Source organism: Streptomyces sp. NPDC085866 (assembly GCF_044541035.1).
In the GTDB taxonomy this organism is placed as follows: Bacteria; Actinomycetota; Actinomycetes; order Streptomycetales; family Streptomycetaceae; genus Streptomyces.
In genome coordinates this window covers 1-54,859 of the sequence record NZ_JBITSQ010000029.1, presented here as the reverse complement: position 1 = coordinate 54,859, position 54,859 = coordinate 1, and the positions used below count along the sequence as shown (strand labels likewise).

Below are 54,859 nucleotides of genomic sequence, written 5' to 3'. Positions count from 1 at the left end.
ACGACTGCGAACTCGCCAAGTACGTCAAGGACGTTCCCGGCAACGTCTCCGACAACATGCTCGCCGCCTACAACGCGGGTGCCTACCGGGTCATCAAGGCGCGCGGCGTCCCGGCCATCAGCGAGACCCAGAACTACGTCCAGCGGATCCGCAGCCTGGAGAAGAGCTTCGCCGCGCCGGTCCGGCGGATCGACCCCACCCGGCAGGCCGCGGGAGCCATCGCCTTCGCCCAGAGCAAGCTCGGCACGCCCTACCTGTGGGGCGGCGACGGCACCGCCGACCAGGGGGGACGCTTCGACTGCTCGGGTCTGACCAAGGCCGCGTACGAGAAGGTCGGCATCACCCTGCCCCGGGTCGCCAACGACCAGTACAACGCGGGCCCGCACCCCTCGCGCGACCAGCTGCTCCCCGGTGACCTCGTCTTCTTCTCCGACAATCTCACCGACTCGCGGGCCATCCGGCACGTGGGGATCTATGTGGGCGGCGGGTACATGATCGACGCGCCGCGGTCGGGCGCCGTGATCCGGTTCGATCCGGTCGACACCCCCGACTACTTCGGTGCCACGCGGGTCACCGAAGATGGCGCAAAAGCGCTCCCGACCGCGGTGTGAACCGAGCGTGAACCAACCCCCTGAGCTGCGGTGATGAGTCTCTCTTCGATAACGTCTGAGTGATCATTCGGTGGAGAGTGGAACGTATCAATGGGGGCTGTGCGTTCCTGTTGACGTAGCCGAGCGGACGTCAGCGGCAGTGCAGCGGAAGCGGATCTACGAACCACGGGGGGCTGGAGCGACGCACACGAGGTGCGTCCGGGAAAACGACGAAGGGGCCGCAGCACGATGGCTGTACTCGCCGAATCCGGATCGAACCCCGACGTCGACCTGCTCTACGACATCAATGGCCTGGCCAAGGACGCGCCGCACTGGTTCGACCGGGTCATGGAGTTCGTGGGTGAGTACGGACTGCTTCTGGCCATGGTGCTGCTCGTGCTGTGGTGCTGGTGGTCGGTGCGCCGCCGGGCCGAGGAGGACGCCGCGTCCTCCGTCGCCGCGCTGGTGTGGGCGCCGCTCGCGGCCGGTATCGCGGTGCTGGTGAACGTACCGATCCGCGGCTTCGTCGAACGCCCCCGCCCCTTCGTCGATCACCAGGGCCTGGACGTCCTCGTCTCCGGCAAGACCGACTTCTCCTTCGTCAGCGACCACGCGACGATCACCATGGCCCTCGGCGTCGGCCTCTTCGTCGCCAACCGCCGCTTCGGCCTCGCGGGCATCGGCCTGGCCCTGCTGGAGGGGTTCTGCCGGGTGTACATGGGCGTGCACTACCCGACCGACGTGGTCGGCGGCTTCGCCCTGGGCACGGCGGTCGTGCTGCTCCTCTCCCCGCTGGCCACGGCCCTGCTGACCCCGCTGATGAAGGCGGTCGAGCGGTCGCCGCGGGCGGGGTGGATCGTCAGGAGCCGGTCGGCGAGCGGGGCTCGGGGAGAAGCGCTGGTGCCCGGCGCGCGCAGGCCGGTGGAATCCGAGGAGAAGGACCTGGCCGCGTAGCCCGGTACGACTGCCGCGGCTACGTGGGTGCACTGTGCGGGTGCGGCGACCGCAAACCGCAGGGGCGCGGGGCTGTATCGATATGCGGCTCCGCCGCGCGTGCGCGACCAGCCCCCCGGCCCGCAGGTCCCCGCTATCCCTGACAACCCCTGTTACAACCCCTGCGCGTAGGAGAAGAACCTCTCCGGGTCGTACTGCTTCTTCACCTTGCCGAGGCGGGTCGCCGCGTCGCCGTAGTACGCCTTGCGCCAGTTCGTCAGCGTCGGGTCGGTGTAGTTCTGGTACGCCGCGCCGGAGGCGTACGGCTTCATCGCGTCGTGGGCCGAGGTGAGCCACGCCTGGGCCGAGCTGCCGGAGGCACCCGCGCCCCAGGAGGCTATGTACTGGGCCAGCATGCGGGAGCGGCGGTGGACGAAGGCCGTCGCCGTGGGGCTGACCCGGTTGACCGCGCCGCCGAGGGCCGTGAAGGCGATGCTGCCCCCGCCGCCCCGGACGGAACCGATCTGCCTGAGCAGGGTCTGGATGCCCGCCGAGGACAGCGAGCGGTCGAAGAAGTCGGAGCGGGCCGCGTAGGTCTCCCGGCCCAGGCGGCCCTGGGGCGAGCGGCCGGGGGTGGAGCCCGGGAGGTGGCACTGGGCGTCCGTGGAGAAGGAGGAGCAGCCGGCGTAGATCTCCATCGCCTCCTCGTAGCCGCGGCGGCGCAGGGAGACGCTCCGGGCGTTCGCCCCCGCCTGGTGCGCGAGGCGGTCCACCGCGTTCTGGAGTTCGCCATAGGTGCCGAGGGAGAAGCAGGCCACGGAGATCGTCGGCGTGCCGCCCGGGGTGTTCGACAGGTGGAGGGAGGACCAGATCTCGTCCGGCTGGCTCGGCCCCCACTCCTGCCAGGCCTTGATCACCGCGGCCGCCTTGGACCACGACCACGTCATGTACGCGGTCACCGCCTGCGGTGCCGCGTGGGTCTTGAACTGCAGCTCGGTGACGACACCGAAATTGCCGTTGCCCGCGCCGCGCAGCGCCCAGAAGAGGTCGGAGTGGGAGGTGGCGTTCGCGGTGACCTGGGTGCCGTCCGCCGTGATCACCGTCGCCTGGGTGAGGCTGTCGCAGGTCAGGCCGTAGGCGCGGGAGGCGACGCCGTGGCCGCCGCCGAGGACCAGGCCGGAGACGCCGACCGTGGGGCAGGAGCCCGCGGGTATGGTCACGCCCTTCGCGCCCAGCGCGCGGTAGACGTCGATCAGCTTGGAGCCGGCGCCGACCACCGCAGTGCCGCCGCTCACCCGGATGCGGTTCAGCTTGGACACGTCGAGGATCAGCCGGCTGTCGCCCGAGGAGTAGCCGGCGTAGGAGTGGCCGCCGTTGCGTATCGAGACGCGTATCCCGTGGGACTGGGCGTACGACAGGGTCGTACGGATGTCGTCGGCGTGGGCGACATAGGCGACCGCGGCCGGCTTCAGGCCGTCGAAGCGGGTGTTGTACAGCTGGTGGGCCGTCTTCCAGGTCGCGTCCCCGGGGCGCATCAGAGGTCCGTCCAGGTCGCGGGCGAGGGCCGCCCAGTTCGCTGCGGCCGCCTGGCTGGTGGTCTTCAGCGCCGTGCCCGAAGATGACTGTGTGTGCGCCGAGGATTCGGCGGAGGTGCCCGAGCCAGTACTGCACCCGGCCAGCGCGGTCGCCGCCAGGGCGGCTGCGCCGCCCGAGATGAACGTACGCCGTTCCATGTGTTCGTCGCCTTTCCTCGGCTCTCCTGGAACGAGACGACGCCATGCGCACAGGGGTTCCAGCCGACAGCGGAACGAGTCTCGAATACCCGTCCGGTCAACCCCGCTGTCGGAACCTACGCGTGCCCTCCCCGTAAGCATTCCGTGACCTCACCGCACCGACGGCAGGGGTTCACCCGCCGTTCACTTCCGGCCATCGGCGGCTTCATCTCATCTGCCTAATTTCGGCCCTACCCGGTGCGAGGGCGGTTCAGGAATGCGCTCGCGCACGTAGTACTTCGCACGCCGCCGACTGCCTGCGGCGGCTCCTGGAAGGAACTCCCGAAAGTGATGCTTCAGCGCAAGAACCGGCTGCGCGCCCTGTCTCTCGGTGCTCTCGCCGTCTCCGGCGCCCTGGCCCTGACGGCGTGCGGCTCCGACGACAACGGCAACAACACGGGCTCGGGCAAGCCGGCCTCCTCGGCCAGCGCGGGCTCCATCAAGTGCGACAACGCCAAGGGCCAGCTGCTCGCCGACGGCTCCTCCGCGCAGAAGAACGCGATCGACGCCTGGGTCAAGAACTTCTCGCAGGCCTGTGGCGTGCAGATCAACTACAAGGGTGGCGGCTCCGGTGCCGGTGTCACCGCGTTCACCCAGGGCCAGGTGGCCTTCGCCGGTTCCGACTCGGCGCTGAAGCCCGAAGAGGTCACCGCTTCCAAGAAGATCTGCTCCGGCGGCCAGGGCATCGACCTGCCGATGGTCGGCGGCCCGATCGCCCTCGGCTACAACGTCCCGGGTGTCGACAACCTGGTCCTGGACGCCCCGACGCTCGCCAAGATCTTCGACAGCAAGATCACGAACTGGAACGACAAGGCGATCGCCAAGCTCAACCCGGGCGTCAAGCTGCCCAACCTCAAGATCCAGGCGTTCCACCGCTCGGACGAGTCCGGCACCACGGACAACTTCACCAAGTACCTGATCGCCACCACCCCGGACAACTGGAAGTACTCCGGCGGCAAGGCCTGGCAGGCGAAGGGCGGCCAGTCCGCTCCGCAGTCCGCGGGTGTGGCCCAGCAGGTCAAGCAGACCTCCGGCGCCATCGGCTACTTCGAGCTGTCCTACGTCAAGGACGGCATCAAGGCCGTCTCCATCAACACCGGTGCCAGCAAGCCGGTCGCCCCCAGCACCGAGAGCGCCACCGCCGACATCGCCGCCGCGAAGGTCGTCGGCACCGGCAAGGACCTCACGCTCCAGCTGGACTACAAGACCAAGGCCGAGGGCGCCTACCCGATCACCCTGGTCACCTACGAGATCGTCTGTGACAAGGGCAACAAGGCGGACACCCTGCCCGCCACCAAGGCGTTCCTGCGCTACATCGCCAGCGAGGACGGCCAGAAGATCCTCTCCACGATCGACTACGCCCCCGTCCCCGACGAGATCATCGCCAAGGTCCGCACCACCATCGAGGGCCTGAGCTGACCTGATCCGAGAGTGTGGCCCGGTTCTCACCGATCCGGGCCACACCGTCCGGTGCACCGCCGCCCGGAGCCGCACCCCCGTAACGTTGGGGGAGCGGGTCCATGGAGCCGCCCACCGCGTGGCTCCGCAGACCGGAGAACCCGATGGACATATCGACGCAGACAACAGACGCATCTCCCCCCGCCCCCCAGCCGAAAGCGGCCCAGCACAAGAGTGAGTCCCGCTCCGCGACCCGCGCCGGTGACCGCATCTTCCTCGGCCTGTCGCGCGGCTCGGGCATCCTGCTGCTGGCGATCATGGCCGCGATCGCGGTCTTCCTCGCCTACCGTGCCTCCCTCGCGATCAGCAAGGACCACGGCAACTTCCTGACCACCTTCGAGTGGAACACCAGCCTCATCCCGCCGTCCTTCGGCATCGCGGTGCTGGCCTTCGGCACGATCGTCTCCTCGGTCATCGCCATGGCCCTCGCGGTCCCGGTCGCGGTTTCCATCGCGCTGTTCATCACGCACTACGCGCCGCGCCGGATGGCCGGCCCCGTCGCGTACGTGATCGACCTGCTCGCCGCCGTGCCCTCCATCGTGTACGGCCTGTGGGGCGCGCTGATCCTCGTACCGCACATGAACGGCCTCTACGGCTGGCTCAACGACTTCTTCGGCTGGACCGGACTCTTCTCCTGGGACCAGGGCGCCCCGCGCTCGATGCTCACGGTCGGCATCCTGCTCGCGATCATGATCCTGCCGATCATCACCAACGTGAGCCGTGAGGTCTTCCGCCAGGTCCCGAGGATGCACGAGGAGGCGGCCCTGGCCCTCGGCGCCACGCGCTGGGAGGTCATCCGCATGGCCGTGCTGCCCTTCGGCCGCTCCGGCGTGATCTCCGCGTCCATGCTCGGCCTCGGCCGCGCGCTCGGCGAGACGATGGCCGTGGCCACCGTGCTCTCCCCGTCCTTCGACATCCAGGCCAGCCTGCTCAACCCGGGCGGCGGCACCTTCGCCCAGAACATCGCCAGCAAGTTCAGCGAGGCGAACGAGTTCGGCCGGGACGCGCTCATCGCGTCCGGTCTCGTCCTGTTCGTCATCACCCTGCTGGTCAACGGCGCGGCCCGGCTGATCATCGCCCGTCGCGCGGAGTACTCGGGGGCCAACGCATGAGCACCGCAGCCGTCACCGACAAGCGCCCCAGCACCCTGCGCGCCGCCAACCTGCCCAAGTGGTCCCCGTGGGCGATCGCCGCGGGCTCCGTCGCCCTGGGCATCGGCATCTCGCTGGCCGCCGGTCTCGACAGCAAGATCCAGTGGGGTCTGATCGCCGCGGTCCTGTTCGTCCTCGGCACGTACGTGATCGCCGCGAGCGTCGAGGGCCGCCGACAGGCCAAGGACCGCATCGCGACCAGCCTGGTCTGGGTCGCCTTCGTGGTCGCCGTGGTGCCGCTGGTCTCCCTGATCTGGGTGACCGTCGCGCGCGGTGTGAAGGTCCTGAACGTCTACTTCCTGACCCACTCGATGGGCGTCGTCGCCGACACCGAGCCCGGCGGCGGCATCTACCACGCCATCATCGGCAGCCTGGAGCAGGTCGGCCTCGCCACCCTGATCGGCGCCCCGATCGGCGTGATGACCGCGATCTACCTCGTGGAGTACGGGCGAGGCAGGCTCGCCAAGGCGGTCACCTTCTTCGTCGACGTCATGACGGGTATCCCGTCGATCGTCGCGGGTCTGTTCATCCTCAGCCTGATGCTCATCTTCAAGATGCAGCCGTTCGGCTTCGCCGGTTCGCTGGCCCTGGCCATCCTGATGATGCCGGTCGTCGTCCGGTCCACCGAGGAGATGCTCAAGCTCGTTCCGAACGAGCTGCGCGAGGCGTCCCTGGCGCTCGGCGTGCCGAAGTGGCGCACCATCCTGAAGGTGGTCCTGCCGACCTCCATCGGCGGCATCACCACCGGCATCATGCTGGCGGTCGCCCGTATCGCCGGTGAGACCGCGCCGGTGCTGCTGCTGGTGTTCGGCAACCCGTTCATCAACAACAACCCCTTCGAGGGTGCGCAGGCTTCGCTGCCGCTGTACATCTACCAGCAGTTCGCGAACAGCGCGGGTTCCGGAGCGGCGTACGACAGGGCCTGGGCGGCATCGCTCACGCTGATCGCCTTCGTGATGATCCTCAACCTGGTGGCCCGGGCGATCGCCCGCTGGAAGGCCCCGAAGACCGGTCGCTGACTGCGGCCATACAGCGACCGAGCTTGAATTTTCTGGAAGTGAAGTAGACATGGCCAAGCGAATCGACGTAAGCGGACTCACCGCCTACTACGGCTCCCACAAGGCGATCGAAGACATCTCGATGACCGTCGAGCCCCGCTCGGTGACGGCGTTCATCGGCCCCTCCGGCTGTGGCAAGTCGACGTTCCTGCGCACGCTGAACCGTATGCACGAGGTCACGCCCGGTGGCCGCGTCGAGGGCAAGGTGCTGCTCGACGACGAGGACCTGTACGGCGCCGGCGTCGACCCGGTGTCGGTGCGCCGCGAGGTCGGCATGGTCTTCCAGCGTCCGAACCCGTTCCCGACGATGTCGATCTTCGAGAACGTGGCGGCGGGGCTGCGGCTGAACGGCAGCTACAAGAAGTCCGAGCTGAACGAGATCGTCGAGAAGTCCCTCAAGGGTGCGAACCTCTGGAACGAGGTGAAGGACCGCCTGAGCAAGCCGGGCTCCGGTCTGTCCGGCGGTCAGCAGCAGCGGCTCTGCATCGCCCGTGCGATCGCGGTCGAGCCGAAGGTGCTGCTCATGGACGAGCCGTGCTCGGCGCTGGACCCGATCTCGACGCTCGCGATCGAGGACCTGATCGGTGAGCTGAAGGAACGGTTCACGATCGTCATCGTGACGCACAACATGCAGCAGGCTGCGCGTGTGTCCGACCGTACGGCGTTCTTCAACCTCGCCGCCGTCGGTCAGCCGGGCCGGCTGATCGAGATCGACGACACCGAGCGGATCTTCTCGAACCCCTCGGTCCAGGCCACGGAGGACTACATCTCGGGCCGCTTCGGCTGAGCCTCCCCAGACCCTCGCGGTGCTGCATGGCGGTGCCACCGCGAGGATGCAAGAGGGCCCGCCCCCGGCTCCCGGGGGCGGGCCCACTGCGTTCGGCTTCGGCCGCCTGGTCGGGGGCTCCGCCCCCAACCCCGCCGGGGCTTCGCCCCTGGCCCCCGGTTTCCCACCCACCCACCCGTCTCGGTCGGCTGACAGGCCAGGAGAGGGGGGGTGGGTGTTTCGGTTGGCTGTGGGGCTGGGCGAGGGGGGTGTCTCGGGTGGTTGTGGGCTGGGCGAGGCGGGGTGTCCCGGGTGGTGGTGGGGCTGGGCCGGCCCTGGCGGGGCGAGGGGGGGTCTCGGTCGGCTGACAGGCCGGGAGAGGGGGGGTGGGTGTCTCGGGTGGTTGTGCGGCTGGGTGAGGGGGAGTGGCGTGTGGGGGGGGCCGGGAAAGCGGACACCCACCCCCTCTGTCCGGCTTTTCAGCGGACCGAGACGGGTGGGTGTGGTGGGCGGGTCCGTCGGTTACAGGATCGTCAGGTTCAGGAGGCCGAAGGACAGGGCCGCCACCAGGGCCGCTGCCGGCATCGTGATGAACCAGCCCATGACGATGTTCTTGGCCACGCCCCAGCGGACGGCGTTCACCCGCTTTGTCGCGCCGACGCCCATGATCGCGGACGTGATCACGTGGGTGGTCGAGATCGGCGCCTTGAAGAGGAACGCGGTGGTGAACATGATCGACGCGCCGGTGGTCTCCGCCGCGAAGCCCTGCGGCGGGTCGAGCTCGATGATCTTGCGGCCCAGCGTGCGCATGATCCGCCAGCCGCCCGCGTAGGTACCGAGGGACAGCATGACGGCGCAGACGATCTTCACCCAGACCGGGATCGGGTCGCCGTACGTCTCGTGGCCGGAAATCACCAGTGCCATCACCACGACACCCATCGTCTTCTGGGCGTCCTGGAGACCGTGACCGAGGGCCATGCCGGCCGCCGAGACGGTCTGGGCTATACGGAAGCCCCGCTTGGCCTTGTGCGGGTTGGACCTGCGGAACAGCCACAGGATCGCCGTCATGACCAGGTAGCCGACGAGCAGACCGACGATCGGCGACAGGAACATCGGGATGACGACCTTGTCCAGGACGCCGTTCCAGAGCACCTCCGTGCCGCCCGCCAGCGCCGCCCCCACCAGACCGCCGAAGAGGGCGTGGGAGGACGAGGAGGGCAGGCCGAAGTACCAGGTGACGAGGTTCCAGACGATCGCGCCGAGCAGGGCCGCGAAGAGGATTCCCATCCCGCGCGAGCCCTGGGGCGTCTCGATCAGGCCCTCGCTGACGGTCTTGGCGACCCCGGAGCCCAGGAAGGCACCCGCGAGGTTCATCACCGCAGCCATGGCGAGAGCCGCCCGCGGGGTCAGCGCCCGCGTCGACACCGACGTCGCGATCGCGTTCGCGGAGTCGTGGAAACCGTTCGTGTACGTGAAGAAGAGCGCGACCGCGATGGTCACGATCAGAGCGAGGGTGTCCATCGACGCCTCAGGACTCCTTGACGGCGATGGTCTCCACCGTGTTCGCCACGTGCTCGAACGCGTCCGCGGCCTCTTCCAGGACGTCCACGATCTGCTTGAGCTTGAGCACCTCGATCGCGTCGTACTTGCCGTTGAAGAGGTGGGCCAGCAGCTTGCGGTGGATCTGGTCCGCCTGGTTCTCCAGACGGTTCACCTCGATCCAGTACTCGGTGAGGTTGTCCATCGTGCGCAGGTTGGGCATCGCTTCGGCCGTCAGTTCGGCAGCGCGCGCCAGCACCTCGATCTGCTGCTCGACGCCCTTCGGCAGCTCTTCGACGTTGTAGAGGACGACCAGGTCGACGGCCTCCTCCATGAAGTCCATGATGTCGTCCAGGGACCCGGCGAGGGAGTAGATGTCCTCGCGGTCGAACGGCGTGATGAACGAGGAGTTCAGCTGGTGGAAGATCGCGTGCGTGGCGTCGTCACCTGCGTGTTCCGCGGCCCGCATACGCTCTGCGATCTCGGCCCGGGCAGACGCGTCCGCCCCGAGCAGTTCCATCAGGAGTTTCGAGCCGGTGACGATGTTGTCCGCGGATGCGGCGAACATGTCGTAGAAGCTCGTCTCCCTGGGGGTCAGACGAAAGCGCACGTGTGGTCCTCGGGGTGCTTCGGTTTCGGTCAGGCTGATGCTAGGCGCAACATCCGGCCACGGCTATCGGGTCGTCCCCCAGTGTCGCCCATCGGGCAAGGTGATCAGCACGGGGGCGTACCAAGGGCCCTTTACCCAGCAAAATTCGTTACCATATACCCACCAGGGGTATATTTCCTCAGTTCGTCCCGAGACGGAGGCCCGCGATGACGACGACCGAGGCCGGCGCCACGCACGGTTACCACAAGCAGAAGGACGAGCACCTCAAGCGGCTGCGCCGGATCGAGGGGCAGATCCGCGGTCTGCAGCGCATGGTCGACGAGGACACCTACTGCATCGACATACTCACCCAGGTCTCCGCCTCCACCAAGGCCCTGCAGTCCTTCGCCCTGCAGCTGCTGGAGGAACACCTGCGGCACTGTGTCGCGGACGCGGCCCTCAAGGGCGGCGACGAGATCGAGGCGAAGGTGGACGAGGCCACGAAGGCGATCGGCCGACTCCTGCGCACCTGATCCGAGCCGGCAGGGCGCGATCAGAGCCCGCAGGGCCCGATCAGATCTCGGCGGACTCCCGTTCCTCGGCCACCCGCAGCACCTCGTCGATGCTCTCCAGGCTCAGCCGGTCCTCGGCGGCCGAGGCGGCGATGATCAGTTCTCCGCACAGCTCGATCTCGGCGAGGGCCACGTAGTCCTGAACTGCCGTACCGCCGACCGGAGCCACGTGCATCACCTCTTCTCAACCGTCACCGACTTCCTAGAGTAGGGAGCGGTCTACACACCGCGCATGGCACGGACGGGCTAGTCCGAGGGTGGCGGCCCGGACTAGTGCGCCGACCGGTTTCCGGCCGCGCTGTCGGCGATGCGGCCCGCGTAGATGTCCTTCGGGCTGGGCAGGCGCACGTCCACGGGGGCGCCGAAGTCGTACAGCAGGGTCGTCGAGGCGACCGCCACGGCGGTCTTCTCGCGGCCGTTGACGAAGCTGAAGTGCTGACGCAGCTTGCGGATGCGGCCCTCGTCGTCCAGGTAGGCGTCGAACGGAACCTCGGCCGTGGCGAACCCTTTTGCGGCCGCTGCCAGGGACGCCCGGTCGTCGGCCGAGGCGCGCCTCGACGCGTGGGACAGATCGGCCGTCCCGCGGTAGTGCCGCACCTGTGTGCCGCCGACCTCCGTGCGCCCCACGTACGTCGCCGTACGCGTCCCGCGCAGCACCTCCGCGGCGGCGTACGGGTCCGTCGCGCCGCCCGTGACGAGGTTGCCGTCGGACAGGCTCGCGGTCTCCACCCGTACCCACTTGTCGGCGGGCACCCCCGCACCCCGGTTCTTCATGAACAGGGCTCCGGGGGCGAGGAGTTCGGTGATGGGCCGGTGCTCGGAGGTGCCCGTGGGGTCCTCGGGCAGGATCACGGTCAGCTGTCCGAGCCGGCGCCGGTAGTCGTAGACGCCCTTGCCGCGGATGGTGACCCGGGTGCCGCCGGTCGCCATCTCCATGGACGTGGTGGCCTTGGAGCTGCCCGCGCCGCGCAGGGTGTCGGCCGCGTGCTGCAGGGTGGTCACGGGGTCGCCGCCCGCGCCGTTCACGCCCTCGGCCGCGGCCCCGCTGCTGGAACACCCCGTGGCACCCATGCCGAGCCCGACCATGATCCCCGCCGCGACGACCGTCCTGCCCGCGCGCCTCTGCTGCCGCCGATCCATCGCCTGCCTACCCCCAGCCGGTACGTCCGTCACGGGCCCCCTGTCGTTCCGGTTAACGACGAGTAGGGAGTGCCGTCACGCACTGCCTAAGGCTGGGAAAGGGCATACAAACGCTTTAACTGCAGTGTCGGTAACGTTGTCGGCGTGGCGCAGCAGGACGGCCCGGAGCGACTCCGGCAGGGGCAGGATCACCTCACGACGACGACCGAGCAGGGGCGCTTCTGTGTCGCCCGCTGCACCTGCGGCTGGCGCGGCCCGGCCCGCCGGGCGCGCAGCCAGGCCAGAACGGACGCGGAGGGCCACTCGGCGACCCTGTGAGGGCCCCCGGCCGCTACCTGTGCTCGAACTCCCGCACGAGGGTGTCCACGAGGTCGCGGTCGCGGGGCTGGGTCAGCCGGCCCCGGGCCGCGGCGGGGGAGAGCCACAGGATGCGGTCCACCTCGTTGTTCGGGGTGAACCGGCCGGAGACCGCCTCGGCCGCCCAGTAACGCACCTGCTTGGGGCGGCCGTTGGCCAGGTAGTGCAGGGCCGGCAGCTCGTTGCCGGGTTCGGCGGTGTAGCCCGTCTCCTCGGCGACCTCGCGCAGAGCACCCGCGAGCGGGTCCTCACCCCGCTTGAGCTTGCCCTTCGGGTGGGACCAGTCGTCGTACTTCGGCCGGTGGACCAGGCAGACCTCCAGCTCGCCGTCCACCGGCGAGCGGCGCCACAGCACGCAGCCCGCCGCCAGGACCAAGGTGTCGTTCACACCGCCTCCTCGGGAGGGGTCAGGGTGCGTTGACCGTCTGCTTCTGCCACGCCTGCTGAAAGGCGAACCGGGCCGCCTCCACCTCGTGCCGCTGGTCGGCGTGGAGCACGCCGAGCGCGTACGCCGTCGCCGGTGCGATGCGGGGCGTACGGGCCGCCTGCGCGGCCGCGGCCGCCGCCTCCGAGGCGTCCCGGTGCCGGTTCAGGGCCTGGCCCGCGGCCGGCAGGCGTACGTCCACCGGGGTGCTGCCTCCGCACAGCACCTCCAGGGCGTAGCGGTGCAGACGCAGCAGCAGGCGGACCTGGTGCCAGGGGCCGTCCTGGGGGTGCGGGGACGGGTCCGGGGACAGGCCGTGGACCAGGGCCTCCGCGTTGTAGGGGTGGCCGGCGGTGAGCAGGGGGAGGGCGGCGACGGCGTCCGTGAGGCGTTCCTCGGCGGCGCCCGCGAGGGGGCGCAGGTCGGTGGTGGGGGCAGCGGGGGTGAGGGGCACCTCGCTGGCGAGTACGGCGACCTTGTCGGCGACGGCGTGGAAGCGGCTCGACCCCAGGGCCTGGAGGGCCGTGGAGTGGGCGCGGGTCCGGGCCAGGGTCAGCTGGCGTTCCAGCAGGGCGCCTGCTTTGGCCGCGCCCACGGTGAGGTTGCCGCGCTCCGGGACGGCCGCAGGGCGGGCAGGGCCACCGGAGCCGGCAGGCACCCGTGCCGCCCCGGCGGCACGACTGCCCGCAGCCACGTCGACGGCGGCCACCGTCGGCACCGCCTGCGCGGGCAGCGCCGTGGAGCCCGACAACCGGTGCAGCGCCTGCAACAGCCGCTCCAGGCGGGACTCGTACGCGTGTTCAAGGCCCAACGTGCCGGAGAGCCAGGCCAGTTCCGGGCGCATCTCCTCCGACCAGCCCGTGTCGAGGAGGGGACGGAACGTGTGCAGGCTGCCGCTGATGCGGCGGGCCGAGCGGCGCAGCGCCCGGGCCGCGTCGACGGACTCCTCCGCGCCGTTCTCCGCCACGCCCGCATACGCTCGCGCGGGGGCACCCCCACCACCACCGCCGTTCTCCCGGTGCAGGCGCAGCGCGCGGAGGAACTCCGTGGCCTGGGCGCGCAGGTAGCCCGCCAGGGCGTCCCCCGTCACCTCCGTGGCCGTGGGGTCCGTGGGGTCAAGGTGTTGCTGTGCCACGCCGGCGCCTCCGGGCGTCTATGAGCATCTCCTGAACGTTGCGCAGGGGCTGTCCGTCCGCGTCGGTCGCGTGCCGGGTCCACTCGCCGTCGGGGCCGAGGTGCCAGGAGGCGGTGGTGTCGGACATGCCGGTGTCGAGCAGCCGGTTCAGGGCTGCCCGGTGGCCGGGGTCGGTGACCCGGACCAGGGCCTCTATCCGGCGGTCGAGGTTGCGGTGCATCATGTCGGCGCTGCCGATCCACACCTCGGGCTCGCCGCCGTTGCCGAAGGCGAACACCCGGGAGTGTTCGAGGAACCGGCCGAGGATCGAGCGGACCCGGACGTTCTCCGACAGGCCCGCGACGCCCGGGCGGACGGCACAGATGCCCCGCACCCAGATGTCGACCGGCACGCCCGCCTGGGACGCCCGGTAGCAGGCGTCGATGAGCGCCTCGTCGACTATCGAGTTGACCTTGATGCGGACGAAGGCCGGACGGCCCGCCCGGTGGTGCTGGATCTCCTTGTTGATCCGCGAGATCAGGCCGTCCCGCAGGGACTTGGGGGCGACCAGGAGACGGCGGTAGGTCTCGCGGCGGGAGTAGCCGGAGAGCCGGTTGAAGAGGTCGGACAGGTCGGCGCCGACCTGCGGGTCGGCGGTGAGCAGGCCGAGGTCCTCGTACAGGCGAGCCGTCTTCGGGTGGTAGTTGCCCGTGCCGACATGGCTGTAGCGCCGCAGCGTCTCGCCCTCCTGGCGGACCACCAGGGACAGCTTGCAGTGGGTCTTCAGGCCGACCAGGCCGTACACGACGTGGCAGCCGGCCTCCTCCAGCCGCTTCGCCCACTTGATGTTGGCGTGCTCGTCGAAACGGGCCTTGATCTCGACCAGGACCAGGACCTGCTTGCCGGCCTCGGCGGCGTCGATGAGCGCGTTGACTATGGGGGAGTCGCCGGAGGTCCGGTACAGGGTCTGCTTGATCGCGAGGACGTCCGGGTCCTCGGCCGCCTGCTCGACGAAGGCCTGCACGGACGTCGAGAAGGAGTCGTACGGGTGGTGCAGCAGGACGTCCCGGCTGCGCAGCGCCGCGAAGATGTCGGGCGCGGACGCCGACTCGACCTCGGCGAGGTCGCGGTGGGTGCCCGCGATGAACTTCGGGTACTTCAGCTCGGGACGGTCGATGCCGGCGATGCGGAAGAGACCGGTGAGGTCCAGGGGACCCGGCAGCGGGTACACCTCGGCCTCGCTGATCTTCAGCTCGCGCACCAGCAGGTCGAGCACCTCGCGGTCGATGGACTCCTCGACCTCCAGGCGCACCGGCGGCCCGAAGCGGCGCCGCATGAGCTCCTTCTCCAGGGCCTGGAGCAGGTTCTCGGCGTCGTCCTCCTCGACCTCCAGGTCCTCGTTCCTGGTCAGCCGGAAGGCGTGGTGCTCCACCACCTCCATGCCCGGGAACAGCTCCTCGAGGTGCGCGGCGATGACGTCCTCCAGCGGGACGTACCGGCCGGGCGCGGCCTCCAGGAAGCGGGACAGCAGCGGCGGCACCTTCACCCGGGCGAAGTGCTTGTGGCCGCTGACCGGGTTGCGTACGACGACGGCCAGGTTCAGGGAGAGGCCGGAGATGTACGGGAACGGGTGCGCGGGGTCCACGGCCAGCGGGGTGAGGACCGGGAAGATCTGGTGCCGGAAGAGCGTGAAGAGGCGCGCCTGCTCCTTCTCGGTCAGCTCGTTCCAGCGGACCAGGTGGATGCCCTCCTCCGCGAGCGCGGGGGCGACGTCCTCGTGGTAGCAGGCGGCGTGCCGGGCCATCAGTTCGCGGGAGCGGGCCCAGATCATCTCCAGGACCTCGCGCGGCTGCAGGCCGGAGGCCGAACGGGTCGCGACGCCCGTCGCGATCCGGCGCTTCAGACCGGCCACCCGGACCATGAAGAACTCGTCCAGGTTGCTGGCGAAGATCGCCAGGAAGTTGGCGCGCTCCAGCAGGGGCGTGTTCGGGTCCTCGGCCAGTTCCAGGACGCGCTCGTTGAACGCGAGCCAGCTGCGCTCCCGGTCGAGGAAACGCCCCTGCGGCAGCGGTGCCCCCTCACCCGGTGCCTCCTCGTACGCGTCGAGGTCCGCATCGATGTCGGGCTCGAGGTCGGATACGTTCGCCGCCACGGTGTGGGGCCGGTGCGCGGCGATGGAGCCCACGGAGGGCTGGACGTGCTGGACCTCTGCCTGGGTGTCTTGCTGACTCATGAACCCATTCTTCCGCGCCAAGGGCGAGACAGGCGCGTCGGAACGTGCGGGAGGGAGCTTCACGGTCCCGTTTCCCGCGAGCCCCTCGGGGGGCGGCGAAGGCTCTGGCACGGCGGGGTTCATTGGCTGAGCGTCGCAAGACCGTCTGAATCGATGGTTACGGAGACATGACGTGCGGGATATCGGGGGGCGGCCCGAAGGGGTTCGCGGTGCGCGCGTGACGATCCCGTGCGCCCGAAAGTGACGTTCCCGTACCCGCGAAGACGACGGTCCCGTACGTCACTCCCCCCGTGGAAGGGACGTACGGGACCGAAGGGGCGTACGGAGCCTCGGCTCGTCTCGGTGTCAGGCCGCCCGGCGGCGCAGTACCGCGTACGCGGCGACGGTGGTCAGCGCCGCCGCGGTCAGGACGATGCCGGTCTCCACCCACTGGAGTGCCCAGAAGTGGGACGCGGGGTGGTAGACGGCGAAATAGCCGTCGGCGTTCCGTCCCCAGTGCACGCGCCAGACGTCGTAGGCCAGGTCCGGCTCGCTGGGCGAGGTGCGGGTGACCGTCGGCCACAGGTCGGCGCGGTAGCGGGTGAGCAGGAAGTTGAGCAGCCACATCGCGGCGAAGGCGGCGCCGAGTGCGGCCAGGGTGCGGCGCAGCAGCAGCGCGGCGAGCGCGCCGACGGCGAGGGCGCACAGGCCGTACGCCACCGTGAGCGGCCCGCGGGCCACGATGATGTCGCTCTGGTACCACTGGGTGACGGGGATCAGGTCCTCGTTGGCCGACCAGCCCCAGCGGAACGCGAGGACCAGGGCCAGTCCCCCGGCGGCGACGGCCACGGCGGACAGGGCCAGCTTGGCGGTCAGCCAGCGCACCGGGGTGACGCCCTGCGTCCAGGCCAGCCGCGCGGTGCCGGACTCCAGTTCGCGGCCGACGAGCGCGCCGCCCGCGAAGGCGGCGACGGCGAGGAAGGTGTAGCAGATGAGGGTGCCGACCCAGCCGACCGTGTTGCCGTAGTCGAAGCTGTCGAAGGCGCCGATGCACACGTCCGCGTGGGCGCAGGCCCGTTGGGCCCTGCGGGTGGCGGGCGCGGTGAACTCGTTCAGGTACACCAGCCAGCCGATCAGGCCGGCGACGACGGCGGCCCAGACCAGCAGGGCGGTGCGGTGCAGCCGCAGCACGGTGCGGGGCAGGCCCTGGACGACGGCGCTCATGCGGTGGCTCCCGCGGTGAGCCGGAGCGTGCCGGTGAGGCGCCTGAGCACGAGGAACGCGGCCACCGTGAACAGTCCGGCCAGGGCCAGGACCAGGGCGCTGGTGGCCAGCTGGAGCGGCCAGTAGTGCGCGCTGGGGTGGTAGGTGTAGTAGAAGCCGACGCCACCCCGCTTCTCGAAGAGCCTCTGGCAGCCCTCCCACGTGTCCGCGTAGCAGCGGGGCTCGGGGATGTGGCCGCCGGTGCGCGTGACCAGGCCCTGGTCGACGCCCAGGCCGGCGGAGGAATCGCCGGAGGTGTGCCCGAAGCTCGTCACGTGGGTGGCAGTCGGCCACAGGTGCGGCATGAGCCACTGGGCGAGGCCCCACAGGCCCGCGGTGGCGACGGCGGCGGTGGCCAGCGCGGGCAGGGCGCGGCGCAGGGCCAGGCCCGCCAGGGCGCCCGCGGCCAGGGCGGCCAGGGCGAGGGCGACGGTGGTGGGGCCGTTGGTCTGGAAGGTCCACACGTCCCACTGGCTCTTGACGGTGTCGACGCGGCCGCGGGCGGCCACCCACGCCCGGTGGTGCAGGAACGCCAGCAGGCTCGTCCCCGCGGTGACCGCGGCGGCCGGCAGGGCCAGCCTGGTCGCCAGCCAGCGGGCCGGGGTGACGCCCTGTGCCCAGGCCAGCCGCGCGGTGCCGGACTCCAGCTCGCGGCCGATGAGGGCGGCGCCCGCCCAGGCGCCGACCAGGAGCGGCAGCGCGGCGAGGGGGAGCGTGAGGTAGTTGTACGCGTCCTTGTAGCGCAGGATCGCGTCCTGGTCGTAGGCGCACTTCTCGGACCAGTGGCAGGCCTTGTACTGCCGCCAGCCGTGTGCCGCCGTGTCGGTGAGCGGTCCCCCGAGCCACAGCAGCAGGGCGGCGCCGAGGACGACCAGGCCCGCCCAGACGAGCAGCTCCGGCCGGTGCAGGCGCAGGACCCAGCGGGTGAGGTGCGGGCGGCGGACGGCCGCCGGTGTCGTCACGGCGGTCACGCGGCACTCTCCTGGGTGACGGCCGGTGCGGCGCCGAGCGCGGGCGCCTCGGGGTTGCGCAGGTGGGCGAGGACGAGTTCCTCCAGCGAGGGCGCCGAGGCGCGCAGGTCATCGGGGAGCGGTCCGGCCGGGCGGACCAGCGCGGTCAGCTGGCGGCCGGTGACCCGGGACTCGACCACGGTGTGTGCGCTCAGGTCGGTGGACTCGGCTGCCCCGCTGACCCTCAGGTGGGCGGCGAGCAGGTCGTCGATCTCGCCGGCGAGACGGATCCGGCCGCCGCCGGCCAGCAGCAGGTGGTCGCAGGAGTCCTCCAGCTCGGCCACCACGTGCGAGGACATGACAATGGTGGTGCCGTACTGCGCGGCCTCGGCCATCAGGGTGCCCATCAGCTCGTGCCGGGCCAGCGGGTCGAGGTCGGCCATCGGCTCGTCCAGCAGCAGCAGTTCGGGCCGCTTGCCGAGCGCGAGGGCGAGGGCGACGCGGGTGCGCTGTCCCCCGGACAGGGACCGTATGCGGGACCTCGGGTCCAGGTCGCCGCCGGCCACGACCTGCTCTGCGGTGGCCGCGTCCCAGCGCTCGGGGTTGAGGTCGGCGCCCATCCGCAGCGTCTCGGCGACGGTCAGCTGCGGGTACAGCGGCTTGTCCTGGGCGACGAAGCCGACCCGGGCGCGGGCCTCGGCGGGTGTGCTGCCGAGCACGGTCAGTCGGCCCTCGGTGGGCGGGAGCAGCCCGGCGGCGAGCGCGAGCAGCGTCGACTTGCCGGCGCCGTTGGGCCCGACGAGGGCGCACACCCGCCCGGCGGGCAGCCGGAAGCCGAAGTCGCGCAGCGCCCAGCCTCCCCTGCGCCCGAAGCGCTTGCCGAGGCCGGTGGCCTCCAGAGCCGTGTCGCTCATGAACGTTCTCCCTGGAAGTGCTTGTCGAGTACGGCGGTGAAGAGGGCCGCCACGTCGTCCCGGTCCAGCCCCGCCGCCACGGCCCGCGCCGCCCACTCGTCCAGTTCCGCCCGCAGGGGGGAGTCGGCCGGGGTGGCGCCCAGGGACCGTCGGACGAAGGTGCCGAGCCCGCGCCGCGCCTCGACCAGGCCCTCCCGCTCCAGCTCGCGGTAGGCCTTGAGGACGGTGTTGGGGTTGATGGCGGTGGCCTCGACGACCTCGCGGGCCGTCGGCAACCGGTCGCCGGGTTGCAGCAGGCCCAGGCGGAGGGCCTGTTTGGTCTGCTGGACGATCTGGACGTAGGTGGCGACACCGCTGTGCCGGTCGATGCGGAATTCGACCACGCGCTGAACCACCCTTTCACTAATTGAGTAGTGAAAGGGTGGTGCAAGAGAGGGGCGACCGTCAAGGCGGCCGCCCCTCGTGTGGGGTTATGTCACGTTTCGGTGCGGTACATCAGGTCGGTCTCGTGGGTACCGAACCCCAGCCGCTCGTACACCGACACCGCCGCCTTGTTGTCCGCGTCGACGTACAGCATCGCCGTCGGCAGCCCCTGGGCGGCCAGGTGGCGCAGGCCGATCGTGGTCAGGGCCTTGCCGAGGCCGCCGCCCTGCTCGCCCGGGCGGACCCCGAGCACGTACACCTCGCCGAGCCCCTCCTCGGCGTGCACCTTGGTCCAGTGGAAGCCGACCAGCTCCCCGGCCCGCTCGGCGAGGAAGAACCCGGCCGGGTCGAACCACGGTTCGGCCTTGCGGTCGTCCAGGTCGCGCTGGGTCAGCGAGCCCTGCTCCGGGTGGTGCGCGAAGGCGGCCGCGTTGACGGCGAGCCAGGCCGCGTCGTCCTTGCCGGGCTCGAAGGCGCGCACGGTCACGCCCTGCGGCAGCACCGGCTCGGGCAGCTCCAGATCGGTCAACGACCGCCGCATCTGGCGCAGTTCACGGAACAGGGTCAGCCCCAGCACCTGGGCGAGGTGTCGGGCGGCGGAGTGCCCGCCGTGCGCCCACACCCGCAGCCGCTTGCCCGAGGCGGCGAGCAGCGCCGAGCCCAGCGCCCGTCCGTGCCCGTGCCCACGGTGCGCGGGGTGGACGACCAGCTCGGCGGCCGGCGCCTCCACCGGGTCGGTGTCCTCCAGCTGGGCGTAGCCGACGAGTTCGTCCCCGACGGCGAGCAGCAGATGCGATACACCGGGGCGGGCGCCCCCGCGCAGCTGCAACCGCCCCTGCTCGGACACCGGCTGCTGCCCGTCGACGCGGGCGGCCTCGGCGAGCAGCCCGAGCACGGCCTCGGCCCGGTCCGGGTCGAGTGCGGAGAAGGTCTCGATGGAGCGGGAGGGGAAGGGCCGTACGGCGTCGTCGCTGCTCATGCGTACGAGGGTACGGGGCGGGCGGGCCGAAGTGCCGACACCGCAGCACTTGAAGGAATCACCAAAGGGAAACCAGGAAGTAACGGTGAACCCCCTGTCGCGCTACGCGCGTTGACCCTAGGCTGCGCCGGAACGGCCACTCGCCACAGCCGACCCACAGGGGGGTCCCATGCCAGCCGCGCCCCGGCGCACCAGACGTCGTACCTACGCCTTCCTCGGCGCGACCGCGGCTCTCGCCACGGCCGCCGCCCTGGCCGCAGCGCTTCCCGCGCAGGCCCATGGGGGCGAGGGTCATCACCCGCTGCCGAGCCGCTATCAGGACGTCCAGCTCCTGTCCTTCAACGACCTGCACGGCAACCTCGAACCCCCGGCGGGTTCCTCCGGCCGGGTCACCGAACTCCAGCCGGACGGCACGACGAAGACGATCGACGCGGGGGGCGTCGAGTACCTCGCCACGCACCTGCGCAAGGCCCGTGAGGGGCACCCGTACTCCATCACGGCGGCCGGCGGCGACATGGTCGGCGCCTCCCCGCTGCTGTCCGGTCTCTTCCACGACGAGCCCACCATCGAGGCGCTCAACAAGCTGGACCTGGACGTCACCTCGGTCGGCAACCACGAGTTCGACGAGGGCGCGCGGGAACTGGCCCGCCTGCAGAACGGCGGCTGCCACCCCACGGACGGCTGCTACGACGGCAAGGAGTTCGAGGGCGCGGACTTCCCGTACCTGGCCGCGAACGTCCAGGACGAGAAGACCGGCAAGCCGATCCTGAAGCCGTACTGGGTCTGGAAGAAGCGGGACGTACGGATCGGCTTCATCGGCGTCACGCTCGAGGGCACCCCGGGCATCGTCTCCGCCGACGGAGTCAAGGGACTGGCCTTCAAGGACGAGGTCGAGACGATCAACAAGTACGCCAAGGTGCTGCAGCGCCAGGGCGTCCAGTCGATCGTGGCCCTGATCCACGAGGGCGGCTTCCCGGCCTCGGGCGCGTACAACTACAACTGTGACTCCCCGGGTGCGGGCTCCGGCATCTCGGGCCCGATCGTCGACATCGCGAAGAACGTGACCCCGGCGGTCGATGCCCTGGTCACCGGCCACACCCACCAGGCCTACGTCTGCACGATCCCCGACCCGTCGGGCAAGCCCCGCATGGTCACCTCGGCGGCCTCCTTCGGTCGTCTGTACACCGACACCACGCTGACGTACGACCGCTTCACCGGCGACATCGCGCGTACGGCCGTGAAGTCCGCGAACCGCGTGGTCACCCGGGACGTCCCGAAGGCCCCGGACATGACGGACCTGATCTCGCACTGGAACACCCTGGCGGCCCCCATCGGCAACCGCGCCATCGGCTACATCTCGGCCGACATCGACAACACCGGCACCGAGTCCCCGATGGGCGACCTGATCGCCGACGCGCAGCTCGCCCACGGCCGGGAGCTGGACCCGAAGACCAGCCTCGCCCTGATGAACCCGGGCGGCGTGCGCGCGGGTCTGACCTACCGGGCCAAGGGCGCCGAGGGCGACGGGGTCGTCACCTACGCCGAGGGCTTCACGGTCCAGCCCTTCGCCAACACCGTGAACCTCCAGGACTTCACCGGCGCCCAGCTGATCCAGGTGCTCAAGGAGCAGGTGAGCGGGACCAACGCGGCGGCCCCGAAGATCCTGCAGCCGTCGGAGGGTCTGACGTACACGCTGGACATGACGAAGACCGGCGCCGACCGCGTGGTCACCGACTCCGTCCGGCTGAACGGCGCTCCGATCGACCCGGCGGCCACCTACCGCGTCGCCACCAACAGCTTCCTGGCGGGCGGCGGCGACGGCTTCCCGACCCTCGGTCAGGGCACCCATGACCTGGTGGGTGGGGACGACCTGGCCGCGCTGGAGAAGTACCTGACGGCGCACTCGTCGGCCTCCTCGCCTCTCGCGCCCTCGGCGGCGGACCGGATCACCGTCGTGCAGTAAAACCTGTGCCGAATGGCGCTGCGGTTCCGAAATAGCCCTGAGAGTTTCTCTCAGGCCCCGAAGAAGCCGGCGCCCGCACCGAAGCGTCGGCCGGTCGGTGGCAAGGGCTGAGACAGCACGCCGCGAGGCGGGGTCACCCGGTGGTGCGTGGTCGCACCGGTGGCCCCGCCTCGGCCATGTCCACAGCTGTGGAAAGGAGTTGTCGATGGTGCGGGAAGCCCGTGAGGCCTTCCGCCGGTTCTGGCCGCTGACCCGCGGGGACCGCAGGTGGCCGGCGGCGATCGTGGCGTGCGTGGTGGTCGCCGCGGTCGCGGAGACCTCGGCGATCCTGCTGTTCGCCGAGTTGACCGACCACGCCCTGAAGTCCGGTTCGCCGGCCGCCTTCTGGGGACCGGCCGGCGCCTGGCTCGGGGTCGCCGCACTGGCCGCGCTGGTCGGTTATCTCGGCAACTCGCTGGCCACCTGGACCGCCGAGAGATTCGTGCTGCGGCTGCGGGCGGCCGTCTTCCGCCATGTGCAGGATCTGCCCCCGCATTTCTTCCAGAAGCACCGGCAGGGGGATCTGGTCGAGCGGCTCACCGGGGACGTCGAGTCCATCGAGCAACTGGTGGTGTCGGGTGTGGTGGGGGCCGTCTCCGCCGCCTTCTCCGCCGTCTTCTACGCGTGCGCCGCCTTCTGGCTGCGCTGGGACCTGGCGCTGGCCACCTTCGTCCTCGCGCCCCTGTTCCTGCTCGCCGCCCGCCGCTTCTCCGGCCGTATCCAGCAGGCGTCCCGGGACGAGCGGGTCGCCGACGGCGCGATCACCTCGGTGGTGCAGGAGTCGCTGGGAAACGTCGTGCTCACCCAGGCCCACAACCGGCAGCGGGACGAGGAGCGGCGGCTCGACCGCGAGGCCCGCTCCTGGATGCGGGCGAGCGTACGCGGGGCGCGGCTGAGCGAGATGTACGGGCAGGTCGTCGAGGTCCTAGAGACGGTGTGCGTGCTCGCCGTGATCGGGCTCGGGGCGTGGGAGATATCCGCCGGGCGGCTGAGCCTCGGCCGGCTGCTCGCCTTCGCCGCCTTCCTCGGGTACCTGTACCCGCCCGTCCGCAGCCTCGGACAGCTCGGGCTCACCGTCACCGCGGCCACCGCCGGCGCGCAGCGCATCGGGGAGATCCTGGAGGCCGAGCCCGCCGTCACCGACCCCGCCGAACCGGTGGCCGCGTGGCCGGTGCAGGGGTGGGTCGGCTTCCACGGGGTGTCCTTCCGCTACCCGGAGTCCCGCCGCGCCTGCCTGCGGGACGTGAGCCTCACCGCGGGACCGGGCGAGCTGGTCCTGGTCACCGGCGCGAGCGGAGCCGGCAAGTCCACCCTCGCCAAGCTCCTCACCCGCTTCTACGACCCCTCGCCAAGCTCCTCACCCGCTTCTACGACCCCTCGACCGGCGTGATCAGCCTGGACGGCGTCCCCCTCACCGACCTACCGCTGCACTTCCTGCGCGAGCAGGTCGCCCTGCTGCCGCAACAGACGCTGATCCTCAACGGCACCATCCGCGAGAACATCGGCTGCGGCAGCCCCGGGGCCACCGACACCGAGATCGAGCAGGCGGCCCGGGACGCGGCGGCCCACGATTTCGTCGCCGCCCTGCCCGAGGGCTACGACACGCACATCGCCCCGGGCACGGCAGCCCTCTCCGGCGGTCAGCTCTGGGGGTCCCCCAGGCCCTTAAGGCACTGGGGGAGCACCGCCATCGCCCGCGCGATGCTCCGCGCCGCCCCGGTCCTGGTCCTGGACGAGCCCACGGCGGGCCTGGACGCGGTGGCCGCCCGTCAGGTCGTACAGCCCCTGCGTCGCCTGATGGCCGGCCGTACGACCATCATGATCACCCACGATCTGAGCCTCGCCCCCGACGCCGACCGCATCCTGGTCGTCGACCACGGCCGCCTGGTGGAGGCGGGCACACACGAGGAACTGCGCGCCCGGGGCGGCGCGTACGCGCGACTGGCGTCACCGCTGCCGGAGGCGGCCGCGACACCGGCACCGGAGGAGACGATGATCCTGCGCTGGTAGGGCGGCGCGCCCGGGTGCGGCTAGGGCTCCCGCAGGGCCCGGGGAACCTGGGACTCCCAGCGCCAGTGCAGCAGCGCGGCGAGCACCGCGAACGTGCCCAGCGGAAGCCACAGGAACAGCACGAGCACGGGCGGGTGGTCCATGGTGAACAGGAGCGCCACCCACAGCAGGAAGCCGCAGACCAGGGCCACGACCCCGCCGGTGATCGCCCGTTCCCACGCCTTGTGGTGACCGGCCCGCCGCCGGATCAGCGCCTCCACCTGCGGCCGCCGTTCCCAATCGGCGCCGCGGTGCAGGGCGGCGGCCTCGCGCAGCGCGGCGACCTCGGAGCGTGGGTCGTCCAGCTGCCAGTCGTCCATGTGCGGCAGCACGAACCGGCGGCCTTCGGTGTCGTACAAGTACGTGAGCCACTTGCGCGCGTTCGTGGGAGCCTTCGGCAGTTGCTCGGCCCGGATGTCGTAGATCTCGTGCCAGGCCCGGCTGCGTTCGGTCAGTGCCCGCCGTGCGGTGATGCCGCGGGCCCCGACGAGTGTGCGGCCGCGTCGCATGTACAGCACCATCTGCGCGGCCAGCAGGAGGTAGCACGCGGCGACTGACGCCGGAACCCACTCGGGCATGGTGTGGTGCCGGTTCATCCGGAAGACGGCGTTCAGACCCAGCAGCCCCATGAAGAGGGCCATCAGAGGCGATGTCTTCTTCCGCATGCGGTATTCGCGCTCGATCCCGCCGCCGTACGTGTCCATGCCCCGCCCGCCGATCTCTCCTCGGACACCTGTGCGGAGGGATCGTAGAGCGGGACGTCGAGGACGGTGAAGGTCAGGGTCTGTTCCGGCGCTCAGACCATGCCCGAGCGGACGCCGAAGGCGCTGCGCGAGGCCATCGCCCAGCACGCGCCTGAGCTGCTCCCTGACTTCGACAGGCACTGGAAGAGGGCTGCCCACGATGCACTGCCTGCTCACGTTCTCGGAACCGAACCGCCTACGGAGCCTCCGGCGGAGCCGTGGGCGCCCCCGGCAGTCGTACCGTCGCCACCGTGCCGCCGCCGTCCGCCCGGGCGAGGGTGACCTCGCCGCCCGCCTGCTGGACCGTGCGGGCCACGATGGACAGACCAAGGCCCGAGCCCGGCAGGGCCCGCGCGCTGGGGGAGCGCCAGAACCGGTCGAAGACGTGCGGGAGTTCGTCGGCGGGGATGCCGGGGCCGTGATCGCGGACGGTCAGGACGCCGTCGGTCAGCTGGACGTCGATCGTGCCGCCGCCGGGGCTGAACTTCACCGCGTTGTCGAGGATGTTGACGATCGCCCGCTCCAGGGCGGAGGGCTCCGCGCGTACGAACCAGGGCTTCAGGTCCGCCGTGATCGTCAGCTCCGGTCCACGCAGCCGGGCCCGGTGCAGGGCGGCCTCGACCGTGTCCTGGAAGGCGACGACCTGGACGCGCTCGCCGCGCTGGCCCTCCGAGCGGGACAGCTCCTGAAGGTCGCCGATCAGGGCGGCCAGCTCCGTCATCTGCGCCTTCACCGAGGCGAGGAGCGCCTTGCGGTCCTCAGGCGGGATCGGGCGGCCCGTCTCCTCGCTGCGGGTGAGCAGTTCGATGTTGGTGCGCAGGGAGGTGAGGGGGGTGCGCAGTTCATGGCCGGCGTCCGCGATGAGCTGCTGCTGCAGGTCGCGGGAGCCGGCCAGGGCGGTGGTCATCGAGTTGAAGGAGCGGGAGAGCCGGGCGACCTCGTCCTCGCTGTCGTCCTCCACCGGGATGCGGACACTCAGGTCCTCGGTCCGTGCGACGTGCTCGACGGCCTCGGTGAGCTTGTCGACCGGCCGCAGTCCCGCGCGGGCCACCGCGAGGCCCGCCGCACCGGCCCCGACCACGCCGATACCGGAGACGACGAGGAGTATCAGAGCGAGGTCGTTCAGCGTCTTCTGGGTGTTCTTCAGCGGTATGGCGACCTGGAGAGCCGTGTCCGGATACAGCCTCGGCGGAGTGCCCAGACCTTCGGTGACGGTCAGGGGCTGGGTCAGCACGCGCACGGCGTTGCCCTCGGCGTCGGTGCCATTGCGCTTGAGGAACTTCATGTGCAGTACACCGTCGCGGGCGGCCGCGTCGGCGATGACGGCGATGTCGGAGTCGGTGGTCTTCACCCGGCCCGCGGAGTTCGCGAACACACAGGCGGTGCCGTCCCGCTTCATGAGCTGGTAGTAGCTGCTGTGGATGTGGAAGCCGCCGAGGTCGGACCCGCTCGGCTTCTGCGGGCACGACTCCAGCGTGGACATCGCGTCCCCCAGCCGCTGGGGCGAGGAGGCCTTCTGCAGGTCGTTGTCGACCTGGTCGTACAGCTTCCGCTCCACGATGAACCAGCACGTGACCGAGACCGCGGCCACCGCGAACGCCACCGCCGACGCCACCAGCATCGCCAGTCGCGCCCGGATCGGCAGGGCCCGGTACCTGCGGACCAGCTTGTTCACTCCGCGCCGCCCTGGCGAAGGACGTACCCCACGCCCCGGACCGTGTGCACGAGCCGCGGCTCGCCGCCGGCCTCCGTCTTGCGGCGCAGGTACATGACATAGACGTCCAGGGAGTTGGACGACGGCTCGAAGTCGAAGCCCCACACCGCCTTGAGGATCTGCTCGCGGGTGAGGACCTGGCGCGGGTGGGCCATGAACATCTCCAGCAGGGTGAACTCCGTGCGGGTCAGTTCGACCTGGCGGCCACCCCGGGTGACCTCGCGCGTCGCGAGGTCCATGCGCAGGTCGGCGAAGGTCAGCGCCTCGTCCTCCTGGGCCTCGGCGGACACGGCCGAGGCGTAGGTGCTGCGGCGGAGCAGGGCGCGGATGCGGGCGAAGAGTTCGTCCAGTTCGAAGGGCTTGACCAGGTAGTCGTCGGCCCCGGCGTCCAGGCCCGTCACCCGGTCGCCGACCGTGTCGCGGGCCGTGAGCATGAGGATCGGGGTCGTGTCGCCGGCGCCCCGGATGCGGCGGGCGGCGGTCAGGCCGTCCATGCGGGGCATCTGGATGTCCAGGACGACCAGGTCGGGCCGGTAGGCCTGGGCCTTGTCCAGCGCTTCCGCGCCGTCGACGGCGACCTGCGTGTCGTACCCCTCGAACGCGAGGCTGCGCTGGAGCGCCTCGCGGACGGCGGGCTCGTCGTCGACGATCAGGATGCGCTGGGGGTCACGGTCGCCTTCGGCGGGGCTCATGGCTCGCGTTCCTCGGGGTGCGGTGGGTCCTGGACGGGTGTCTCTCAGCCTCGCACGAGTCGAGGCCGCCGGGCACGTGTGCCGGGCTCAGACGCCCAGCGTGCTCAGCTCGCTGATCGCGGAGAGGCGGTGCAGTGGCACCTTGTGGCGGTGCGGACGGCCGGCGGAGGTGCGCAGGCCCATCAGCTGGGGGACGGGCGGCACCTCAGGGGCGCGCGGGGCCGGCGTGTGCAGTGCGTGCGCGACCGAGAGGGCCAGGGTGAGGTCGGCCGGTCCGGTGCCGGCGGCCTGGTGGGAAACCTGCTTGATCATGACGTACTCCCTCGTGTCCCGCGGGGGGCTCAGCTGGTGGAGCCCGCTCGCAGCTTGGCCAGGTCGGACTTGACGGTGTTGACGGGGATCGCGAAGCCCAGGCCGATGCTGCCCGCGTCCGACGAGGACGAGGACTGCGAACTCGACGAGTACATCGCGGAGTTGATGCCGATGATGTTGCCGTTCGCGTCGATCAGCGCACCGCCGGAGTTGCCGGGGTTCAGCGAGGCGTCCGTCTGGATCGCCTTGTAGGTGGTCGTGGACGAGCCGGTGTCGCCGTTGAACTGGCGGCCGCCGAACTGGAACGGCCACTGTCCGTCGCCGCCCTGGTTCTGCCCCTGGTTCTCGTCCGTGGAGACGGTCACGTCACGGTCGAGCGCGGAGACGATGCCGCTGGTGACGGTGCCGGTCAGGCCCTCGGGGGAGCCGATCGCCACGACCGCGTCGCCGACCTGGACGTTCGAGGAGTCGCCGAGCGAGGCGGCCTGCAGACCGGAGGCGCCCGTCAGCTTGATCAGCGCGAGGTCCTTGGAGCTGTCGGTGCCGACGATCTCGGCGGTGTAGCTCTTGCCGTCGCTGGTGCGCACCTTGACGGAGGTGGCGCCGGAGACGACGTGGTTGTTGGTGACGATCTCGCCGCCACTGGTGATGATGACGCCGGAGCCGGTGGACGAGCCGCTGCCGAGCGTCGCCCGGACCTCGACCACGCTCGGGCTGACCGCGGCGGCGATCGCGGCGACGTCGCCCTTCTTGCTGGAGGGGACCACCGTGGTGGTCGTACCGGTGGAGGTGACCGTGTCCTTGCCGGTCAGCTCCTGGAAGGCGTAGGCCGTGCCGCCGCCGACCGCGGCCGCGACGATCGCCACCGCCGCGAGCAGCCCCATCGGGCCGCGGGTGCGCCCCCGCCTCGGCGCGGGGGCGGGCTCGGGGGCCGGCATGGTGGCCGTCGGGGGCTCGTGCGGCGGCGGGGGCGGCCACTCGGGGTTCACGGGAGCGGAGTAGCTGTACTGCTGGTTGTATGCGCCCTGGCTCTCGGTCATGACATGAGGATGTCCCGCAACCATGAGAGCTTCCTGAGTGCTCCCTGAGAAGCCCGGCAGAACCTCGTTTGCCCGATGTAAAGAGGCTTCTCGTGCCTCGGTCCGGTTCTCAGGAGCCCTTCATGAAAGGGCTCGGCCGAGGGGCTCGGCCCTGTGCAGGGCTCAGACGCAGCCGCAGCTCGTGCGGACCACGAGCCGGGACGGGAAGGTCTTCAGCCGCTCGCGCCGCGAGCCCGCCACCCTGAGCCCGTCGTCCAGGACCAGGTCCACCGCGGCCCGGGCCATCGCCGAGCGGTCCGAGGCGATCGTCGTCAGCGGAGGGTCGGCGAGCGCCGCCTCCTTGATGTCGTCGAACCCGGCCACCGCCAGCTCCCCGGGCACGTCGATACGCAGCTCGCGCGCGGCCCGCAGCAGACCGATCGCCTGGTCGTCGGTGGAGCAGAAGACGGCAGGCGGCCGGTTCGGACCGGACAGGACGTCCAGGGCCACGCGGTAGGCGTCGTAGCGGTTGTACGGTGCCTCGAACAGGCGGCCCTCAGTGGAGATGCCCGCCTCGGCCATGGCCCGCTTCCAGCCCTCGACGTGGTCGGAGACCGGGTCGCCCACGGCCGGCGTCTCGGCCGTGCCGCCCATACAGGCCACGTACTCGTAGCCGTGCTCCAGCAGGTGGCGCACGGCGAGCTGGGCGCCGCCCAGGTCGTCGGTGACGACGGCGACGTCGTCGATGGCCTCCGGGCGCTCGTGCAGCAGCACCACCCGGGCGTCCCAGGCCTCGATCTCGGCGGCCGCGAGGTCGTTCAGCGCGTGGCTGACCAGGATCAGGCCCGACACCCGCATACCGAGGAACGCGCGCAGATAGTGCACCTCGCGTTCGCCGATGTAATCGGTGTTGCCGACGAGCACCATCTTTCCGCGCTCGGACGCGGCCTGCTCGACCGCGTGCGCCATCTCGCCGAAGAAGGGCTGGCGGGCGTCCGGGATGATCAGGCCTATGAGGTCGGTGCGCCGGGACGCCATCGCCTGGGCGACCCGGTCGGGCCGGTACCCCAGCTCCTTGATCGCCGCGAGGACACGCTCGCGCGTGGCCGGGGCGACCGGCCGGGGTCCGTTGTTGATGACATAACTGACGACGGCGGTGGAGGTCCCAGCCAGCCGTGCCACATCATCCCGAGTCACCTTGGCCACGCGCGGAGTCTACGCGGATGGACCCGTCCTGGGCAGGGCGTATCGCATGCCGACTGTGCGGTAGCAATGCCCTGCACAAGCGGTTCCCCCACCTCCGCTATGCGTCCGCGTGGACCTCGGAGCCGTCCAGGACGGCGGATGCGCCCGCATCTTCCGCCTTTGCCCGGTCCGCCTTGACCTTGGAGTCGTCGGCGGAACGGTCGCCTTTTTCGGGCGTAACGAATCGATAACCGACGTTCCGGACGGTCCCGATCAGCGACTCGTGCTCGGGGCCGAGCTTGGCCCGCAGCCGCCGTACGTGCACGTCGACGGTCCGGGTGCCACCGAAGTAGTCGTAGCCCCACACCTCCTGCAGCAGCTGGGCGCGGGTGAAGACCCGGCCCGGGTGCTGGGCGAGGTACTTGAGGAGTTCGAACTCCTTGAAGGTGAGGTCCAGGACCCGGCCCTTGAGCTTGGCCGAGTAGGTCGCCTCGTCCACGGACAGATCGCCGTTGCGGATCTCCATCGGGGAGTCGTCGTTGACGATCTGCTGCCGGCCCATCGCGAGCCGGAGCCGGGCCTCGACCTCGGCCGGGCCCGCGGTGTCGAGCAGGACGTCGTCGATGCCCCAGTCGGCGGTGACGGCGGCCAGGCCGCCCTCGGTGACGACGAGGAGAAGGGGGCAGCCGGGGCCGGTCGAGCGCAGCAGCTGACAGAGGCTGCGCACCTGCGGCAGGTCGCGGCGGCCGTCGATGAGGATGACGTCGGCGCCCGGGGTGTCGACCAGGGCGGGGCCTTCGGCCGGGGCGACCCGCACGTTGTGCAGGAGCAGACCGAGTGCGGGCAGCACCTCCGTCGACGGCTGGAGGGCGTTGGTCAGGAGCAGCAGAGAACTCATATGTCTGGTTCCTCCTCGGTCCCTGCGAGGACGTGTGCGGTGCGGCACTGCTCTGCGATCCCGAAGGCCCCGTACATCCACGGTCACCTGAGGTTTCCCGCTTCGTATACAACGCTTCCGAAAGCACAAAAGGACCCGGGGGCTACGCTGCCCGAGTCCTCTGCCCAGCAGAATAGCCCACATGAGCAACCGTCCGGCAGGTCATGCGGCACGTTCCACCGTTCGTCCGAATCCCGAGACGGTCAGACGGGGCCCTAACAGGACGTTTCTGCACACGGCCGACGGAGTTCCCGTCGATTCCGTATACAACCCGGCGGCAGTCGTATACGAAGCGGCGCCGGACACCTCACGTCCACCCTCCCGCGACCTGGTGTTCGTGATCGCCCACGGCTTCACCGGGGACGTGGACCGGCCGCATGTACGAAGGGTGGCGGGCGTCCTCGCCCGTTACGGCGCCGTCGTCACCTTCTCCTTCCGCGGGCACGGCGCTTCGGGCGGCCGGTCCACGGTCGGCGACAAGGAGGTGCTGGACCTGGCCGCCGCGGTGGAGTGGGCGCGCGGCTTCGGGCACGCGCGCGTGGTGACCGTCGGCTTCTCCATGGGCGGCTCGGTGGTGCTGCGGCACGCGGCCCTGTACCCGGGCACGGTCGACGCGGTGGTCTCGGTCAGCGCCCCCGCGCGCTGGTACTACCGGGGCACGGCCCCCATGCGCCGGCTGCACTGGCTGGTCACCCGCCCCGAGGGCCGCCTGGTCGGCCGCTACGGCCTGCGCACCCGTATCCACCACCGCGAGTGGAACCCGGTGCCGCTCTCCCCTGTGCAGGCGGTCCCGAGGATCGCCCCCACCCCGCTGCTCATCGTGCACGGCGACCGCGACGGCTACTTCCCCCTCGACCACCCGAGGATGCTCGCCGAGGCGGCCGGTGACCATGCCGAACTCTGGCTGGAGCCCGGCATGGGGCACGCCGAGCACGCGGCGGACGAGGCCCTGCTGGCCCGGATCGGCGACTGGGGCGTCGGGCACGCGCGTTCCGGCGTCGCCGGGGTGCCTTAGCCTGACACCGTCCGTCCCTAGTCTCTTGTCAGTTCGCCTGTCGTCGATTGAGGAACCAGATGCCCAAGGTCACGGTCCGCTACTGGGCCGCTGCCAAGGCCGCGGCCCAGGTCGCCGAGGAGCCGTACGACGCGGCCACCCTCGCCGACGCGCTCGCCGCGGTGCGTGAGCGACACCCCGGTGAACTCACGCGCGTCCTGCGGCGATGCTCCTTCATCGTCGACGGTCACCCCGTGGGGACCCGCGCGCATGAGACGGTACGGCTGGCCGAGGGCGGCACGGTCGAGGTGCTCCCGCCGTTCGCAGGAGGATGAGGCGTTGAGCGACCAGCCGTATCAGGGCGGGCCGTACGAGGGGTACGAGGGATACGACCCGTACGGACACCAGCAACAACAGCAACAACAGCAGCACCAGGCGGCGCCGCAGGCCTGGCCCGGGCAGCAGCCCCAGGCCGGGTACGACCAGTACGGCGGCGGGCAGGGCCAGTACGCCGATGCGTACCCGCAGCCGGGGTACGACCCGCAGCACACCCAGCAGTGGCAGGGCCAGACCTGGGAGACGCAGACGCACGGGCACGTGCACGTGGCGGAGACGGCGTACCTGCCGGCGCAGGAGCCGTTCGCCCCGCAGGCGCCGGCCCCCGAGCCGCAGCCGTACCAGCAGCCGCAGCCCGCGCCCCAGCAGTACCAAAAGCCGGAGCCCGCGCCTGCGCCCGAGTCCGAGGCGGATCCCGTCTACGGCCCCGCCACCCTCTCCGGCAACTCCCGCATCACCGACGCACAGCGGGCTCGCCTGGAAGGTCGCTCCCCGGTCATCGAGCCCGGCATGCAGCCTGCACTGCTCACCGCCGGGCTGGGACTGCTCCTCGCCGCGACGGCCCCCGTCGCCTCGTACGCCCTCGTCGTACCGCTGGTGCTGCTCCAGGCCGTGACGGCGGCGGGCTGGTTCCGGCTGAACGGCATGTGGCCCGCCCGCCAGGGCATCGCGCTGGCCTTCCTGGGCGCGCTCACCGCGGACGTGGCGGTCCTGGCCGCGGGCCGCGACCACGCGCCCGCCGCGATCCTCGGCCCCCTCGGCCTCTGGGTCCTGCTGTCCCTGGTCCTTCAGCTGCGCTCGCACGCCTCGCCGGACGAGCGGATGTACGGCCTGATGGCGACCGTCGCCTCCTCGTCCCTCGCGGTCCTGGCGACGGGTTACCTGGCCGCCGACCCGCACGCGGTCTCGGTGGGCGCGGCGGCCGTGGCCGTGGCGATCCTGGCCCGCGCGCTGCCGCTGCCGACCCCGGCGTCGGTCGTGGCCTCGGTCCTGGCCGCCGCCGGCGCGGGTATCGCGGTGGGCGGCATGACCGGCCTCGGCGCGAAGGGCTCCGCCCTGGGAGCGGCAGCAGCGGTCTGCGCCCTGATCGGCCACAGGGTCGCCAGCTACGACTACCCGTCCCGCTTCGTCCACTTCACGGCGGGCGTGGCGCTTCCCCTGGCGGCGGCGGCGCCGGTGGTGTGGGTACTGGGGCGCGCCCTGGGCTAGGCCGTTCGGGCCGGGCGCCGTCAAGGGGCACGGGGAACTGCGCGAACCCCCCCCCACGCACCCGCACCTGGGCGACGAGCTGTCACAAGTGATCCACAATCCGGGCCGGGCCAAGCCCCGCAGGGTTACCGTGGCGTAGCTGGACACCGTCGCCGACCCGGGGGAACCACCACATGCGCGCCCTGCGAATAATCCTGATCCTCGTCGTGATCCTGGGCGGGCTCTTCGTGATCGCCGACCGCGTCGCCGTGCACTTCGCCGAGGGCGAGGCCGCGGACAAGCTGAGGGCGACGGAGAACCTGGCGTCGACCCCGGACGTGAACATCAAGGGCTTCCCCTTCCTCACCCAGGTCGCCGGCGGCTCCCTGGACGACGTCGAGGTCGGCATCAAGGACTACCAGGCGGCCACCGGCACCAACGGCAGGACCATCCGCATCGACGACCTCGAGGCCGACATGAAGAGCGTCGACTTCTCCGGCGACTACAGCTCCGCCACGGCGGCCGAGGCGTCCGGAACCGCGACGATCGCCTACGACCAGCTGCTGAGCGCGGTCAAGGACGACCCGGTCGTCCTGCCTCTTGGCGCCACCGGCAAGGTGACCGGCCTCTCCTACGGGGGCAACGGCAAGGTCAGGGCCACGGTCGTGGTCGCCGGTGTGCCGCTCCCGGTTCTCGGCACGGTCACCGTCAAGGGCGACACCGTGAAGGTGCACGCCGATGGGCTGCCCAAGTTCGGCAACCAGGCGCTCGACGTCTCCGAGGTGAAGATCGACCAGCTCCCCGGCGGCATCAAGCTGGACAAGGTGCAGGCCGCCAAGGACGGCGTGGAGATCAGCGTGAAGGGTTCGAACGTGCGGCTGGCGGGGTAGCGGGGTAGTACGAGAGCCGACTGGACGGCGGGTGTCCGACAGGCGAGACGCCCCCGTCCGCACCGCAGATGAACTGACCGGCTCAAGCGCCCGGAGGCCGTCCCACGACGCCCGGGCGCTTTTCCTTTCCCATTATTCGGACGATCTCGTCTCAGAGTTCGACACGCCGGTGACACGCCCGCCCGTACGTCCCTACGATCGGGGCCATGAAGCGACAGGCGGATCTCACGAAGCGGCGGGCAGTCGACCTGTGCCGCGTTGCCGCCATGCTCTGTCGCCCCTTCTGAGCGAAAGTCCCCGGCTTCCGCATCCCACCCCCGCCCTGATGGAAGGGCACCCGTGCGCCTCCGGACGAACCGGAGCCGTACCCGTACGCATTTCGCACGCCTCGCCGTAACTGCCCCGGAGGAGAGAAGAGCATGAGCCGCAGCGACGTCCTCGTCGACGCCGACTGGGTCCAGGACAACCTGGACAACCCCGGCATCGCGATCGTGGAGGTGGACGAGGACACGTCCGCCTACGAGAAGAACCACATCAAGAACGCGATCCGCATCGACTGGACCAAGGACCTGCAGGACCCGGTCCGCCGCGACTTCATCGACCAGGAGGGCTTCGAGAAGCTCCTGTCGAAGAAGGGCATCGCCAACGACACCCTGGTGATCCTCTACGGCGGCAACAACAACTGGTTCGCGTCGTACGCCTACTGGTACTTCAAGCTCTACGGCCACGAGAACGTCAAGCTCCTCGACGGCGGCCGCAAGAAGTGGGAGCTGGACGCCCGCGAGCTGGTCGACGGCGGCGACGTGCCCGAGCGTGCCGCGACCGACTACAAGGCCAAGGCCCAGGACACCTCGATCCGCGCCTTCCGCGACGACGTCGTGGCGGCCATCGGCTCGCAGAACCTCGTCGACGTCCGCTCGCCCGACGAGTTCTCCGGCAAGCTGCTCGCCCCGGCGCACCTCCCGCAGGAGCAGTCGCAGCGTCCGGGCCACGTCCCGACCGCCCGCAACATCCCGTGGTCGAAGAACGCCAACGACGACGGCACCTTCAAGTCGGACGACGCGCTCAAGGAGCTCTACGCCGACGAGAAGGTGGACCTCGCCAAGGACACGATCGCCTACTGCCGCATCGGTGAGCGCTCGGCCCTGACCTGGTTCGTGCTGCACGAGCTGCTGGGCGTCCAGAACGTCAAGAACTACGACGGCTCCTGGACCGAGTACGGCTCCCTCGTCGGCGTGCCGATCGAGCTCGGCGCCAACAAGTAACCCATCCCGACCGACCTTCTGGTCAGACCCCTCTGGAGAAAGACATGTGTGGAGCGAAGGCCGGCGGCCCCGACGCCTCGACGATCAAGCCCGGTGAGACCACGATCCAGGGTCAGGTGACCCGCGACGGCGAGCCGGTGACCGGCTACGTCCGTCTGCTGGACTCGACCGGCGAGTTCACCGCGGAGGTCCCCACCTCCGCCACGGGACAGTTCCGTTTCTACGCGGCCGAGGGCACCTGGACCCTCCGCGCGCTCGTCCCCGGCGCCACCGCCGACCGCACGGTCGTGGCCCAGAAGGGCGGCCTCGCGGAGGTCGCGATCGCGGTCTGAGCAACCTCAGAGCCGGCCGAAGGGCCGCACCCCCCGGGTTGGACGCCTGGGGTGCGGCCCTTCGGCCTGCCCGGACCTACCCTGGAGTTGTGCTCGCTAGGCGACGTCATCTGTACCTCGCCATGATGGGGACCTGCATCGGTCTCTTCGTCCTGGCCTGGGCAGTCGTGCGCCTCTGGTCGATCCCCGTGGCGGTCGGCATGTGCGTGGTCGCCATGGTCATCCCGCCCGTGGCCGCGATGGTGGCCAACCGGCGCGGCCCCGAGGACCGCTGGTGGGACGACCCCTCTGGGGACCCGCAGTCCGACGAGTGGTGGGACGAGCTGGACGGGAAGAAGCGACCCAGGTCGTGAGACGGGCTGCTCAGTAGACGAGCGCCTGCGTCTCGTCCCCCAGCGCCTCCTGTACGAAGACCTGCGCGCCCGCGATCCGTACGCCCTCCAGGACGTCCTTCTCGGTGATCTCGCGCCGGGCGGCGCACTGCGTGCACAGCGTGATGCGGCCGGCCGCGAGGATCGAGTCGATCAGGTCGGGCAGCGGCGCGGCGTGCGGCAGCTCGAACTCGGCGGCCCGCCCCGGCAGTGCGAACCAGGACGACTCCCCGGTCAGCCACAGCGAGACCTCGACCCCACTGGCCACGGCCACCGCCGCCACCGTGAACGCCTGTGAGCAGCGCTCGGGTGCGTCGGCCCCGGCGGTCACCTTGATCACGAGCTTCTTCGCCATGGCCGAATCGTAATCCTTCCCCTTACAACTCCATGCACATGCCATGAGTCTTCTGTGCGCGCGGATGACGGAATCCACGCTTCCCGTGATCAGGGAGACGTCTTGGAAGTGACAGAAGAGAGACCCGACGCGCCGGATGGACCCGACGCGCCGGATGGACCCGACGCGCCGGATGGACCCGACGCGCCGGATGGACCGGACGCACCGGTTGTGCCGGATGCGTCCGTCCCGGCCCGGCCCCGCCGGCGCGGCCGTACGCCCCGGCTGATCGGCGCCGCCGCCCTGCTCGGCCTGGTCGCCGGCACCTGTGCCGGGTACCTCGTCCAGGCCGACCGCGAGCCCACGAAACTGCCGTCGCTCTCCCAGCCGGTGATCGGGCGGGCCAAGGGCGAGGTCGAGCCGCTCTCGGCCGCGCAGGACAGCAAGGTCAGGACCGACGGCGACCTGCGCAAGCTGCTGCTGGCGAAGCCGCGCGGCGCGCGGGAGGCGGACTGGGTGCCCCGGGACGGCTGGATGGACCTGGCCGCGTACGCCGACGAGTACACCGACGCGGGCGAGAAGTTCAGCTCGCTCGTGACGGACCAGTTCCGTCGGGCGGCCGTCACCGGTTGGAAGGTCGGCAGCGCGTACAGCGTGGAGATCCGGCTGGTCCAGTACCGCCAGGAGGACTCCATGGCGGCCACCGATGCCAGCCACAACCTCCAGGACGACGCGGAGTCCGTGTCGCCGACCGACAGCTGGAGCATCCCCGGAACCGGGGACGGCAGGGCGTACGTGCACAACCACGCGCCGCTCTACAGTGCCGAGGCGCACGCCTGGCGTGGGGACATAGCGATGGAGATCTGGGCCTACAGCACCAAGCCGATCACCAAGAAGACGATCACGGACCTGGCCGAGCGGCAGATGGAGCGGCTGTGACCGAGAACCGGAACGAGCCCCGCCGCCGGGGCCGTGTCGCCGCCGTCGTGGGTTCCGTGCTGCTGGCCGGGGTCGTCGTGGCCGGGGTGGGCTACACCGTCGTGACCGTGCAGGGCGCCGACCGCGACGCGGGTGCTCCCGGGTGGAAGTTCCCGAAGGCCGCGGCCGACAAGAACCGGACGGAGTCGCGCAAGGGGCTCGCCGGCATGCTCGTGCCGTACGGGACCGGCACCTGGACCCGCGGCCCCGACATCGGACAGTTCGGTGCCGACGCGCAGCTGAACGGCGCCCAGGCCACGGCCCTGCGCAAGGAGTCGGTGAGCGGCCTGCCCCGTTCCCTGCGCAAGCGGATGGAGCAGCAGATCGACCGGCAGCACCTCAAGGGCATGGCGATGCGCAGCTACTACAGCGACCATTCCAAGGCCTACCTCTGGAACGAGCAGATCTACTCGGTGAACATCGTGCTGGCCGAGATGGAGGACACGGCCGCGGTGCGCTCCGCCTCCAGGCTCCAGAACACGTTCCTCGACACCCTGGGCGTCCTGCGTGCGGGCCCGGAGATCAAGGGCCACGAGAACGCCAAGTGCTTCCGCTCGCCCAAGGGCTCCGACGAGGACCTCGGCATGATGCTCTGTTCCGGCTATGTCGGCGACATCCTGGTCAACGCCACCGCGTACGGCCCGCACTCGCTCGACGCCGACGGAGTCGCGAAGCTCATGACCACCCAACTCGACCGCATCGCCGAACCGGGGAAGGCCGTATGAGCGAGCAGGAGACGGCGCCGGGGACGGCACCGGAGACGGCACTTGAGACGGCGCCGGAGATGACGCAGGAGGCGGCGCCGGCGATGGCGACCGCGGCCGCCCCGCAGCCCGGGGCGCCGGCCCGTCCCGAGGCCGAGGCCGAGGCCGAGGTTCCGACCCCGGCCCCCGGCAAGGACCGCCGCGCCCTGCGGGCCGTCCTGCGCTGGACCGCGGCCGTCGCGGTCTTCGCGGTGGTCGGGGCGGGAACGGCGTACGGGATCACCCGGATGGACCGGACGGACGTCCCCGGGCTCGCCACCGCCTCGGACGGCCGCTGGGACTACCCGGAGCTGACCAGGCCGCCGCTGCCCTCCGGCAGTCCCGCGCCGTTCGCCGATGCGAACCCGGCCGGCGCCCACTACGCCGACCTGCGCGCCCTGCTCCTGCCCGCGCCCGAGGGCGCGCAGGAGGACAAGGCGCTGCGCGGCCCGGACGGCTGGCTGGCGACGAAGGACTACCTGGCGGAGTACGCCGTCAAGGAAGAGCGGGACGAGCTGCGGCAGAAGCTCGTCGACAACGGCCTGCGGCACATCGCGGCCCGCGGCTGGACCACCCCGGACGGCACCCGGACCCGTATCTACCTGCTGCAGTTCGGCACGGCGAACGTCGTGGACAACCAGTTCGCGAGCGACAACGTCGCCTACAGCACCCCGGCCTACCAGGTGCGCGGCTCCGGCGAGGCCGTCTACGACGAGGGCTTCCCCGAGAAGGCCGCCGTCTCCGGGGTCGAGCGCACCGCCTACGTCGAGTCGAAGCCGTACGGCGCCGAGCAGGTCCGGCAGGCCTACGTCGCCGCGGGGGACGTCTTCGCGGTGGTCCTGCAGTCCCGGAAGGGGACCGCACCCGCCGTCCCCTTCCAGCAGACGGTCGTCCTGCAGAGCCAGCTGCTCGGCTGATCCCGAGGGGACGCCCGAGGGCGTACCTGACCGGGAGCCCCGGGCCCCGGACGCGTAAGCTGGGGCCCGGCTCTGTCGTACGCCCACCCTCGCTCAAGGAGCACCCGTGGAGATCTTCTTCGAAACCCTGCTGGTCCTGGTCTGCGTCGGCGTCCTCGCCTTCGCCGGGCTGACCGTGAAGAAGCTGTACCAGGGCCAGCGCTGACCCCCACCTAGGAACTGCCGCTCATGATCGAGATCCCGTCCGACCTCCACAAGGACCTGGTCCCCCTCGCCTTCCTGCTCGGTAACTGGGCCGGCGCGGGCGTCCACGACTTCCCCGGCTCGGAGAAGTGCAACTTCGGGCAGGAGGTCACCTTCACCCACGACGGCCGGGACTTCCTGGAGTACCACTCCCACACCTGGGTGCTGGACAACGACGGGAACAAGGTCCGTCCGCTGGAGTCGGAGTCCGGCTTCTGGCGCATCGACGCGGGCCGCAAGGTCGAGGCCACGATGACCCGCGACGACGGCGTCATCGAGATCTGGTACGGCGAGCTGGCCGACAAGAAGCCGCAGATCGACCTGGTCACGGACGCCGTGGCGCGCACGGCCGCCTCCCAGCCCTACAGCGGCGGCAAGCGCCTGTACGGCTACGTCAAGAGCGACCTCATGTGGGTCGGCGAGAAGCAGACCCCCGAGGTCGAGCTGCGCCCCTACATGTCGGCCCACCTGAAGAAGGTCGTCACCCCGGAGGAGGTCGAGCGCTGGGCCAAGGCCCTCCCGGACGACCTGCCCGACGACGGCATCGCGTTCTTCAAGTAGGCCTTCCACCGGGTGGCTCTAGACTTTCCAGTGTGGTGAGCACCGACTGGAAGAGCGACCTCAGGCAGCGCGGCTACCGGCTGACGCCGCAGCGGCAACTTGTGCTCGAAGCCGTGGACACCCTTGAGCACGCGACCCCCGACGACATCCTCGGTGAAGTGAGGAAGACCGCGTCGGGGGTCAACATTTCCACCGTGTACCGCACGCTGGAGCTGCTGGAGGAGCTGGGCCTGGTCAGCCACGCCCACCTCGGCCACGGCGCGCCCACCTACCACCTCGCCGACCGCCACCACCATCTGCACCTGGTGTGCCGCGACTGCGAGAACGTCATCGAGGCCGATGTGGACGTGGCCGCGGAGTTCACGGCCAAGCTTCGGGGGCAGTTCGGCTTCGACACCGACATGAAGCACTTCGCGATCTTCGGCCGCTGCCAGGACTGTTCGCTCAAGGGTTCAAGTACCAAGTCGTAGGCTTACCCGTATGAAGAGCCCTCTGCTGTCCCTGCCCGGCGCCGTCCCCGCCGAGGGTGTGGACGAAGGCGTAGCCGCCCACTACGGCGACCTGTTCCGCGAGCAGCGCGCCCTCGCCGACGGCACCGGATTCGTCGACCTCTCCCACCGTGGGGTGGTCACCGTGTCCGGCGAGGACCGCCTCAGCTGGCTGCATCTGCTGCTCACCCAGCACGTCAGCGAACTGCCCGCGGGCGAGGCCACCGAGGCACTGATCCTCTCCGCGCACGGCCACATCGAGCACGCGCTGTACCTGGTGGACGACGGGACGACGGTCTGGGCCCATGTGGAGCCGGGCACCCAGGAGGCACTGCTTGCCTACCTGGAGTCGATGAAGTTCTTCTACCGGGTCGAGGTCGCCGACCGCACCGCCGACTTCGCGGTCGTCAGCCTCCCGGCCGGCTCGATCGCCGAGGTGCCGGAGGGCGTCGTCGTACGCGAGACGGCGTACGGCCGTGACCTCTTCCTGCCCCGTGCCGACCTGGAGTCCTTCGCCGCCGAGTCCGGCCCCGCGGCGGGTCTGCTCGCCCACGAGGCGCTGCGCGTCGAGCACCACCGGCCCCGCGTCGGCTTCGAGACCGACCACCGCACGATCCCGCACGAGCTGGGCTGGATCGGCACCGCGGTCCACCTCCAGAAGGGCTGCTACCGCGGCCAGGAGACGGTGGCCCGGGTGCAGAACCTGGGCAAGCCGCCGCGCCGCCTGGTCTTCCTGCACCTGGACGGCAGCGAGGTCCACCTGCCGGTCCACGGCACCGAGATCCGCCTCGCGGACGAGGACCCCGACGGCCGCAAGATCGGCTTCGTGACGACGTCGGTACGCCACCACGAGCTGGGCCCGATCGCGCTGGCGCTGGTGAAGCGCAACGTCCCCACCGACGCGCGGCTCGTGGCGGGGGAGACGGCGGCGGCCCAGGAAGTGGTCGTCGAACCGTAGGGCTCCGGGAGCCTTGGACATCCGGGAGCCCTGGACATCCGGGAGTCCTAGATCTCCAGCAGCACCGTGAAGGGCCCGTCGTTCGTCAGGGAGACGCGCATCTGGGCCCCGAACCGGCCCGTCGCCACCGTCGCGCCCAGGGCGCGCAGCTGGGCGACGACCTCGTCGACCAGGGGCTCGGCGACGTCGCCCGGGGCCGCCGCGTTCCAGGTGGGGCGGCGGCCCTTGCGGGCGTCGCCGTAGAGGGTGAACTGGCTGATGACGAGCAGCGGGGCATCGATGTCCGAGCAGGACCTCTCGTCGTGCAGCATGCGGATCGACCAGAGCTTGCGGGCCAGTTGGGCCGCCTTCTCCTTGGTGTCCTCGTGGGTCACCCCCACCAGGACGCACAGGCCCTCGCCCTCGATCGCGCCCACCGTCTCGCTGTCCACGACGACGCTCGCGCCGTCCACTCTCTGCACCACCGCACGCATGCCGACCATCATGCCGGGTGCCCCGGCCGTGGTCACAGGCGGTCCATTATTGATCCTTAAGCCCCCATCTGGGGCCGTTCGGGGGCACTCGGTCACATAGCGGCCACTTGGGGTGGCACGATGCTTCCACACGCCGGTCGAGGGGACGGTCACACGCACATGAGCACACCGAGTACCGGGCGGCTGGAGACCTACCGGCCGCCCGCGCAGCGCGGCGACGGCCCGTCGCTGCCCACGGAGCCGCCCGAGCACGACCTGGCCCGGCTGAGCCTGCCCGAACTGCGCGTCCTGCGCCGTGACGCGCAGCGCGACGAGGCGGACCTCAGCTATGTGCGGCGGCTGCTGCAGGGCCGGATCGACATCCTGCGCGCGGAACTGGCCCGGCGCGGCCGGGCGTCCGTGCCGGCGCCCGCGGACGCCTCCGTGGTGGAGCGGCTCCCGGAGATCCTCACCGACGCCCCGGCCCGGCAGCGCTCCTCGGCCCGCCATGTCACGCTCGGCACCCCGCACAACGAGGAGTACCGGCTGCTGGCCGCGGAGATGCTCGGCGAGGTCGAACTGTCGGACCTCAAGGCCCGCACCGACCTGGAACTGACCACCGCCATGGGCCGCCTGGTCCGCTACGAGCAGGAGGTCTCCCGGCGCCGCCAGCGGCTGCAGCGCATCACCGACGACTGCAGCGGGGAGACCGCCCGCCGCTACCGGGTGGGCGAGGCACAGGTGGACGATCTTCTGACCTGACGGGACCTGACGGGACCTGACGGGACCTGACGGGACCTGACGGGACCTGACGGGACCTGATCTCCCGACCCGACGGGACCCGAGGGCGAGGCGGGCGAAAGCCGGGTGGGCGGGCGGGAGAAATCAGCGCGACACGGCCCGGGCCGCGCGCCTACCGTGACCCCATGACCATCGACGTCCGCACCGTGACCGAGGCCGACTTCGCGGACTGGCACCGCGCTCTGAGCACCGGATTCCTGCAGGAACCGGTGCTGACGGCCGAGCAGTTGGACGCGCGCCGCCGGCAGTTCGTCGAGGGTCGGCTGCTCGGCGCCTTCGACAACGGCCGCTGTGTGGCGACGTACCGCTCCTTCGCCCAGGAGGTCACCGCGGTGGGCGGCGCCCCCGTCCCCGCGAACGCCGTCTCCAACGTCACGGTCACCCCCACCCACCGCCGCCGCGGCCTGCTGACCCGCATGATGAGCCGGGACCTGGCGGTGGCCAAGGAGCGCGGCGACGTCGTGGCGACCCTGATCGCCGCCGAGTACCCGATCTACGGCCGTTACGGCTTCGGCCCGGCGACCTGGACGACCCAGTGGACCGTCGAGGTCCCCCGCGCGGGCCTCGATCCGCGCTGGTCCGGCCCGGAGGACGGCGGCCGGATCGATCTCGTGGACGGCGAGGACGTCCGCAAGCTCGGCCCCGAGCTGTACGAGCGCATCCGCCCCGCCCAGCCCGGCGCCGTCAGCCGGAACGAGCTGTACTGGCAGGTGCGCACCGGCGTCGTCCGCTTCGGCGGCGGGTGGACCGAGCCTTTCTACGGGGTCTACCGCTCCGCCTCCGGTGAGGTCGAGGGCATGGTGTCGTACGAGTCCGACGACAACTGGCACGACAAGCAGCCGCACAACACCGCCGACGTCAACTGGTTGATCGCCGCGACCCCGGCGGCCGAGGGCGCCCTGTGGCGGTACCTGTGCTCGATCGACTGGATCACCAAGGTCAAGAGCGGCTGGCGCGGCCCGGACGACCTGCTGCCGCTCTTCCTGCCCGACCCGCGCGCCGCCAGGATCACCCACCACGCGGACTGGCTGTGGGTGCGGATCCTGGACGTCGTACGGGCCCTGGAGGCGCGGACGTACGAGGGGACGGGCCCGCTGGTGCTGGAGGTCGTGGACGCGGGAGGACTGGCCGGGGGCCGGTTCCGGCTGGAGGCCTCGCCGGAAGGTGCGTCCTGCACTCCGGCGGGCGGTGCCGCCGTCGATCTCACGCTGCCGGTGGGCGAGTTGGCCACGGTCTGGCTCGGGGACGAGTCCCTGGTGCGGCTCGCGGCGCTCGGCCGGGTCCGGGAAGAACGAGAGGGCGCCGCCCGGAAGGCCGACGCCCTGTTTCGCACGTCCGGGCGACCGTGGTGCCCGGACATCTTCTGAGGCTCCCCTCGTCCGGCCGACGCTGACTGTGCATCCGTAGCTGACTGTTCAGTTGTGGCTGTGCCATGACCGTGTTCAGTTGTGGCTGTGCCGACTGTTCAGTTGTGACTGTGCGCTCCGGTGGCCGCCCCCTGCCCGGGCTCCCGGCTCCCCTCCGGAAGGGAGCCCGATCGGCCAACCACTGAGGAAGCTCGACCATGTTGTTCAAGTTGGCTACCAACTTCACTGTACTTATCTCCGCTTGGATGCGGCTCATAACCACCTTTCCGTGAACTGCCGGAAGATGGCGGGAAGTTGTAGTGTTTGTTCGTGGACCCGGAACACGCCTCCGCCAGTGAACGGAAGAGGCCACAGCGGTCACGCACGTCACATCGCGAGGTGGCCGACGAGCTGCGCGCCCGGATCCGTTCCGGTGCGCTGCGACCGGGCCAGCGCATGCCCACCCAGGCCAAGCTGGCCGACGAGTTCGGCGTGGAGCGCGGTGCCGTACGGGAGGCCCTGCGCATCCTGCAGTCGGAGCGCCTGCTCACCAACGTGTCCAAGGGCAGCCCCGCCACCGTGGCCGCGCCCGAGGAGCAGGCCCGCCCCGTGACCGTCCCGGCGGTGCCGCAGCCCACCATGGTGGGCCTCGCCCCGCGCATCGCGGCCGCCTTCGCCGCCCCGCACGTCGAGATAGACGCCCTCTGCCTGACCTCGGTCTCGCTCACGCTGGCCCTGGGCGTCGCGCTGCGCCAGATCCATGCCGGGCAGTTGAAACCGGCCAAGATCGACGTCCGGGTGCTGCTGCCCAGCCGGGACATCGATCTCGCCTTCCCGGCCCCGGTGGACGCCTCCGACGGCGGCCTGCTGCACCGGCGCTGGCTGGCCCAGCGCAACGCCCAGGGTCAGGTGCTGCGGCACAACCTGGAGGCGCTGCGCACCACGCACCGCATGGATGTGCGCGTCTCCTTCCGTGCGCTGCCGTTCACCCCGCCGGTCAAGCTGTATCTGCTCAACGGGTCCGAGGCGCTCTTCGCCTACTACACGCTCAGCCGCCGCGAGCGGGAGATCGACCACGAGCACCTGCAGCTGTACGACGCCGAGGGCACGCGGTCGCTGCTGTTCGCCTTCGAACAGGGCGGCGACCTGCGCGACACCACGTTCGTGGAGCAGTCCCATCTGTGGTTCAACGCACTGTGGGAGACGATCAGTTCGGAGCTGGTGCTGAAGTAGCGAAGACCCGGGATCAGAGGGCCGGGCTCGCCAGGAGCACCGCGAGCAGCACGGCCCCGGCGGAGCTGACCGCCGGGCTCTTGGCCTTGATGCCGACGGAGAGCAGAAGCAGGCCGACGATGCCGGCGGCGCCGTACTTCCACTGGACGAGCTGCTCGAAGCCGACGACGAAGACGGCGCAGAGGAGTGCGAGGACGGGCATGATGGTTCCCCCTTTCGGCCTGCCAACTTGACCAAGTTGGCAACCAACTCTAATTGGGTTGTCCCCACTTGGTCGCTACTCGCAAACAACTTCGGAACAACTCCCCTTAGATGGATCAGGGTTGTAGCGTTTGGTTGTGGCCCAGGAGAACGTGGCAGTGAACGGCAGCAGAAGGCTCACGTCCCAGGAGATCGCCGACATCCTGCGGGAACGCATCCGCACCGGCGACCTGAAGGCGGGCGAACGCCTGCCCACCCAGGCCGAGCTGGCCGAGGAGTTCGGGGTGGAGCGCGGTGCCGTACGCCAGGCTCTTCGGGCGCTCGCGGACGACGGTCTGCTCAGCAACGTCACCAAGGGCAGCCCCCCGCGCGTCGCCGAGCCGGCCCCCGCCCACGACGAGCCCCAGCCGACGATGGTGGGCCTCGCCCCCCGGCTGACCGAGGCGTTCTCCGCGCCGCACGTGCGCATCGACGCGGCCTGCCTGACCGCACAGTCCCTGATCCCCGCCCTGGGTGAGCCGCTGCGCCTGATCCACGAGGGCCGCCTGCGCCCCGACCGGATCGACGTCCGCATCCTGCTGCCGTCCCGGGACATCAACCTCGCGTTCCCGGTCTCGGTCGACGCCCGCCCCGACGACGACACCGTGCACCAGCGCTGGCTGGCGATGCGCAACGCCCAGGGTCAGGTCCTGCAGTACAACCTCCAGGCCCTGCGCTCCACCCACGACATCGACGTACACGTCACCTTCCGGGCCCTGCCGTTCACCCCGCCGGCCAAGCTGTACCTGCTCAACGGGTCGGAGGCGCTGTACGCGTACTACATGATCACGCGCCGCGAGGAGCCGACGGACAGCGGAATGCTGGAGATGTACGACACCGTCGGCTCCGAGTCCCTCCTCTTCTCCTTCGAGAAGCGGGCCGGTCAGCGGGACGCGGCGTTCGTCGAGCAATCCCAGAAGTGGTTCGACGCCCTCTGGGAAACCATCACCACGGACCTGACACTCTCCTAGTGACTTCTGATGCGACTCCTGATGCGAACGAGATCGAGAAGCTACGAGAACTGATCACAGCTGCGCGGGTCGTCCTGTGGGACTTCGACGGGCCGATCTGTCGCCTGTTCGCCGGGCACAAGGCGGAACGGGTGGCCGCGGAGCTGGTGGACTGGCTGGAGCTGCAGGGCCTGCGCGGACTGCTCACCGAATCCGAGCGGGGCACGCTGGACCCGCAGGTGGTGCTGCGCGCGGTGGACCGGCGGCACCCGGGCAGCGATCTCGTCGCCGAACTGGAAGAACGGCTCACCCAGGAGGAGCTGCGGGCCGCCGCCTCCGCCCAGCCGACCGCCTACGCCGACCCGGTGATCCGCACCTGGACGGCCGTCGGATCTCGCCTGGCCATCACCACCAACAACTCCCCCAAGGTGGTCCGTGCCTACCTCGCACAGCGCGGCCTGGGCGAAGTCTTCGCCCCGCACATCTACGGCCGCACCCAGGACCTGCATCTCCTCAAGCCGGACCCGCACTGCCTCAACCGCGCCCTGAACGGGACGGGCGCCCCGCCCGCCAAGGCCCTGATGATCGGCGACACCCCGTCCGACCTGGTGGCGGCCCGTGAGGCGGGCGTTCCGTTCCTGGGTTACGCGCGTAACGAGGCGAAGGAGAAGGTTCTGCGCGCGGCGGGCGCGGGGCAGGTTGTACGGTCGCTGGAGCCGCTTCTGGGTCTACTTCGGAGCGGGCGCCGCGTCGTCGGATAGCATGCCGCCCCATCCGAGCCGCCGTATCGACCACGCCCAGGGAGGGGGGCTTTGCGGGGTGCCGGCACCATCGGGCGTGCGGCACCCAACTCCGGCTGCGCGCACAGCGGGTAGCCGCCCGGTGAGCCCGAACAGAGCCGGGCGAAAATCCGCCGTACCGAACACCACCCAGGATTTCCGTTTCGCTCAGCAGGTGTTGATGGACCATCATCCCCGCGGTCCTCATTCCGCCCGGGCGTCTGCCGCCCGGGACAGGACTGTGGCCCCGGAAGCGAGTCCTCCGGGGCCACAGCGTTAAGCATCACTCGGCGCGCCAACGCCACTGGATGCTGCATCCGAAACCCTCACCAGCACTGCTCCGCGCTCCGGCCAAGGAAAGTCGGGGCAGTGCCTCCGGTTCCGACGATGAACAAGGGTAATGCTCGTGCCTGTTTCCGACCCGCTGCCCCGTAGCATCTGTCTTGCCACGGCCGTGACCGGGACGCTCGGTCCCTACGCCTGGTGGCTCGCCCTGGTCCCGCTCGCGGCCCTGGTCTACGCCGCCCATCGCACCGCCCGCGCCATCCAGCGTCAGCGGCTGGAGCCGGCCGAGAACGAGGTCGGGGAACTGCTGAAGGCTCTGGACGCGTTCGCAGACCGGGCCGTCACCGACCACGACCTGTCGATGCTGCGCACCAGGCGGCACACCTTCCAGCGCCTCGCGACCCTGCACCGGAAAATTCCCGAACTGCTTGCGCTGAACGACGCCTTCCCGCCGGTGTGGGCGATCGAGCCCCCCAGGGACCGCCGGGACCAGGCCCGATATCAGCAGCAGCTGGGCGAGGCCATCGGCAGCCTCCGGGCCGCAGCGGAGACCGCGTTCACCGAGGTGCATCGCCGGCGCAATCGCTGACCTGCGAGGAGCGCCGCCGGCCGGGGCCTCTCGACGGATGACAGGGGCGGGGGCGCGCACCGTTCGGCACGGTCCGGGTCCTTGCCTTGCGTTACGATGCCGCATCGTCCGAGCCACCGCTCGGATCCGTGCGTACTCGTGCGCGAGGAACGGCAACGAGCCGGTCCTCGGCCCTGGCACAGATGAGTGGCGGACCATCCGCCCGGCTGAACCCTTCACTTTTCGCGCGATCGACCCCGGAGCGGCCAGTGGGCGCACCGCCTGTTCCCCGTGCCGCGGCCGGGGGACACGCCGACAGAGTTCGGACGAACGCCGCCGTCCGGGCGTTCGTGGCCCGTGCGGTGGCGGCGGGAGAGGTGAGCGCAGGCTTCCACCACCGCAACCACGTTCTGCCCCTGACCGAGCCGCTCGCCGGGCTGCTCGGCCGGGCGCCGGGCACCCTGGTGACCGTACGGCTGCCGCGTGCGGACGTGGTGCCGGTGGTGATCCGAACCTGGGAGAGCGAGCCGGAGGTCCTGCGGGCGGTCCGGCACGTGCTGCGCCAGGTGCCGGAGTGCCTGGCCGCCGGAGACGGTTACGCCGTCCACAGCCATGTGGACGGAACTGTGCTGGCCGAGGTCTGCGGCCCCGGCAAACCGGTCGACGGGCCGCTCCTGAAGGACCTGGCGGAGCTGCTCGCCGCCATCGTCCAGGTGCGCGGCGGCGCGCTGCCGCCGCTGCCGGCCCACTGGCCGCGCAACCACACCGACTCGCAGGGCTTTCTGCGCGCCCTGGCCCACCTGGCCGACCGCCAGATCTGCCGCCCCAACTGGCGCCGCTACGGCGGCCTGTTCACGGCCCTCGGGGTGCCCGAGGACGCGCTGCTGCGGTTCGCCGACCGGGTGCCGGCGCTGACCCGGCGGCCGTACGGACTGCTCCACGGCGACCTGCACCGCGGCAACCTCGTCGTGCCCACCGCCGGTGAGCCGCCGTTGCACTGCGTGGACTGGGAACTGGCGAGCTACGGCGATCCGTTGCACGACCTCGCCGTCCACCTGGTGCGGATGCGCTACCCGGACCACCAGTGGAACGAGGTCGTCGACGGATGGGCCGACGCCGTGCGCCGGGTGCGGCCCGCCGCCGTGGCCGGCCTCGGCCGGGACCTGCGCCACTACCTTGCCTTCGAACACGCCCAGTCCCTCTACGCCGACGTCATCCGGGCCGCCCGGTCCCTGGAACACTCCTTCGACCGGGCGAGCCTGGAGAGGGCGACGGAGACCGTGCGCGATGCACTGCAGGCGGCCACCGAGCCGCTGCGACTGGGCCGGGTGCCGGGCGAGCGCGAGATCGAGCGCATCCTGTTCCGGCGGGGGGCGTCCCGGCCCGGCCGACGCCCGCGCAGTATCGGCTGGGCGCCCGATCGGAGGGTGCCCGAGCGCTGGGACTTCCCGCACTCGGCCGTCGCCGACGCGCTGTTCCTGGAGGGTGCCGCCCCGGCCGAGCGGGTGTTCAAGGGGGCCGCGCACCTCAGCACGGTGATCCGGGTTCCGGACACCGACTTCCCGGTCGTCGTCCGCCGCGAGGTGACCGTCCTGCTCCGGCGCGAGCGCAGCTTCCTCAGCGAGCACGCCGTGCTCGGGGCCATCGAGCGGTCCGGGGTTCCGGTGGCCGCCCCCCGCGTCCTGGCGCTCGGCAGGAGCCACGCGACCGACCCGGGCCACCGCTATCGCGGGGACCGCTTCGCTGTCCACACCTACGAGGGCGCCCGCGACCTCGGCCGCAGACCCGAGCACCCCGTACACGGACTGCGACCGCACGAGGCGGACTGCCTGGTCGACCAGCTGGCCGCACTGACCGAGGTCGACTACGCCCAGATCGACCCGGTGGGCGGCCGGCCCGGCTTCTACGGCTGGCTGAGCGACCAGCTCGTCGGGCTGGTCGCCGGCCTGCCGAAGGAGTCCCAGCAGCTGGCCCGCTTCCTCGGCCTGCCCGACGCACCCCGGCTGCGCGAGATCCTCGCCCGGCACCACGTCACCGACCGCGACCCCGCCCTGCTGCACGGCGACCTCAACCCCTGGAACCTGGTGCGCCGGGACGACGGCCCGGCCCTCACCCTCATCGACTGGGAGATGGCCGTGGTCGGGGACCCGCTGTACGAGCTGGTCCGGCACATGCACCTCACTCCCACCCGGCCGGAGATCCGCGACCGCCTGTTCCGCCGCTGGGAGGCCCGGCTGGCCGAGCGGTTCACCCGGAACTGGCAGCAGGACTGGCGGGTCTACCGCTGGATCGAGATCGTCCGCTCGGCCTACGTCGACCTCGACCGCCTGGTCACCGGCGCGAGCCTGGACGCCCCCAACGTCCGCCGCGCGGTGGAGTCGTACGCCATGACCCTGGCCGCGGCCACCGCGTCCCTGGGCCTGTCCTCCCGCCGACGCGCTGCCCCGCACCTCGCCTGGCCGACCCTCCCGGACGGCGCTGCGTAGGCTCGTCCCTTGGAAGAGACGGGCCTGCGTGAGCGCAAGAAGCGGCGGATGCACCAGGACGTGTCGGAGCGCTGTTCCTGGAGCGCGGCGTCGACGCCGTGCCGGCCGCACGGTCGCTGCGTGTGGACGGCGAGCTGATCCTCCGGCCGACCGACGACGTGCCGGTACGACCGTGACGGCGGTACGCGAGGCCCTTGCCCACGCGGGATCGGTCGGTGTCGTCGCGGCGCACACCGGCTGTACGTCGTGCTCACGCGGGCGGTGTCCCGGCTCGACGTCGTACACGCGCGGCCGCTGCCGTTCTAGCCGCCCAGTGCGGGCGCCAACTGCTCCTCCTCGTAGTCCAGATGAGCCTCCAGCGCGGCCGTCAGCCGGTCCACCTCGGCACGGGCCGCGGCCGGGTCGGGATGCTCGCCGGAGACCGCCCGGCGCAACTGCTCCACGAGGTCCGCGATACGCCCGTGCTCCTGCTCCAGCCGCTCCAGGGTGGGCGCGAGGTGCGGATGGCGGCCGGCGAGGAACGGGAACAGGGCCGTGTCCTCGCCGGTGTGGTGGTTGTGCAGCCCCGCGCACAGGGTGAGGCAGTTGACGCGGAGCTGGGCGCCGAGACCGGTACCGTCGCCCGCGGCCATCTCCGCGCGGATCAGGTCGAGTTCATGCCGGAACATGTCGTGGACGAGGCGCATCGCCTCGCCGGGGGAGTCCGCGGCGATGTTCGGCGGTCCGCCCTGCGCGATGCTGTGCAGTGCGACGACGGGTATCACCCGGCCGCCCGCCTTCTCCTGGTACGCCTGCCAGCCGGGGTCGGCCTCCACCGCCCGCGCGAAGGCACGGTCGCGCTCCTCGCCGGTGAGCACCTTTGCACGGGCCCGATAGGTGAACACCCCGCTCTCGACGGTCGCTTCGGGGTGGGCGAGCAGGTTGCGGTACCAGTCGGGGTGCCGGGGCGAGCCCCCGGCCGAGGCGATGACGAGAATCCGCTCGCCACCGTCGGCGAGGTAGCCGACCGGGGTGGTGTGCGGGGTGCCGGTGCGGGCACCGGTGGTGGTGAGCAGGACGAGCCGGGCACCTTCGAAGTAGCCGCTCATGCGGCCGTGGTGGGCGCGGAACTCGTCGATGATGTTCTGGTTGAAAGGGTTGGGCACTCGAGCTTCCTTCTCTGCGGCTGATGACTGGTCTCAGTGCGCAGAGAAAGCGGCGGGCTCCTGGCCCGCGCGGACCTCACTCAGAGGCCGGGCACCCAACTCGCTCACGGCACAAGGCCGACCCGGCAGTCATGACGGGGACGCTACCGTCCCTCTCATGACTGATGCCACCGAGTTCCAGGACATCCCCACCACGACCCTGGCCGATCTGCTCGGCCGCGACCAGGTCATGGACCTCGGCATACGGGCGCTGTGGGCCCCGGTGCCGCGGATCGCCGGACCGGCGTTCACCGTGAGCTGCCCGCCCGGCGACAACCTGATGCTGCACGCCGCGATCCACCGCGCGGAGCCCGGCTCGGTGATCGTCGTGGAGTCCGGGGACCTGGACTGGGCGCTGGCCGGCGGCAACGTCTGTGCGGTGGCCCGGCGGCGCGGGGTCGCGGCCTTCGTCGCCGACGGTCTGATCCGCGACCTCGCCGAAGTGCGCGAACTGGGCTTCCCGGTCTTCGCCCGGGGCGTGATCCCGATCCCGGGCGCGAAGAAGGCCGTACGGCCGCTGAACGAGCCCGTGCGCTGCGGGGGCGTACGGATCGAGGCCGGGGACGTGGTCGTGGCCGACGAGGAGGGCGTGGTCGCCGTACCGGTCGCCCGCCGGGCGGAGATCCTTCAGGCCGCGCGGGCCAAGCTGGCCGAGGAGGCGGCGGAGAGCCTGGACGACTGGGAGAAGGCGCACCGCGCCCGGATCGACGCCCTCCTCGCCGAGCGGGGCTTCGAGGGCTGATCCTGGTCGATGATGCTGCTCTTCCTCGATGTCGACGGTCCGCTGATTCCGTTCGGAGCGGTGGACCGCGCCTACCCGGTGTACGACAGCGGCCGGTCCCTGCCGCCCGACGTCACCGCCGGGCATCCGCTGCTGAACCGCGTCGACCCCGCGCTCGGCGGCCGGCTCGCGGGGCTGGGGTGCGAGCTGGTGTGGGCCACGACCTGGATGGACGACGCCAACACCTGCCTGGCCCCCTGGCTGGGCCTGCCCCCGCTGCCGGTCGTGGAGTGGCCCGACGAGGACGAGCCGCCGGGCCTGCTGCACTGGAAGACCCGCCCCCTGGTCGCCTGGTCGGCCGGCCGCCCCTTCGTCTGGATCGACGACGAACTCACCGAGGCCGACTGCTCCTGGGTCGCCGTCCATCACCCGGGTCCGGCCCTTCTCCACCGCGTCGACCACCGCTACGGCCTGACGGAGGCCGACTTCGAGGCGGTACGGGAGTGGCTCGGCAGCACCTGAAGGCCCGCAGGTGTCCGTCAGCGGTCCGGACCCGGCTCGGGAGTGCCGCCCGAGGCCGACTCGGGCTTCGCGTAGAGGATGTCGCGGGCCTGCTCCGCGGCACGGATGACGCTTTCGCCGATGAATTCGACGAAGCGGGCGATGTTCTCCAGGCGGACGGCGGCCGGGGTGTCGGAGCCGAGGATGGTGACGCCCTGTCGTGCGGTCTCGGCGAGCTGGAAGTTGGACCGGGCGCTGGAGACCATCGACTGGTACCAGACGTCGTTGTCGACGACGTAGCGCTCGCGGCGGCCTTCGTCTCGCTCCCGGCGGATGAGGCCCAGGCTTTCGAGGAGCGCGACCGCCTTGGACACGGACGCCGGGCTGACCTGGAGCTGCTGGACGAGTTCGGGCGCGGTGAGACTGCCCGCGTCGGTGGTGTAGAGGCAGACCAGCACCCGGGCCGCCATCTTGTTGGGCAGGCCCGACTGCATGATGAGGGTGGTGAAGGCCTCCCCGTACTCGCGTACCGCCTCGGGGTCGCGTCCGTAGGGCTGCGCGGGTGCCGCCGGGTCCCGGGGCATGGCCTGCCTGCGGCGGTGGGCGCGGCGTTCGGTGGCGCGGTGGGCGAGGTCGGCGCGGTAGGCGGTGGGGCCGCCGTTGCGCATGACCTCGCGTGTGACGGTCGAGGTGGGGCGGTCGAGGCGGCGCGCGATCTCCGCGTAGGCGAGGCCGTCGGCCAGTCCCAGCGCGATCTGCTGGCGTTCCGACTGAGTGAGTCTGCCTCCCGGCATCGCGGTCTCCTTCGCGGTCTTCCCTGGTTCCTGGTGCGTCCAGCATAGCGTTCATTTCTGATCCATTGCAACGAGCGACGCAAGTGTTGTTGCGTTAGATTTCAAGCCGTTGCAACGATTTTCTGCACTCTACCTGCGGTGATACCGCTTCTATGCAACGAATATGTTGCCTGATCCTCGAACGCAACGTAGCTTTTCCTGCATCGGAAACAGTGAAGCCGAAGGAGAGCACCATGCAGAAGCAGGAGTACACGATGGTGAAGTTCGAGACCTCCGCCCCGATCGCGGCCGTCCTCGACATCCCCGCGGGACACGTCCGGTTCATCGCCGCCGACCGGGCCGACACCACGGTCGAGGTCCTGCCCGCGGACGCCGCCAAGAGCCGCGACGTGAAGGCGGCGGAACAGACCAAGGTCTCGTACGGCGACGGTGTCCTGCGGGTCCAGGCCCCGCCGGCGAAGAACCAGATCCTCGGACACTCCGGATCCGTCGAGGTGACCGTCCAGCTGCCCGCCGGCTCCCGCGTCGAGGCGAAGGCGGCCGCCGCCGAGTTCCGGGGCGTCGGACGGCTCGGCGACGTCGCCCTCGAAGGCGCGCACGGCGCGGTCAAGTTCGACGAGACCGAAGGCCTCCGCCTCACCGTCCTCGCCGGGGACGTCTCGGTCGGCCGCCTGCGCGGCCCCGCGGAGATCAGCGTCCAGAAGGGCGACATCACCATCGCCGAGGCCGTGAACGGCACGGTCACGCTGCACACCCAGTACGGCGGGATCGCGGTCGGCGCCGCCCGCGGTGTCTCCGCCTCCCTGGACGCCGGCACCGGCTACGGCCGGATCCACAACGCGCTCAAGAACACCGACGGCGCCGCCGCCGGCCTGAACATCCACGCGACCACCAACTACGGCGACATCACCGCCCGCAGCCTGTAAATCCGCAGCCACTGACAGGGGGGCACCTCTCATGACCGACCTGGCCATCGCAGCCACGGGGTTGCGCAAGTCCTACGGGGACAAGACCGTCCTGGACGGCATCGACTTCCAGGTGCCGGCAGGCACGATCTTCTCGCT

The 54,859-nt window shown here is 70.8% G+C and carries 58 protein-coding genes and 2 pseudogenes (1 of these 60 cut by a window edge); 35 read left to right on the top strand and 25 right to left on the bottom strand.

The features are described 5' to 3' along the window. Together ACIF83_RS43780 and ACIF83_RS43775 are read left to right on the top strand one after the other, a co-directional pair. Positions 1 to 611, top strand: the 3' portion of a protein-coding gene (locus ACIF83_RS43780) for an NlpC/P60 family protein (RefSeq protein WP_393484598.1). It extends 391 nt beyond the left edge of the window; the window shows 611 of its 1,002 coding nt (coding positions 392-1,002); its start codon lies off the left edge, out of view; its stop codon occupies positions 609 to 611. Positions 612 to 839: 228 nt separating this feature from the next. Beyond that, positions 840 to 1,544: a phosphatase PAP2 family protein gene (locus tag ACIF83_RS43775; RefSeq protein WP_399735988.1), complete on the top strand. Its 705-nt coding sequence runs from the start codon at positions 840 to 842 to the stop codon at positions 1,542 to 1,544. A 152-nt stretch (positions 1,545 to 1,696) separates the two neighbouring features. Here the strand turns inward: ACIF83_RS43775 and ACIF83_RS43770 are convergent, their stop codons facing one another. Further along, positions 1,697 to 3,256 carry an FAD-binding oxidoreductase gene (locus tag ACIF83_RS43770; protein WP_399735985.1) on the bottom strand — a complete coding sequence of 520 codons (1,560 nt, stop codon included), beginning with the start codon at positions 3,254 to 3,256 and terminating at the stop codon, positions 1,697 to 1,699. A 327-nt stretch (positions 3,257 to 3,583) separates the two neighbouring features. Between ACIF83_RS43770 and pstS the strand changes: the two genes are divergently transcribed. From pstS to pstB, 4 genes are all read left to right on the top strand, one after another. After that, positions 3,584 to 4,714: a phosphate ABC transporter substrate-binding protein PstS gene (gene pstS / locus ACIF83_RS43765; protein ID WP_393484601.1), complete on the top strand. Its 1,131-nt coding sequence runs from the start codon at positions 3,584 to 3,586 to the stop codon at positions 4,712 to 4,714. A gap of 143 nt (positions 4,715 to 4,857) precedes the next feature. Beyond that, positions 4,858 to 5,865 carry a phosphate ABC transporter permease subunit PstC gene (gene pstC, locus ACIF83_RS43760; RefSeq protein WP_393484645.1) on the top strand — a complete coding sequence of 336 codons (1,008 nt, stop codon included), beginning with the start codon at positions 4,858 to 4,860 and terminating at the stop codon, positions 5,863 to 5,865. Further along, positions 5,862 to 6,923, top strand: coding sequence for a phosphate ABC transporter permease PstA (gene pstA / locus ACIF83_RS43755; RefSeq protein ID WP_393484602.1), 1,062 nt, complete (start codon positions 5,862 to 5,864; stop codon positions 6,921 to 6,923). Before pstC ends, pstA begins: the two co-directional genes overlap by 4 nt. A gap of 49 nt (positions 6,924 to 6,972) precedes the next feature. Then, positions 6,973 to 7,749 carry a phosphate ABC transporter ATP-binding protein PstB gene (pstB, locus tag ACIF83_RS43750; protein ID WP_386573817.1) on the top strand — a complete coding sequence of 259 codons (777 nt, stop codon included), beginning with the start codon at positions 6,973 to 6,975 and terminating at the stop codon, positions 7,747 to 7,749. Between the two features lie 501 nt (positions 7,750 to 8,250). Here the strand turns inward: pstB and ACIF83_RS43745 are convergent. Both ACIF83_RS43745 and ACIF83_RS43740 read right to left on the bottom strand, forming a co-directional pair. Next, positions 8,251 to 9,249: an anion permease gene (locus tag ACIF83_RS43745; protein ID WP_393484603.1), complete on the bottom strand. Its 999-nt coding sequence runs from the start codon at positions 9,247 to 9,249 to the stop codon at positions 8,251 to 8,253. A 7-nt stretch (positions 9,250 to 9,256) separates the two neighbouring features. Continuing rightward, positions 9,257 to 9,877 (bottom strand): DUF47 domain-containing protein, encoded by a 621-nt coding sequence (locus tag ACIF83_RS43740; RefSeq protein WP_094216994.1) that lies wholly within the window; start codon positions 9,875 to 9,877, stop codon positions 9,257 to 9,259. A gap of 206 nt (positions 9,878 to 10,083) precedes the next feature. On the opposite strand from ACIF83_RS43740, the gene ACIF83_RS43735 reads away from it, so the two are divergent. After that, positions 10,084 to 10,389 (top strand): metal-sensitive transcriptional regulator, encoded by a 306-nt coding sequence (locus tag ACIF83_RS43735; protein WP_031173267.1) that lies wholly within the window; start codon positions 10,084 to 10,086, stop codon positions 10,387 to 10,389. A 40-nt stretch (positions 10,390 to 10,429) separates the two neighbouring features. On the opposite strand, the gene ACIF83_RS43730 is transcribed toward ACIF83_RS43735, so the two are convergent. Then, on the bottom strand, positions 10,430 to 10,603 hold the full coding sequence (locus ACIF83_RS43730) for a hypothetical protein (protein WP_398141397.1): 174 nt from the start codon (positions 10,601 to 10,603) through the stop codon (positions 10,430 to 10,432). 95 nt (positions 10,604 to 10,698) lie between these two features. Beyond that, positions 10,699 to 11,568 carry a hypothetical protein gene (locus ACIF83_RS43725; RefSeq protein ID WP_399735977.1) on the bottom strand — a complete coding sequence of 290 codons (870 nt, stop codon included), beginning with the start codon at positions 11,566 to 11,568 and terminating at the stop codon, positions 10,699 to 10,701. Between the two features lie 144 nt (positions 11,569 to 11,712). On the opposite strand from ACIF83_RS43725, the gene ACIF83_RS43720 reads away from it, so the two are divergent. Next, complete coding sequence (locus tag ACIF83_RS43720) at positions 11,713 to 11,886, top strand: hypothetical protein (protein WP_398141395.1); 174 nt, start codon at positions 11,713 to 11,715, stop codon at positions 11,884 to 11,886. A gap of 13 nt (positions 11,887 to 11,899) precedes the next feature. Here ACIF83_RS43720 and ACIF83_RS43715 read toward each other — a convergent pair whose 3' ends face one another. From ACIF83_RS43715 to mshD, 8 genes are all read right to left on the bottom strand, one after another. Continuing rightward, complete coding sequence (locus tag ACIF83_RS43715; RefSeq protein ID WP_393484607.1) at positions 11,900 to 12,313, bottom strand: NUDIX hydrolase; 414 nt, start codon at positions 12,311 to 12,313, stop codon at positions 11,900 to 11,902. 19 nt (positions 12,314 to 12,332) lie between these two features. Beyond that, a complete protein-coding gene (locus ACIF83_RS43710; RefSeq protein WP_398141394.1) occupies positions 12,333 to 13,484 on the bottom strand; it encodes a CHAD domain-containing protein in 1,152 nt (383 codons plus the stop codon). Continuing rightward, a complete protein-coding gene (locus ACIF83_RS43705) occupies positions 13,465 to 15,696 on the bottom strand; it encodes an RNA degradosome polyphosphate kinase (RefSeq protein WP_393484609.1) in 2,232 nt (743 codons plus the stop codon). Before ACIF83_RS43705 ends, ACIF83_RS43710 begins: the two co-directional genes overlap by 20 nt. Positions 15,697 to 16,041: 345 nt before the next feature. Next, the gene (locus tag ACIF83_RS43700; protein ID WP_393484610.1) at positions 16,042 to 16,899 is read right to left on the bottom strand and encodes a hypothetical protein; all 858 of its coding nucleotides are present in this window, start codon (positions 16,897 to 16,899) and stop codon (positions 16,042 to 16,044) included. Continuing rightward, positions 16,896 to 17,909 (bottom strand): ABC transporter permease, encoded by a 1,014-nt coding sequence (locus tag ACIF83_RS43695; protein WP_399735971.1) that lies wholly within the window; start codon positions 17,907 to 17,909, stop codon positions 16,896 to 16,898. Before ACIF83_RS43695 ends, ACIF83_RS43700 begins: the two co-directional genes overlap by 4 nt. Continuing rightward, entirely contained in the window at positions 17,906 to 18,802 is an 897-nt protein-coding gene (locus ACIF83_RS43690; RefSeq protein ID WP_393484612.1) for an ABC transporter ATP-binding protein, read from the bottom strand. Before ACIF83_RS43690 ends, ACIF83_RS43695 begins: the two co-directional genes overlap by 4 nt. Further along, complete coding sequence (locus ACIF83_RS43685) at positions 18,799 to 19,185, bottom strand: GntR family transcriptional regulator (RefSeq protein WP_393484613.1); 387 nt, start codon at positions 19,183 to 19,185, stop codon at positions 18,799 to 18,801. Before ACIF83_RS43685 ends, ACIF83_RS43690 begins: the two co-directional genes overlap by 4 nt. Positions 19,186 to 19,277: 92 nt before the next feature. After that, the gene (gene mshD, locus ACIF83_RS43680; protein WP_393484614.1) at positions 19,278 to 20,204 is read right to left on the bottom strand and encodes a mycothiol synthase; all 927 of its coding nucleotides are present in this window, start codon (positions 20,202 to 20,204) and stop codon (positions 19,278 to 19,280) included. Positions 20,205 to 20,373: 169 nt separating this feature from the next. Between mshD and ACIF83_RS43675 the strand changes: the two genes are divergently transcribed. Together ACIF83_RS43675 and ACIF83_RS43670 are read left to right on the top strand one after the other, a co-directional pair. Then, the gene (locus ACIF83_RS43675) at positions 20,374 to 22,167 is read left to right on the top strand and encodes a bifunctional metallophosphatase/5'-nucleotidase (protein ID WP_399735966.1); all 1,794 of its coding nucleotides are present in this window, start codon (positions 20,374 to 20,376) and stop codon (positions 22,165 to 22,167) included. 205 nt (positions 22,168 to 22,372) lie between these two features. Beyond that, positions 22,373 to 24,216 (top strand): annotated as a pseudogene (locus ACIF83_RS43670) (ABC transporter ATP-binding protein). Positions 24,217 to 24,236: 20 nt separating this feature from the next. Here the strand turns inward: ACIF83_RS43670 and ACIF83_RS43665 are convergent. The 7 genes from ACIF83_RS43665 to ACIF83_RS43635 all read right to left on the bottom strand — a co-directional run bounded on the left by ACIF83_RS43665 (position 24,237) and on the right by ACIF83_RS43635 (position 30,818). Further along, positions 24,237 to 24,959 (bottom strand): hypothetical protein, encoded by a 723-nt coding sequence (locus ACIF83_RS43665; protein WP_399735963.1) that lies wholly within the window; start codon positions 24,957 to 24,959, stop codon positions 24,237 to 24,239. 235 nt (positions 24,960 to 25,194) lie between these two features. Continuing rightward, positions 25,195 to 26,673: a sensor histidine kinase gene (locus ACIF83_RS43660; RefSeq protein ID WP_399735960.1), complete on the bottom strand. Its 1,479-nt coding sequence runs from the start codon at positions 26,671 to 26,673 to the stop codon at positions 25,195 to 25,197. After that, positions 26,670 to 27,404 (bottom strand): response regulator transcription factor, encoded by a 735-nt coding sequence (locus ACIF83_RS43655; RefSeq protein WP_393484619.1) that lies wholly within the window; start codon positions 27,402 to 27,404, stop codon positions 26,670 to 26,672. The genes ACIF83_RS43660 and ACIF83_RS43655 overlap by 4 nt, the downstream gene beginning before the upstream one ends. Positions 27,405 to 27,491: 87 nt before the next feature. Further along, complete coding sequence (locus ACIF83_RS43650) at positions 27,492 to 27,716, bottom strand: hypothetical protein (protein WP_393484620.1); 225 nt, start codon at positions 27,714 to 27,716, stop codon at positions 27,492 to 27,494. A 29-nt stretch (positions 27,717 to 27,745) separates the two neighbouring features. Further along, a complete protein-coding gene (locus ACIF83_RS43645; RefSeq protein WP_399735956.1) occupies positions 27,746 to 28,756 on the bottom strand; it encodes a S1C family serine protease in 1,011 nt (336 codons plus the stop codon). 162 nt (positions 28,757 to 28,918) lie between these two features. Beyond that, positions 28,919 to 29,941, bottom strand: a complete 1,023-nt coding sequence (locus ACIF83_RS43640) for a LacI family DNA-binding transcriptional regulator (RefSeq protein ID WP_393484622.1) — start codon at positions 29,939 to 29,941, stop codon at positions 28,919 to 28,921. A gap of 97 nt (positions 29,942 to 30,038) precedes the next feature. After that, on the bottom strand, positions 30,039 to 30,818 hold the full coding sequence (locus ACIF83_RS43635; protein WP_393484623.1) for a winged-helix domain-containing protein: 780 nt from the start codon (positions 30,816 to 30,818) through the stop codon (positions 30,039 to 30,041). 181 nt (positions 30,819 to 30,999) lie between these two features. Between ACIF83_RS43635 and ACIF83_RS43630 the strand changes: the two genes are divergently transcribed. The 8 genes from ACIF83_RS43630 to ACIF83_RS43595 all read left to right on the top strand — a co-directional run bounded on the left by ACIF83_RS43630 (position 31,000) and on the right by ACIF83_RS43595 (position 36,215). Continuing rightward, complete coding sequence (locus ACIF83_RS43630; RefSeq protein ID WP_399735951.1) at positions 31,000 to 31,872, top strand: alpha/beta hydrolase; 873 nt, start codon at positions 31,000 to 31,002, stop codon at positions 31,870 to 31,872. A 59-nt stretch (positions 31,873 to 31,931) separates the two neighbouring features. Continuing rightward, positions 31,932 to 32,186 carry a MoaD/ThiS family protein gene (locus tag ACIF83_RS43625; protein WP_381776423.1) on the top strand — a complete coding sequence of 85 codons (255 nt, stop codon included), beginning with the start codon at positions 31,932 to 31,934 and terminating at the stop codon, positions 32,184 to 32,186. 4 nt (positions 32,187 to 32,190) lie between these two features. Then, the gene (locus ACIF83_RS43620; protein ID WP_399735948.1) at positions 32,191 to 33,396 is read left to right on the top strand and encodes a hypothetical protein; all 1,206 of its coding nucleotides are present in this window, start codon (positions 32,191 to 32,193) and stop codon (positions 33,394 to 33,396) included. Positions 33,397 to 33,569: 173 nt separating this feature from the next. Next, positions 33,570 to 34,265, top strand: a complete 696-nt coding sequence (locus ACIF83_RS43615; RefSeq protein ID WP_398141374.1) for a DUF2993 domain-containing protein — start codon at positions 33,570 to 33,572, stop codon at positions 34,263 to 34,265. 206 nt (positions 34,266 to 34,471) lie between these two features. Further along, on the top strand, positions 34,472 to 34,552 hold the full coding sequence (locus tag ACIF83_RS43610; protein WP_350751515.1) for an Ms5788A family Cys-rich leader peptide: 81 nt from the start codon (positions 34,472 to 34,474) through the stop codon (positions 34,550 to 34,552). Between the two features lie 132 nt (positions 34,553 to 34,684). Continuing rightward, positions 34,685 to 35,530 (top strand): sulfurtransferase, encoded by an 846-nt coding sequence (locus ACIF83_RS43605; RefSeq protein ID WP_393484627.1) that lies wholly within the window; start codon positions 34,685 to 34,687, stop codon positions 35,528 to 35,530. A gap of 44 nt (positions 35,531 to 35,574) precedes the next feature. After that, a complete protein-coding gene (locus ACIF83_RS43600; protein ID WP_145875861.1) occupies positions 35,575 to 35,862 on the top strand; it encodes a DUF1416 domain-containing protein in 288 nt (95 codons plus the stop codon). Positions 35,863 to 35,951: 89 nt separating this feature from the next. After that, positions 35,952 to 36,215, top strand: coding sequence for a DUF3099 domain-containing protein (locus ACIF83_RS43595; protein ID WP_399735944.1), 264 nt, complete (start codon positions 35,952 to 35,954; stop codon positions 36,213 to 36,215). A 10-nt stretch (positions 36,216 to 36,225) separates the two neighbouring features. On the opposite strand, the gene ACIF83_RS43590 is transcribed toward ACIF83_RS43595, so the two are convergent. Next, positions 36,226 to 36,588, bottom strand: coding sequence for a DsrE family protein (locus ACIF83_RS43590; RefSeq protein WP_094217032.1), 363 nt, complete (start codon positions 36,586 to 36,588; stop codon positions 36,226 to 36,228). Between the two features lie 210 nt (positions 36,589 to 36,798). Here ACIF83_RS43590 and ACIF83_RS43585 point away from each other — a divergent pair, with 210 nt between their 5' ends. The 6 genes from ACIF83_RS43585 to ACIF83_RS43560 all read left to right on the top strand — a co-directional run bounded on the left by ACIF83_RS43585 (position 36,799) and on the right by ACIF83_RS43560 (position 41,455). Next, positions 36,799 to 37,506: a hypothetical protein gene (locus ACIF83_RS43585; protein WP_399735940.1), complete on the top strand. Its 708-nt coding sequence runs from the start codon at positions 36,799 to 36,801 to the stop codon at positions 37,504 to 37,506. Further along, entirely contained in the window at positions 37,503 to 38,270 is a 768-nt protein-coding gene (locus ACIF83_RS43580; RefSeq protein WP_399735937.1) for a hypothetical protein, read from the top strand. The genes ACIF83_RS43585 and ACIF83_RS43580 overlap by 4 nt, the downstream gene beginning before the upstream one ends. Continuing rightward, on the top strand, positions 38,267 to 39,205 hold the full coding sequence (locus tag ACIF83_RS43575; protein ID WP_399735934.1) for a hypothetical protein: 939 nt from the start codon (positions 38,267 to 38,269) through the stop codon (positions 39,203 to 39,205). The genes ACIF83_RS43580 and ACIF83_RS43575 overlap by 4 nt, the downstream gene beginning before the upstream one ends. Positions 39,206 to 39,433: 228 nt before the next feature. After that, positions 39,434 to 40,009 (top strand): FABP family protein, encoded by a 576-nt coding sequence (locus ACIF83_RS43570; RefSeq protein ID WP_399735931.1) that lies wholly within the window; start codon positions 39,434 to 39,436, stop codon positions 40,007 to 40,009. A 32-nt stretch (positions 40,010 to 40,041) separates the two neighbouring features. Beyond that, positions 40,042 to 40,479 carry a Fur family transcriptional regulator gene (locus ACIF83_RS43565; protein ID WP_145875871.1) on the top strand — a complete coding sequence of 146 codons (438 nt, stop codon included), beginning with the start codon at positions 40,042 to 40,044 and terminating at the stop codon, positions 40,477 to 40,479. Between the two features lie 10 nt (positions 40,480 to 40,489). Then, positions 40,490 to 41,455, top strand: a complete 966-nt coding sequence (locus ACIF83_RS43560; RefSeq protein ID WP_393484633.1) for a YgfZ/GcvT domain-containing protein — start codon at positions 40,490 to 40,492, stop codon at positions 41,453 to 41,455. Between the two features lie 47 nt (positions 41,456 to 41,502). Here ACIF83_RS43560 and dtd read toward each other — a convergent pair whose 3' ends face one another. Then, a complete protein-coding gene (dtd, locus tag ACIF83_RS43555; protein ID WP_399736033.1) occupies positions 41,503 to 41,928 on the bottom strand; it encodes a D-aminoacyl-tRNA deacylase in 426 nt (141 codons plus the stop codon). Between the two features lie 159 nt (positions 41,929 to 42,087). Between dtd and ACIF83_RS43550 the strand changes: the two genes are divergently transcribed. From ACIF83_RS43550 to ACIF83_RS43540, 3 genes are all read left to right on the top strand, one after another. Next, complete coding sequence (locus tag ACIF83_RS43550) at positions 42,088 to 42,669, top strand: aerial mycelium formation protein (RefSeq protein ID WP_399735927.1); 582 nt, start codon at positions 42,088 to 42,090, stop codon at positions 42,667 to 42,669. 164 nt (positions 42,670 to 42,833) lie between these two features. Next, positions 42,834 to 44,075, top strand: a complete 1,242-nt coding sequence (locus tag ACIF83_RS43545) for a GNAT family N-acetyltransferase (protein ID WP_399735924.1) — start codon at positions 42,834 to 42,836, stop codon at positions 44,073 to 44,075. 303 nt (positions 44,076 to 44,378) lie between these two features. Then, complete coding sequence (locus ACIF83_RS43540; protein ID WP_399735920.1) at positions 44,379 to 45,287, top strand: FadR/GntR family transcriptional regulator; 909 nt, start codon at positions 44,379 to 44,381, stop codon at positions 45,285 to 45,287. 13 nt (positions 45,288 to 45,300) lie between these two features. On the opposite strand, the gene ACIF83_RS43535 is transcribed toward ACIF83_RS43540, so the two are convergent. Then, positions 45,301 to 45,489, bottom strand: coding sequence for a hypothetical protein (locus ACIF83_RS43535; RefSeq protein ID WP_393484637.1), 189 nt, complete (start codon positions 45,487 to 45,489; stop codon positions 45,301 to 45,303). Positions 45,490 to 45,619: 130 nt separating this feature from the next. Between ACIF83_RS43535 and ACIF83_RS43530 the strand changes: the two genes are divergently transcribed. The 4 genes from ACIF83_RS43530 to ACIF83_RS43515 all read left to right on the top strand — a co-directional run bounded on the left by ACIF83_RS43530 (position 45,620) and on the right by ACIF83_RS43515 (position 50,595). Continuing rightward, positions 45,620 to 46,498, top strand: a complete 879-nt coding sequence (locus ACIF83_RS43530; RefSeq protein WP_393484638.1) for a GntR family transcriptional regulator — start codon at positions 45,620 to 45,622, stop codon at positions 46,496 to 46,498. Then, positions 46,498 to 47,238, top strand: a complete 741-nt coding sequence (locus ACIF83_RS43525; RefSeq protein WP_393484639.1) for an HAD family hydrolase — start codon at positions 46,498 to 46,500, stop codon at positions 47,236 to 47,238. The genes ACIF83_RS43530 and ACIF83_RS43525 overlap by 1 nt, the downstream gene beginning before the upstream one ends. A gap of 424 nt (positions 47,239 to 47,662) precedes the next feature. Beyond that, positions 47,663 to 48,130: a hypothetical protein gene (locus ACIF83_RS43520; RefSeq protein ID WP_393484640.1), complete on the top strand. Its 468-nt coding sequence runs from the start codon at positions 47,663 to 47,665 to the stop codon at positions 48,128 to 48,130. A gap of 248 nt (positions 48,131 to 48,378) precedes the next feature. Next, the gene (locus ACIF83_RS43515; RefSeq protein ID WP_398141368.1) at positions 48,379 to 50,595 is read left to right on the top strand and encodes a phosphotransferase family protein; all 2,217 of its coding nucleotides are present in this window, start codon (positions 48,379 to 48,381) and stop codon (positions 50,593 to 50,595) included. A gap of 302 nt (positions 50,596 to 50,897) precedes the next feature. Here the strand turns inward: ACIF83_RS43515 and ACIF83_RS43510 are convergent, their stop codons facing one another. Beyond that, complete coding sequence (locus ACIF83_RS43510; protein WP_399735914.1) at positions 50,898 to 51,740, bottom strand: nitroreductase family deazaflavin-dependent oxidoreductase; 843 nt, start codon at positions 51,738 to 51,740, stop codon at positions 50,898 to 50,900. A 157-nt stretch (positions 51,741 to 51,897) separates the two neighbouring features. On the opposite strand from ACIF83_RS43510, the gene ACIF83_RS43505 reads away from it, so the two are divergent. Then, complete coding sequence (locus ACIF83_RS43505) at positions 51,898 to 52,521, top strand: RraA family protein (RefSeq protein ID WP_399735911.1); 624 nt, start codon at positions 51,898 to 51,900, stop codon at positions 52,519 to 52,521. A 12-nt stretch (positions 52,522 to 52,533) separates the two neighbouring features. Continuing rightward, positions 52,534 to 53,022, top strand: a complete 489-nt coding sequence (locus ACIF83_RS43500) for an HAD domain-containing protein (protein WP_393484646.1) — start codon at positions 52,534 to 52,536, stop codon at positions 53,020 to 53,022. 17 nt (positions 53,023 to 53,039) lie between these two features. Here the strand turns inward: ACIF83_RS43500 and ACIF83_RS43495 are convergent, their stop codons facing one another. Next, entirely contained in the window at positions 53,040 to 53,795 is a 756-nt protein-coding gene (locus tag ACIF83_RS43495) for a helix-turn-helix domain-containing protein (protein ID WP_399735908.1), read from the bottom strand. 254 nt (positions 53,796 to 54,049) lie between these two features. Between ACIF83_RS43495 and ACIF83_RS43490 the strand changes: the two genes are divergently transcribed. Next, the gene (locus ACIF83_RS43490; protein WP_399736030.1) at positions 54,050 to 54,721 is read left to right on the top strand and encodes a DUF4097 family beta strand repeat-containing protein; all 672 of its coding nucleotides are present in this window, start codon (positions 54,050 to 54,052) and stop codon (positions 54,719 to 54,721) included. 31 nt (positions 54,722 to 54,752) lie between these two features. Beyond that, positions 54,753 to 54,859 (top strand): annotated as a pseudogene (locus ACIF83_RS43485) (ABC transporter); the annotation flags it as partial.

Excerpts from the sequence above, each read along its gene's own strand:
- ACIF83_RS43775 (WP_399735988.1), top strand. The coding sequence starts at position 840 with ATGGCTGTACTCGCCGAATCCGGATCGAACCCCGACGTCGACCTGCTC.
- ACIF83_RS43770 (WP_399735985.1), bottom strand. The coding sequence starts at position 3,256 with ATGGAACGGCGTACGTTCATCTCGGGCGGCGCAGCCGCCCTGGCGGCG.
- pstC (WP_393484645.1), top strand. The coding sequence starts at position 4,858 with ATGGACATATCGACGCAGACAACAGACGCATCTCCCCCCGCCCCCCAG.
- pstA (WP_393484602.1), top strand. The coding sequence starts at position 5,862 with ATGAGCACCGCAGCCGTCACCGACAAGCGCCCCAGCACCCTGCGCGCC.
- pstB (WP_386573817.1), top strand. The coding sequence starts at position 6,973 with ATGGCCAAGCGAATCGACGTAAGCGGACTCACCGCCTACTACGGCTCC.
- ACIF83_RS43745 (WP_393484603.1), bottom strand. The coding sequence starts at position 9,249 with ATGGACACCCTCGCTCTGATCGTGACCATCGCGGTCGCGCTCTTCTTC.
- ACIF83_RS43735 (WP_031173267.1), top strand. The coding sequence starts at position 10,084 with ATGACGACGACCGAGGCCGGCGCCACGCACGGTTACCACAAGCAGAAG.
- ACIF83_RS43730 (WP_398141397.1), bottom strand. The coding sequence starts at position 10,603 with ATGCACGTGGCTCCGGTCGGCGGTACGGCAGTTCAGGACTACGTGGCC.
- ACIF83_RS43725 (WP_399735977.1), bottom strand. The coding sequence starts at position 11,568 with ATGGATCGGCGGCAGCAGAGGCGCGCGGGCAGGACGGTCGTCGCGGCG.
- ACIF83_RS43705 (WP_393484609.1), bottom strand. The coding sequence starts at position 15,696 with ATGAGTCAGCAAGACACCCAGGCAGAGGTCCAGCACGTCCAGCCCTCC.
- ACIF83_RS43700 (WP_393484610.1), bottom strand. The coding sequence starts at position 16,899 with ATGAGCGCCGTCGTCCAGGGCCTGCCCCGCACCGTGCTGCGGCTGCAC.
- ACIF83_RS43690 (WP_393484612.1), bottom strand. The coding sequence starts at position 18,802 with ATGAGCGACACGGCTCTGGAGGCCACCGGCCTCGGCAAGCGCTTCGGG.
- mshD (WP_393484614.1), bottom strand. The coding sequence starts at position 20,204 with ATGAGCAGCGACGACGCCGTACGGCCCTTCCCCTCCCGCTCCATCGAG.
- ACIF83_RS43675 (WP_399735966.1), top strand. The coding sequence starts at position 20,374 with ATGCCAGCCGCGCCCCGGCGCACCAGACGTCGTACCTACGCCTTCCTC.
- ACIF83_RS43665 (WP_399735963.1), bottom strand. The coding sequence starts at position 24,959 with ATGGACACGTACGGCGGCGGGATCGAGCGCGAATACCGCATGCGGAAG.
- ACIF83_RS43655 (WP_393484619.1), bottom strand. The coding sequence starts at position 27,404 with ATGAGCCCCGCCGAAGGCGACCGTGACCCCCAGCGCATCCTGATCGTC.
- ACIF83_RS43650 (WP_393484620.1), bottom strand. The coding sequence starts at position 27,716 with ATGATCAAGCAGGTTTCCCACCAGGCCGCCGGCACCGGACCGGCCGAC.
- ACIF83_RS43645 (WP_399735956.1), bottom strand. The coding sequence starts at position 28,756 with ATGACCGAGAGCCAGGGCGCATACAACCAGCAGTACAGCTACTCCGCT.
- ACIF83_RS43635 (WP_393484623.1), bottom strand. The coding sequence starts at position 30,818 with ATGAGTTCTCTGCTGCTCCTGACCAACGCCCTCCAGCCGTCGACGGAG.
- ACIF83_RS43630 (WP_399735951.1), top strand. The coding sequence starts at position 31,000 with ATGAGCAACCGTCCGGCAGGTCATGCGGCACGTTCCACCGTTCGTCCG.
- ACIF83_RS43625 (WP_381776423.1), top strand. The coding sequence starts at position 31,932 with ATGCCCAAGGTCACGGTCCGCTACTGGGCCGCTGCCAAGGCCGCGGCC.
- ACIF83_RS43615 (WP_398141374.1), top strand. The coding sequence starts at position 33,570 with ATGCGCGCCCTGCGAATAATCCTGATCCTCGTCGTGATCCTGGGCGGG.
- ACIF83_RS43610 (WP_350751515.1), top strand. The coding sequence starts at position 34,472 with ATGAAGCGACAGGCGGATCTCACGAAGCGGCGGGCAGTCGACCTGTGC.
- ACIF83_RS43605 (WP_393484627.1), top strand. The coding sequence starts at position 34,685 with ATGAGCCGCAGCGACGTCCTCGTCGACGCCGACTGGGTCCAGGACAAC.
- ACIF83_RS43600 (WP_145875861.1), top strand. The coding sequence starts at position 35,575 with ATGTGTGGAGCGAAGGCCGGCGGCCCCGACGCCTCGACGATCAAGCCC.
- ACIF83_RS43590 (WP_094217032.1), bottom strand. The coding sequence starts at position 36,588 with ATGGCGAAGAAGCTCGTGATCAAGGTGACCGCCGGGGCCGACGCACCC.
- ACIF83_RS43575 (WP_399735934.1), top strand. The coding sequence starts at position 38,267 with ATGAGCGAGCAGGAGACGGCGCCGGGGACGGCACCGGAGACGGCACTT.
- ACIF83_RS43570 (WP_399735931.1), top strand. The coding sequence starts at position 39,434 with ATGATCGAGATCCCGTCCGACCTCCACAAGGACCTGGTCCCCCTCGCC.
- ACIF83_RS43560 (WP_393484633.1), top strand. The coding sequence starts at position 40,490 with ATGAAGAGCCCTCTGCTGTCCCTGCCCGGCGCCGTCCCCGCCGAGGGT.
- dtd (WP_399736033.1), bottom strand. The coding sequence starts at position 41,928 with ATGCGTGCGGTGGTGCAGAGAGTGGACGGCGCGAGCGTCGTCGTGGAC.
- ACIF83_RS43550 (WP_399735927.1), top strand. The coding sequence starts at position 42,088 with ATGAGCACACCGAGTACCGGGCGGCTGGAGACCTACCGGCCGCCCGCG.
- ACIF83_RS43545 (WP_399735924.1), top strand. The coding sequence starts at position 42,834 with ATGACCATCGACGTCCGCACCGTGACCGAGGCCGACTTCGCGGACTGG.
- ACIF83_RS43535 (WP_393484637.1), bottom strand. The coding sequence starts at position 45,489 with ATGCCCGTCCTCGCACTCCTCTGCGCCGTCTTCGTCGTCGGCTTCGAG.
- ACIF83_RS43505 (WP_399735911.1), top strand. The coding sequence starts at position 51,898 with ATGACTGATGCCACCGAGTTCCAGGACATCCCCACCACGACCCTGGCC.
- ACIF83_RS43500 (WP_393484646.1), top strand. The coding sequence starts at position 52,534 with ATGCTGCTCTTCCTCGATGTCGACGGTCCGCTGATTCCGTTCGGAGCG.
- ACIF83_RS43495 (WP_399735908.1), bottom strand. The coding sequence starts at position 53,795 with ATGCCGGGAGGCAGACTCACTCAGTCGGAACGCCAGCAGATCGCGCTG.
- ACIF83_RS43490 (WP_399736030.1), top strand. The coding sequence starts at position 54,050 with ATGGTGAAGTTCGAGACCTCCGCCCCGATCGCGGCCGTCCTCGACATC.